Source organism: Bacillus sp. FSL K6-0069, from assembly GCF_038007785.1.
Classification (GTDB): Bacteria; Bacillota; Bacilli; order Bacillales; family Bacillaceae_G; genus Bacillus_A; species Bacillus_A mobilis.
In genome coordinates, this window is sequence record NZ_JBBOXN010000001.1 from 2,091,445 (window position 1) to 2,149,115 (window position 57,671).

Sequence of the window (57,671 nt, forward strand, 5' to 3'; positions counted from 1 at the left end):
GACAGAATTAAATGGTTCATTCGTTGAACGTAACGACATACCGGTACATAAATTACATGAGCAGTATGAACAAGATGTACTTGTTGTAGGGAAAAATCGATTAGCTATTTATCCAAAGGGAACGGAGGAGTCGTTTTTCTTTCATCCAAACTCAGCGATGTTTCGTGTGAAAAGATTAATGCGCGGAGAACACGACCCGTTTGTACAAGCCACGCAATTAGAGAGCGGAATGACAGTGTTAGATTGTACGCTCGGTATGGCATCAGATAGTATTGTAGCTAGTTATATTGTTGGTGAAAGCGGAACAGTAACGGGGCTTGAAGGCAATGAATATATGGCTTATATTATGGGAAATGGTTTAAAAACATGGTCTTCATCCGTTTCTGAAATTGATGAGGCAATGCAACGAATCGATGTGAAGCAAACGGAGCATTACGCATTTTTAAAACAATGTGAAGATAATAGTTATGATGTTGTGTACCTTGATCCAATGTTCGAAGAAACTGTTATAGAATCAGATGGAATAAAAGGATTAAAACACTTCGCTTTGTATCATGATATTACTGATGAAACAATTGCGGAAGCGAAACGTGTGGCGAGAAAGCGTGTCGTTTTGAAAGACCATTTCCGTAGTTCTAGATTTGAAAAACACAATTTTCACGTGTACAAAAGAAAAAGTGCTAAGTTTCACTTTGGTGTAATTGACCCTTGCTAATTGTTTGAAAAGATGTATAATAAGCAATAATTAATTAAATATAATGTCTTTGATGAAGAGAGTAGTCTTTTTTAGAAGGAAAGCGAGCTAGGGATGGTGTGAGCCTAGTGCGGAAGGAAAAGATGAAGCGCACTTCGGAGATGCTTCTTGAACGAATAGTAGAGTAAGCCGAGGCCCCCTGGCCTCGTTATAAACGGGAAAGTGGTTCGTAATGAACAACAAGGGTGGTACCACGGGTTTAAACTCGTCTCTTTTTTAGAGACGAGTTTTTTGTGTTTTAAAAAATAAGGAGGTTGTAGTATGGATTATAAAACGCAGTTTGCGGAAGGTTTATCCCATATTTTCAAGAATGAATTAACGCAAAATCAAATTTTAGAGTTAATTGAAACACCGAAACAAGATGAATTCGGAGATGCGGCATTTCCATGTTTTTCACTTGCGAAGCAATATAAAAAATCACCAGCTATTATCGCACAGGAAGTTGCGGAGAAATTAAGTGATCCATTTTTTACGAAAGTAGAGGCCGTTGGTCCTTATGTAAATGTATTTTTTAATCGTGAAACTGTAAGTGATGACGTATTAAAAATGGTTTTAGCGGAGAAAGAAGAGTATGGTCAAAATCACTTTGGTTGTGAAAAAACGGTAGTTATCGATTATTCCTCTCCTAATATCGCGAAACCTTTTTCAATGGGGCATTTACGTTCTACAATGATTGGAAATTCACTGAAACATATCGCTGAAAAATGCGGCTATGAAGTTGTAGGAATTAATTATATTGGAGACTGGGGTACACAGTTTGGAAAGTTAATTACCGCTTATAAAAAGTGGGGAAATGAAGCAGTAGTTAAAGAAGATCCAATACGTGAACTATTTAAGTTATACGTTCAATTCCATGAAGAGGTAAAAGACGACGAAGAACTAGATGAAGAAGGGCGTGCTTGGTTTAAGAAATTAGAAGAAGGTGATGAAGAAGCTGTTGAGCTTTGGAATTGGTTCCGTCATGAATCCTTAAAAGAATTTTCTCGTATTTATGAACTTCTCGGTGTTGAATTTACTAATTTTCAAGGAGAAGCTTTTTATAATAATTTAATGGAAGATTTCATTGGGATTTTAGAAGAGCATGATTTGCTTGAAGAGTCAGATGGCGCGTTAGTCGTTAATTTAGAAGAAGAGGGAATGCCGCCTTGCTTAATTAGAAAATCAGATGGTGCGACGATTTACGCAACACGTGACTTAACGGCAGCTGTATATCGTCAAAACACATATGCGTTTGATAAAGCGTTATATGTAGTTGGCCCAGAACAAAGTTTACACTTCAATCAATTTTTCACTGTATTAAAAAAGCTTGGTTACAATTGGGTTGAGGGCATGGAACATGTACCGTTTGGGTTCATTTTAAAAGACGGTAAGAAAATGTCGACACGTAAAGGAAGAGTTATTTTACTTGAAGAAGTACTTGAGGAAGCAATAGACCTTGCAAAACAAAATATTGAAGAGAAGAATCCAAACTTAAAACAAAAAGAAGAAGTAGCAACGCAAGTCGGTGTAGGGGCAGTTATTTTCCATGATTTGAAAAATGAGCGTATGCATAATATCGAATTCTCATTAGAAAATATGCTTAAATTTGAAGGGGAAACAGGACCATACGTACAGTACACACATGCACGTGCGTGCTCTATTTTAAGAAAAGAAAGTGTAGAATTTGAAACGTGTACATTTGCATTGAAAGATGATCATAGCTGGAGCGTCGTAAAATTACTGAATAAATTCCCACAAGTAATTGAAGCGGCCTTCAACAAAAATGAGCCATCAATCATTTCGAAATACGTATTAGATGTAGCACAATCGTTCAATAAATATTACGGAAATGTTCGTATATTAGAAGAGAGCGAAGAGAAAGACAGCAGACTTGCATTAGTGTATGCTGTGACAGTTGTATTAAAAGAGGGATTACGTTTACTTGGGGTGGAGGCACCTGAGGAGATGTAAAACAAATAGGTATACGTATCATAGTAGATATGTATGCCTATTTATTTTTATAGAAAATGTGAAAGCAGAAGTTTTATTTTGTTAAATCTAAATTTTTTAGAATTGTTTCAAGTGTAGGAATGTCCTTATTAAATGGAGAATTGTAATGTCATATATAAAAAGGAGGCGTTAATCTTGGAAACGTACGACTGGAACAGTAAACTAACATATTTAAAAAACACGAGAGATTTATATTATAATGACGATTATGTAAGTTTTTTAGTAAATACAGTTTGGAAGATTACTAAGCCCGTACATATCGTTGATTATGGTTGTGGATATGGTTATTTAGGATTAGTATTAATGCCTTTACTTCCAAAAGGATCAAAGTATACAGGCATTGATAGTGGAGAAACATTATTATCTGAAGCGAGAGAGTTGTTTCGCTTACTTCCGTATGAGACAGAATTTCTTGAGGGAGATGCTACAGAAATTGAATTGAACGATACATACGATATAGCAATCTGTCATGCGTTCTTACTACATATGAGTTCACCAAAAACGATGATACAAAAAATGATGCATTCAGTTAAAAGTGGCGGAAAAATAATCTGTTTTGAACCACATTGGATATCAAATATGTCATCATACTCTTTAGGTGGAGAGAAACAATCGGAAATTATTAGGCTAGGTGCTTTACAGCAGTTATTTGAATGTGACATGCAGAGAAGCGGAAAAGATGGAAATATTGGTATGAAAATACCGATGTTTTTAAGTGAACTAGGCGTAAAAAATATTGAATGTAGAGTAAGTGATAAAGTGAATTTTTTAGATTCTAATATGCATCATAATGATAAAGAAAAGTTGTATCACTCATTAAAAGAAGAGGGGATTGCAGGGAATCCAGGTGATAAGGAGCAATTTATAGATCGTTTAATGACTAGAGGATTAACATATAATGATGCGCTAGCTCAATATGAAGCTGAACTCCGATTTTTTAAAGCATTTCAAATGCACTCTTCTTTAGTATATGCTCCGAATATGAAAATTACATTTGGTGACATAGGATGTTGAAAGGTAGTGATTTATTGAGGATTGCTACCTTCAATATATGGAACCACGATAGTCTTTGGTTTGAGAGATTAGAAGCTATTTGTGAGGAGATTCGAACTATTTCTCCACATATTCTTGCCTTGCAGGAAGTGAGAAGTTGTGTAACTTATGGATCCGAGAAAAATGTAGCGCAGTATATAGCGGATCAAATAGATTATCCATTTTGTATATTTAAGGGGTATCCAGATTCTCCAGATGAAGGGCTAGCATTTTTAAGTAAATCTCCAATATTAGCTGCAGAAGCTATATGGGAAACAGATATAGAGGAATCAAATTATTGTGCCATTCGAATCGTGTTGAAATATAAAGGATATAAGTTAGGACTCACAAATGTTCACTTAAATTGGAAATCTAGTAGGATAAGACAAGAACAAATAAATACCGTGAATAATTTGATTAATAATAGTGTTAGTGATTACGAATTATTATGTGGTGATTTTAATGATGATGAAGATTCAAGAGTGCATGAATACTTAATAAGTAATCACTGGATAGATGTAGCGCAGCTTAAAGAGGTTCAACCAACTTTAGATTATAGAAAAAATACGAATTTAAGAGGAGAGGTAAAGAAAGAAAAAAGATATGACTGGATTATGATAAAAGAAAATGACATATTGAGATTTCCTATAATCGAAAACGTATCTATATTTGGGGATTCGGCACTAACTTCATCTGGTGTATTTCCGAGCGATCATTACGGTGTTTTTGTAGATTTGAAATGTAATAAATGAGAAAAATATAATTATATGTCGGTAAGTCGGTACCCACTGTAGAATCGCTGATACATTTCAATTATCGCCGATATAATTTTATGTACTCATTTCAGCTTCCAAAAGATAAGATCCTCATTTTACGTTATTCCATTTAATTAAACAAAATATGGAGAAAAACAATCATTTCTACTATATTTTGTTATAAATTCGAATAATATTAAATAATACTATCCATTATAGGAGATTTTAGTTGAATACCTACAATATGATGTGTAAAATCTAAGCAAGTAGCAGTATAAATAAATATTCGAGGTGAATACATGCTAGATTTTAAGCAGTTAGATGCTTGTTTGAAAGACAAGAGATTTATAGATGGATTACAGGAAATAAATAATGAAATTTCATATATAAAAGAAAAGAATACTTTATCCTATTTGAAGAATTGGCTTGCTAATGTTCCTTCACATAAGGAGTTTGATATATTAATACGTCTTACTGATGAAGGGCTTATGCACCAATACAGTTCATTCCTCATTCGCTACGCCTATAAAAAATTCCCGAATTTGAGAACGCTCTCTTTATATTGTGATGAGTTAATTGATGAGCGAAAAATACTTGAAGTAGAACAGTTGTTAAAAGATTCATTGGAAGAGGTAAATAAAGAAGAAATAGAAGTTGATCTTTTAGCGAAAACATATTTTACGTTAGTACGATGTTTGTTGGAAATGAAACGAAATGAAGAAGCCCTAATGTATATGCAAAAGGCAGAGGAGTACAGTGCACGTGCTGTATTTGATAAATGGGGCTACGTTTATATGCATACAGGTGAATGGGAGAAAGCAGAAGAACAATTTATAGCTGGCATGCAGCATAAAGATTGTGAAGAGCTATCTACCTATTTGTTATCACAGTTATATGCGAATCAAGGAGAACAAAAACGTGCATTACAGCTAATTGATGATGCGATTGTAAAGTTCCCGCAAGTACCATATTTTCATTTTGAAAAGGTAAAATATTTATTAGATTTAAGGAAGTATGAAGAGATGTTAGCGGTAATAGATAACATAAATAATCAGCTTCCTTATCATGCGTATAAAACTTACTTTGTACATTTACGTGCAGAAGCGCTTTACAAAATGAATAAACTTGCTGATTTACAACAGTTATTAAAAGAAGAAAAAAGTTTAAAAGAGTCTTTATATCATAATTTAGAAAAAAATCCAGATGGCAAAAAGGTTCATTTACCGATAGTTCCGATTGTACAAAAGGATAATTATTGTGTTCCGACAAGTTTAGAAATGATGTTGCAGTTATGGGGAGAAAAACGTACACAAGATGAAATAGCAGAGTTTATCTTTGATATGACAGGCTCGAAGTTTTCAGATACTGTTTCTTATTTAGAAGAATTAGGTTATGAATATCGTTTTTTTAAAGGGAATGAAGAAAATTATAAGAGACTACTGGATGAAGAGATTCCTGTTTTATTAAGTATAGATATTGAGCATGCTTCACATGTGCAAGTATTATGTGGGTATGATGATACGTTACAAGCTTTTTATGTTCAAGATCCGAACTTTATAGAACCCGTTATTGTGGAATATAGTAAGTTACAAGAAAAATATCGTTACACAGGGGGGTTAGCGATTACGTTTGTTCCGAAAGAAAAGAAGGAGCAACTAGCATTTTTAAATGAAGAAGAAAATCATTATTTTAAAACTATTTTTTCTCTTACGGATCATTTAGATGAACATGATAAAGAGGGGATTCATAACTTAGTACAATTTTTAAAAGAGACGAGTGATAATCCGAATACGTGGTTATATACGGTTAAGCATTTAGATGTTGAAGTAGATAATGAGTTTATTATATGTTGTATTGAAAAGTTAATGGAGAAGTTTCCGAACTCAGATTTTGTTAAATTGCATGGTGCGCAGTGCTTTATTCGCCTTCAAGAATTAGAAAAAGCAGGGCAAATGCTCGCGAGTGTTGAGAAGAAAAATAATCGTGCTTTATATCATTTAATAAACGGAAGGTATGCTTTTGAACAGGAAAGTTATATAGAAGCAATTTCAAGTTTTCGTTCCTCGTTACAATTAGATGCAGATCAGCCGATTGCTTGGAGTTTTCTCGCTTTATCATATATGTATATCGACCAATCCGAAAAGGCGTTGCAGTTTTCTCAAGTTGCTTTAGAACGTAGTCCAGAACGATTCACTTTAACGAATCACGGATTAATATTAATAGATTTAGAACGATATGAAGAAGCGTATGAAATTTTTAATGATCTGTTAAAAGAGTATAAAAATGAGGCACATGTATGGTATGAGCGAGCGAGATGTGCGCATCATCTAGGGAAATTACATTTAGCGATAAAAGGGCTGAAAATAGCGATTCATTTAGATAGTAATGCACCTTACATTTATACGAAACTTTCGGAAATATACGAGTCTGATTTGAAGGATGAGGAACGTACGAAAGAAATTTTATTAAAAGGTATTAAGAATTGTGACGATAAGGCACCTTTATACGTAAAACTCGGTGACTATCATTTTCAAAATGATAGTCTGGAAGAAGCAGAAACATTGTATACTCGTGCTTTAGAAGAAAATCATGATGATGTTTATTCTCACTTCGGAATTACGCAAGTTTATATGGCAAGAGAACAATACAAGGAAGCAAGACAATATATACTCGGTATTGAAAAGCAAATTGAAAAGAGCCAAGATTTTCTTATGAATGCGGGAATGGTTTTATGGGATGCTGAGGTTGAACTTGGTGGAAGTGAAGAAGGGTTTAAAGTAGCATTGTCTAAGTTAGAGAATGGTATAAAGCAGAGCGAATATAATGTAGCAAGTGTATTAGATGAATATGTGAATCGAATTAAAGGAACGGTATTTGTACAACGAGGAATAGCATTCTTAAGAACGTTACACAAAGAAAGAAATGAGCTAAGTGAATACGGTTGTTATATAGGTATTTTATATGAATCTATTGGGCAGTACGGCCAAGCGATGAAAAGATATAAAAGGGCGATAGAACAAAAGGAAACAGCATTACCGCATTATCGAATTGGTGAAACACTTATGGCATTAGGGCAATTGACAGAAGCGAAACAAGCGTATGAAAAATGTTTAGAGCTTGATGGGAATTTCGTAGGTGTACATTTACAGCTTGCAGAAATATACGAAAAAGAAGAAAACCGTTCTAAAGAACAAAATCATATGGTTCAGGCGATGAAAGAAGAGCCGTTGCATATTAATATGGAATATTTGGCACAGCTTTCAGTAGAAATGAATCTTCAGGAAGAATTGCTGACTGAATTAGAACAATTAGTGGACGAAGTACCTGAAATATGGCGATTAGATGCGATTGCATATGTGTATGGAGCGATGGATGAAATAGATAAAGAACAGGCATGGATTGAATACGCGCTACAATTAGATGGTGAGCATACAGAAGTTCTATATCATTATGCAAAAGTGTTAGTGAAAAGTAGAAATGAAAAAGCAATTGAAATTGCAATGAAAGTGATACAAAAAGATGTAAATAATGAACGTATATTTGAGGTATACGTAAAAGCGATAGAACAACATAAGAAATTGTCTAACATACGAGATTTTCTTCATACATTAAAAGTGAAAAAGGCAGAAAGAAGTATGGCATTTATGTATGCTGCATCTGCGGTGACGGAAAGATGGATTGAACGTCAACAAAATGAACAGCCGAAGAAATCCATAATTACGAGAGCTTTTTATCGAATGAAAAACCGTGCGAAAGAAATTTCGATTATTACTACAATCATTGATTTGTATGAAATTTCGTTAAAGTTAAATCCGAAAAATAGTATGGCAGCGCAGCGATTTGCACTATTTTACGGGAATGTGGCGATGTATAAAGAGGCGATAGATGTATTGCAAACATCGTTAGAAAATAAATGGGATTACGATGTATCGAAGCAACTTGTAAATCTTTTCATAGAGTGTGAGGAAGAAGATATGTTACGGGATGCTTCAGAATTAACGAAGCAAATGGTTCGAGAGTTACCAGATGATTATGATACGCTTCTTTTACAAGCACAAGTATTCTTTAAAATAGGGGAAGAAAGAAAAGCAGAAAAGATTACCTTACAGTTAACGGAGCAAACACCGTTTGTAAGTAGAGCGTTTCTTGCTTTAGGAGAAATGTATCAAAGTCAAGAAAGGTTTGAAGAGGCGATTCATATATTAGAAAATGCTTCTATACATCATCCGAATGAAACAGCAATTCTTCTTTCTTTAGCGTCTTCATATCATGGTGCCGGACAAACACTAAAGGCAGAAAAAATAACAAATGATGTATTAACAATGGATGCAAGTGATTTGTTAGCAAGATACGATCGAGCTTGTTATTTAGCGCAGTTAAACAGAATTGAAGAGGCGAAGGAAGAGCTTGAAATTGTTCTTCGTAAGGATGAATCTGGATTCTTTGCTGAGCTTATTGAAGAAGATGAAGATTTAGCTGGAATACGAGAATTTAAAAAGTAATTGTATAACAATCGCGAAAAAGGGCATAAATAAAAATATATTTTGAATTAGTTGACAATTCATTGCCTAATGGCATAAAATAGCTTTTAACAAAGTATACAAATCTGAAGACGAGAAAGAGTAAAATAGTGTACTGTTCCCCAGAGAGCCGGTATGTTGCTGAAAGCCGGTGTTCAGACGTTATTTGAAAATCATCTCCGAGGAGCCGAGGCTGAAAATAAGTAAGCCCGGACGGATGTCTACCGTTACAAAGAACACGTATGACAGTACGTTGCTAAGTGCTATTAGTTAAGAGCTAATAGAATTAGGGTGGTAACGCGGGTAAACCCGTCCCTACTTTATAGGGACGGGTTTTTTGTGTGCTTTAAAACATTCAAAGGAGTGATTGTAGATGAAGAAAGTAGATGTAAAAGAGTCAGCTGTAGGGAGAGAAACACGTATTCGTAAGCAGTGGAACGAGCAAAGTATTTTCGAGCAATCAATTCAGAATCGAGAAGGCGCACAATCTTTTGTGTTTTATGAAGGACCACCAACGGCGAATGGATTACCGCATGTAGGTCATGCACTTGGACGGACAATTAAAGATGTAGTAGCAAGATATAAAACGATGGCTGGTTATAAAGTGTTAAGAAAAGCGGGATGGGATACACACGGTTTACCTGTAGAATTAGGTGTTGAGAAGCAACTCGGTATTTCTGGTAAACATGAAATCGAAGAGTATGGAATTGAGCCATTTATTCAGAAGTGTAAAGAGAGTGTATTCACATATGAGAAGCAGTGGCGTGAATTCACTGAAAGCATCGGTTATTGGGTAGATATGGATGATCCATACGTTACGTTAGAGAATCCATATATTGAAAGTGTATGGCATATTTTAGGAACGATTCATGAAAAAGGCTTATTGTATAAGGGACATAGAGTTTCACCATATTGCCCAAGTTGTCAAACTTCACTAAGTTCACATGAGGTTGCACAAGGGTATAAAACAGTAAAAGATTTAAGTGCAACAGTTAAGTTTAAAGTGAAAGATAGTGAAAATGAGTATTTCCTAGGTTGGACAACGACACCTTGGACACTTCCAGCAAATGTTGCGCTCGCTGTACATCCAAATATGGAATACGTGAAAGCGAAACAAGAAGGTCATGTATACATTGTTGCGAAAGAACGTGTACAAGATGTATTAAAAGAAAACTATGAAGTACTATCTGTCCATAAAGGTGAAGAATTAGTAAACACATCTTATGTGCCGCCATTTCTAATGAAAGAAGTTACAAATGGTTACCACGTTATCGCAGCAGATTTTGTCACGGCAGATAGTGGTACAGGACTTGTTCATATCGCTCCAGCATATGGGGAGGACGATTATAGAGTCGTTCAAAGTGCAGGATTGTCATTCTTACATGTTGTAGATGAGAAAGGTGAGTATACAGAAGCAGTACCATTTTTGAAAGGGAAATTTGTAAAAGATTGTGACGTGGATATCGTTCGTTATTTAGCGAAGGAAGGCTTACTATATCATAAAGAAAAGTATGAACATAGCTACCCACATTGCTGGCGCTGTGATTCACCACTTCTTTATTATGCAGGAGAGAGTTGGTTAATCCGAACAACTGCAATTAAAGATACATTTTTACAAAATAACGATTCTGTTACTTGGTATCCAGATCATATGAAACATGGACGCTTTGGTAAGTTTTTAGAAAATATGGTGGACTGGAATATTAGCCGAAATAGATATTGGGGAACACCATTAAACGTATGGGAATGTGAAAGTTGCGATCATCAATTCGCACCGAAAAGCATTGCTGATTTAAGAAAGCACAGTACGAAAGAAACACCGGAAGATTTAGAATTGCATAAGCCATATGTAGATGAAGTGCAAGTATGCTGCGAAAAATGCGGAAGTACAATGAATCGTACACCAGAAGTAATTGATGTTTGGTTTGATAGTGGTTCCATGCCATTTGCGCAATATCATTATCCATTTGAAAATAAAGAGTTATTTGAAGAACAGTTTCCAGCAGATGTAATTGCAGAAGGTATTGATCAAACACGCGGATGGTTTTATAGTTTATTAGCAGTATCAGCACTATACACAGGAAAAGTACCGTATAAACGCGTTCTATCACTTGGGCATGTATTAGATGAAGAAGGACAGAAAATGTCTAAGAGTAAAGGGAATGCACTAGATCCAGTTGATTTAGTAAATCAGTTTGGTGCAGATGCTTTAAGATGGGCGCTACTCGTTGATAGTGCTCCGTGGAATGCGAAGCGTTTTTCTGAAAGAACAGTACTAGAAGCAAAATCTAAATTTGTGGATACATTAGTCAATGTGTATAGCTTCTACGTTTTATATGCAAATTTAGATGAGTATAATCCGAAAGAAACGTATGATGTAAAGCGGACGAAATTAGATGAATGGGTATTATCAAGATTGCATAGCACAACGAAAAAAGTGAGAACAGCACTTGATGATTATCAATTTACGAATGCAGCTCGTGAAATCGCGGCACTTGTAGATGAAGTAAGTAACTGGTACGTAAGACGATCACGTAATCGTTTCTGGGAATCTGGTATGAATGCCGAAAAAGCAGCTGCGTATGAGACACTTTATGAAGTGCTTGTGACAATTAGTAAATTAATCGCACCATTTACACCGTTTGTCGCTGAAGATATTCATTTGAATTTAACTGGAAGTAGCGTTCATTTAGAGGATTATCCAATTGTGAATGAATCACTACTTCAGCCGAAATTAGAAGCAGAAATGGATGCAGTTTTACAAGTTGTTGAACTTGGAAGAAGTAATCGTAATCAGCATTCTTTAAAAGTAAAACAGCCATTAGCGGAACTTGTATTACTAGCACATAATGAGAATGATATGGATTGGGAATCGTATCGTGATATCGTCATGGATGAACTAAATGTCAAAGCGTTCCATGTTGAACTCGATGAAACGAAATATACGTCCTATCAATTAAAGCTGAACTTTAAAACAGCTGGGCCGAAGTTTGGTAAAAATGTGAACGCAGTAAATACATGGCTAAAACAATTATCAAAAGAAGAAGTAGAGCACTTTGTATCTACAGAAAGAGCAGTTTACGAATCTGCACCAGGAGAAGAAGTAGTTGTAACAGCTGAAGATGTAGTAGTCGAGAAAGTCGCGAAATCAGGATTTTCTAATACGACTAACGGACAATATACAGTTATGTTAGATACGAATGTTACGGAAGAATTGTTACAAGAAGGAGTAGCGCGTGAATTCATTCGAGCAGTTCAAGAATATCGTAAACAGTTAAATTTACCGGTTAATTTACGAGTAGATGTTATTCTTGATACAGAGGAAGAACTACAACGAACATTAACGAACCATAAAGATTTATTGGAAGAAAATTTACTCGTTAAGCAATTTACATTTGATCACTTAACGAATGAAGACGATGAACTATCTTTAGGTGAAGCGAAAGTTCGAATTAAATTAAGCGCGGCTCATTAAAGCAAAAAGGAAGTTGGAATCATTCCAACTTCCTTTTTGTATGATGGAAAATTATCCCGCTTTAATGGGCAGTAAGACCCTCACCTCAAAATTCAGCGAAAGCAAAGAATTTAGGTGGGGGTCGGGCTGCCCATAAAAGTCCGATTGGTGAGGGCTAATAATCAGTGGGGGGATGAAAAAAAACCACTGATTAAAGTTTCACTTTATCCGGCCAATTTCCTCATAATCCATTCGATAGGGCCTCTAGAAAATTTCTTTCTCCATAACACACTAATTACAATGCTGAAAATGAAAAATGCAGTAGCAAATAATAAAACGAATAGTAGTGATTGATGTTCCATTCTATTTAATAGAATTAATGTCCCAATACCGATAAATACATGACTCACATAATGAGTTAATGTTAATTGTCCTGTTTGTACAATGGAAGTGACAAACCAATTATTTGTATATTTTTCAGCAATATTGAGGCAAATGATTAATATAGCAATAGTGGATCCTGTAGCAGATAAAATATATAATATGTTTGGTAAGATGGGTCCTGTATTAAATAAAAATGTGGCGGCCTCTTTGCCGATGTATGGTATAAAAAAGTGTGTAAGTCCTTTTGATAAAAGTTCTGTCAATATTGTGATTGTAATACCGAGTAAGAGTAATTTTTCTCTAATTTTCTTATTATGAAGATCTAACCTGCCAATTATCATACCGATTAAGAAGAACGAGAACCAAGGGAAAATTGGGTGATATCCATTAAAGAATAAATTGCGAAGAAAACCCTTTATTGTCCAGAAGTCTACATAGTTAATAAATGGAGTTGGACCTCCCCAGCCCTCGAAAATATTAAAAGTAAGCTGAAGAGATTGTGCGATGAGTAGGATAATAATAGATAGCGATAGTAATACTTTTTTGCGTACTGTAATAAGGAATGCAGCGACGAAAAGGTAAACACCGTAGTAGTGTAATATATCCCCAGTCCACTCCATTACATATAGTAGTAATCCTAAAATAAATAAGAATAGTGATCGTTTCCATATGGTCTTTCGACTACTAGAAATTTTTATTTGTTCATTGTTAGCAACGGCTGACCTAGTCATTAAAGTTATACCGATGCCTGCAAGTATAACAAACAAAGCAGAAGCTCTACCTTCAAATATTGACATGAAGGTTATTAAAAAAGGGGGACCATTTCCTTCTGCACCTGTTATCACCATGAAATTGACAAGTAGCATACCAAACATCGCCAAAGCTCTAGCAAAATCTAAGCCGATAATGCGCTTATTAGTATTCACTTCAATCCCTTCTTTCAAAAATGCTATTTACAGCTTCAATCCAAATTTGTTTATAATCTATCTTTGCGTCAATCATCATAAAATTTCCGATATTATCAAGCACTAATGCTAACATATGAGCTTTTGAAACTAGATTTTTATTTTCAATTAATTGAAGTTCATTTGCTTTTGTAAGGAGTACTTCAAATCCATGTAAATATTCTGTTTGCACAGTTAGTAATCGATCTTTGTACATATTGTTTCTGGAAGATAGTAATACATATTCTTGTAACACCAGATTAAAATAAGGGTCGTTTCGCTGTTCATCAATTATTTTAAGGCCAATTGCAGTGCATTTTTCAATAAAATTTGTTTTCGTAAATTCTTCTGTATGAAAATACGAAGAGAACTGCATCGCTTTACATAATTCAGTAAAAATACATTCAATTAAGGTATCTTTAGACTTAAAGTAGTAATATATAGATGGTTTTGCGATACCAACCTCCTCACCAATCATCGTATAAGTTGTTTTAGCAATACCGTACGTAGCAAAAAGGCGATAACTTGCTTCCATTATTGAAGAGAGTGTTTCTTCACTTTTACTCATATAAATCCTCCTAAAAAAAGGTTATTAAAATCGTATCATTCATAAGTGATTTTTTCAACCTACCGTTAGGTAAAAAATAGCTTATTTTTTACACAGTAATATGAAAAGTTTCAGGGGGAAGGAATGGATTTAGAAATTTCTTTCTAAAGTATTGTTTTTACTTTACACATAAATATTGAGAAAATTTCACTCACCCTAAATGGAAAGGTAATAGAATTGTTTATAGAGAATTACTCGTAGATTCAATTTTTATCCCCCCATTTTGTGGGGAATGATTGCCTAGTGGTAATGGGATAAGGTTGAGCTACTTTATTAGGGGGAGTGGTTCTATGTTTAATAAAAAAATGGTGGCAATGGCAATGACTGTGCCATTAGTAATGGGGACGATTTCTACGGTTTCAGCATTGGAAAAGCAGCAGCAAGTAAAGCTAGAAGCTTATTCACCGCAGAAAAAAGCAACTGAATATTTAAAAGAAAATGCTACGCAGTATGGATTGAAAGCTGACCTCTCAGACTTGCAATATATTTCTACAACAGAAACGTCAGTAGCTTCATATGTTAGGTTCCAACAAGTTGTGAATGGTGCGCCTGTATTTTCAAAACAAATTACAGTTACACTTAACGGAGAGGGAAAGGGAGTACTTGCTGTTTCTGATTATCAATCCGTCAATGGTGTAAAGGAAGTAACGACAAAAATTAGTGAAAAAGATGCAATCCAAAAATCAATGGCATATGTTGGAGAAGCAAGCGAGCAAAACTTATGGGCTCCTACAGAGAAAGAATTCGGATATATTGTTGAGGAGGGAATTGCTCGTCCAGTATATAAAGTTGTAGTCCATTCTAATAACCCGTTTGGTGCATGGGAAACATTTATTGATGCAGAAAATGGAAAGTTAATTAAAAAGGTTGATATAAACCGAAAAGCAGAAGGGTCAGGAAAGGTATTTTTACCTAATCCGGTCGTATCTAGTGGTAGTAAAGTAGGCTTAAAAGATAATAACGATGCAGATTCAACGGCGCTAACGAACCAATTGAAGACTGTTACGTTAAAAGGTTTAGATGGAACAGGATTTTTAATTGGAGAGTATGTTACGATTTCTTCAAAGGCAAAAACAAAATCTACGAATTTACAATTTAACTACACAAGAGCAAATGATAGCTTTGAAGATGTGATGTCGTATTATCATATCGATACATTACAACGTTACATTCAAAGTCTAGGGTTTAAAAATATTAATAATCGCTCTATTAAAGTGAATGTGAATGGAACGACAGATGACAACTCATTTTATTCTCCGACAACGAAAGCTTTAACTTTTGGTACTGGCGGAGTAGATGATGCAGAAGATGCTGGTATTATCGCACATGAATATGGGCATTCGATTCAAGATAACCAAGTTCCGGGCTTTGGTAGTTCAGCAGAAGGCGGAGCGATGGGAGAAGGATTTGGTGACTTTTTAGGTGCTACGTATGAAGATGCAGTATCAACTACAGGATACGGAAAAGCATGTGTTGGAGAATGGGATGCGACTGCTTATTCTAGTTCAGATCCAACGTGCTTACGCCGTTTAGATAATAATAAAGTGTATCCAAAAGATATAAAGAATGAAGTACACGATGATGGTGAAATTTGGGCTCAAGGTCAATATGAGATGGCACAAGCTTTTGGACGTGATGTTGCAACGAAAATTATTTTACAATCACACTGGTCATTAACACCAAACTCTAAATTCAATGATGGAGCAAAAGCAATTAAGCAAGCGGATGCTCTTTTATATGGCGGACAACATGCTGCTGATATCGATCGTATTTGGGCAGCAAGAGGAATTAGTACGAATTAATATAAAAAGTCGTGGCATTTATAAGCCACGACTTTTTAATTTGCTTATGAACTGGTACTAGTAAAGGTAGCTAAATGAATGGTAGTGTGAATGTATCCACATTCTATTTATTTTTTTCGTCTTTAAAAACAAAATGCTCTTTAAATTTTCTAGACTCAACTTTTTGACCGTTTCTCATGGAGCGGAAAGGGTGTTCTTGCCAAGTAATGATTACATCAACTACATCTGCTTTTGTAGCAACTGGAAAATTAGCATGTCTAAATCCAGTTTTTCCACTTGCTAAACGACTTTCTTTTAAGGAGAATAGTTCATATTTCGTTTGCGTTTTTGGCTCGTTGCGGAATACTTCGACTTGTACGTTATATACTTCACTGTTTCCAACATTTTTTACTGAAAATTGATATGTTTGAAATTCATCTTTTTTAGCTTGAAGCGTCTTTTTGCTTATTTTTTTCGGTTCATCAATATTCACTTGCCATTGATCAGAGTTTTGTGAGATTGGTAAAGCTTTTGGAGAATAGGCGTACGTTTCATTTACTACGATTAGGCATAACAAAAGGAGAAAGAAACTTATTGTTTTTTTCATATACACACCTCGCTTTAAATTTGTTAATTAATATGCGAAAAAAATACAATTTTTATGTAATAAAATGGAAAAAGGGTGATACTTTGATTCAGATGAATTTGAAAAAACTTGAAGAGGTAATAGATGGTGAAGGGTTACAAGAATCATTTCACAATATAGAGATACAAGGTATCTGCATTGACTCCAAGAAAATTAAGAAAGGAAATTTATTTGTCCCAATTATTAGAGTGAAAGATGGACATGATTATGTGAAAGAGGCAATTGATAATGGAGCTGTCGCTTCCTTATGGAAAAAGCCTTATGGTACTCCGCCAAAAGGGATGCCAATTATATTTGTAGATGACACTTTGTTGGCTTTACAACAATTGGCACAATTTTATCGAGCAGAGCTAAATGTAAAAGTAATCGGAGTTACTGGTAGTAATGGCAAGACAACAGTAAAAGATATTATAAGCACGATTTTAAGTACAACTTATCGTGTGCATAAAACAAAGGGGAATTTTAATAGTCAAATCGGTTTACCATTAACAATTTTAGAGATGAAACGAGATACAGAGTTTTTAATACTTGAAATGGGGATGAGTGAAAAAGGACAAATTAGAAACTTATCGATAATAGCAAAGCCGGATGTAGCGATCATTACAATGATTGGCCAGTCTCACTTAGAAACGCTTGGATCAAGAGAAGAGATTGCGAAGGCTAAATTAGAAATTATTGATGGATTAAAAGATGAAGGATTATGTTTGTATAATGGTGATGAACCATTGCTTTTGAAAAATAAGAATCTATTGAGTATAAATTGTAAGAAATTTGGTGAAAAGTATACAAATGATTTGTTTCCAACAAACGTGCAATTAGATGAATATGGTGTTCATTTTAAATTAAATGATTCAAAAATAAAGTACGATGTTCCCCTGCATGGAAAACATAATATTTTAAATACAATTGTCGGAATCGCCGTAGGTCAATTTTACAATATCTCTACAGAAAAAATACAGGAAGCATTGCGGCAAGTAAATATTCCCCAAATGCGCTTTCAATTTTTAACTGCCAAAACAGGTTTTACAATTATTGACGATGCGTGGAATGCTAGTCCCTCTTCAATGAAGGCTGCAATTGAAACGTTACAGACATTAAATGCCTATAAGAAAAAAATGATAGTAATTGGGGATATGTTGGAGCTAGGGAAGAATGCTGAAACATATCATAGAGAAATTGGTAAAATGTTAAATGAAGAGAGCATTCAATATGTATTTACTTATGGAAAGTTAGCTGAAATTCTAGCGGAAGAAGCAAGAAAGAAATATGATACAGGAAAAGTACAGTCATTTAATAATAAGACCAAAATAGCAGAGGAAGTATTAAAAGTAATAACGGAAAATGATGTTGTATTATTAAAAGGCTCACGTGGAATGGCTTTAGAGGAGATTGTACAAAATTGGATATAAAAAATGAAAATATATTTAAAAAGGCTTGCGTTTTATAAACTAAAGAGATAGAATACTCTGTAAATATAAAAAGTGATGATTAGGAAAATTACATGATGCAAAGGTCTACAGAGAGCAATCGGTTGCTGAGAAGATTGCGATACCGCATGATGGAAAGACACCTGTGAGTGTTGCTTTGAACGTGATAATTAGTAAAAGCAAACGGTACCTACCGTTATCAGGGCTAAGATGGTCATTATGACAATTTGGGTGGTACCGCGGAAAAATCCGTCCCTATTTATAGGGGCGGATTTTTGTATTCTTTGAAAGGAGGTGAGTGACCGTGGATGATGACGATGACAACAATAATAACGTAAATCAATATAAAATTACTGGAGGGAAAAGTAATGGAGTCAATAATGAAGCGTTCACTCACGAAAGAATGTACAAAGCAAAGCGGGAAGGTTGTATTACTTCAAGGATGGGTAAAAAAGATTCGTCATCTAGGTAATGTTAGTTTTTTATTAATAAGGGATCGATCAGGAGTTATGCAATGTGTCTTAGAAAATGAGTTAGCTGGATTTAAAGTAGATGTGGAAAGTGTCGTGCAAGTAGTTGGTCAAATAGTAGAGACTTCGAAAACAGAATTAGGGGTGGAAGTGCTTGCTCGTGAAGTGAAAATATTAAATGGCGCAGAACCACTTCCATTTGAAATAAATAAAAAGAAATTGCAAGTTGGCTTAGATCAACTACTGAATGAGCGGGTATTATCATTAAGACATGAGAGAACCGCGGCGATATTTAAAGTGAAATCTACACTTGTTCAGAGCTTTAGTGAATTTCTTATAGAGAACGATTTCACACGTATATTTACTCCGAAAATTGTTTCACAAGGGGCAGAAGGAGGAGCGAATGTTTTTAAAGTTCCATACTTTCAAAAAGAAGCTTATTTAGCACAATCACCACAGTTTTATAAACAGATGATGGTAGCTGGAGGGTTAGAACGTGTTTTTGAAGTTGCACCTGTTTACAGGGCGGAACATCACAATTCTTCCCGTCATTTGAATGAATATATATCGTTAGACGTAGAACTTGGATTTATTCATGATTTTTATGAAGTGATGCAATTAGAAACGAATGTTTTACGATATATGTTTCAACAAGTAGCAAAAAATTGTGAAAAAGAACTACAACTATTACAAATAGAAGTACCTGTTATTACAGAAATACCAAAAATTACATTGTTACAAGCGCAAGAAATTTTAAAAAGTAAATACCGGAAAGAATCGCCAATTGGGGATTTAGATACAGAAGGTGAAAAGCTACTAGGCAAATATGTGAAGGAAACATATAAGAGTGAGTTAGTTTTCGTTACACATTATCCAAAAGAAGCTAGACCGATGTATACGATGCCGAATCATGAGAATCCATCTATTACTGATTCGTTCGACTTACTATATAAAGGGCTAGAAATAACTTCAGGGGCACAGCGAATTCATGATTATGAAATGTTACTTGCTTCTTTTAAAGAAAAAGGATTACATCCAGATAAATTTCAATCTTATTTAAATACATTCCGATACGGTTGTCCTCCGCACGGTGGTTTTGGAATTGGATTAGAGAGAGTTGTATACAAACTATTAGAATTAACAAATGTACGAGAGGCGAGTGCTTTTCCAAGGGACTGTACAAGACTTATCCCTTAATAATAGGGGGAAGAAAATGTATCCGTTGTGCTATTTTGTAGTACAACGGATTTTTTAGTTCATAAAACTCAGCACTTTTTTATCAAATTTTAATATATCCCTTGACAGTTACAAATATAACCGATATACTTCATATTAATTTCAAAAGAAAATATATTCTAAATATTTAATTGTGTTGAATAGGAGTAGTAAGGTCGTATATTTGTACAGAGAGCTATGGGTTGGTGTGACATAGTCAAATGACATCCTGAACTCGCCTAGGAGCAGTAAGGTGGAACGGAATCACATTCTTAGTAAATCTTAACGGTTAACCTTCGATATTAGGTTTGTAATCAAACGATTACTACTAAGGTGGATTCATAATGGAATCAATAAGGGTGGTACCGCGTTAAGTAAATGGCTTAGCGTCTCTTTATATAGAGACGTTGAGCCATTTTTTATTTTATAGAAATAGAAATGGAGGGTTTATTCAGATTGGTTTATAAAATTTAATTATTTATATAAAAAGATATTAATAGGAGGAAAATAAGATGAAACAGACGGAGCAATGGACTTCGAAATTAGGTTTTATAATGGCTGCAGCAGGATCAGCAATTGGACTAGGCGCAATATGGAAGTTTCCTTATATCGCTGGGAAGAGCGGGGGAGGAGCATTCTTTTTAATCTTTATATTATTTACTGTATTAATTGGGCTACCACTACTTATAGCTGAATTTATGATTGGGCGCAGTACGCAGAAACAAGCAGTTGGAGCATTTAAAAGTATCGCACCAAATACAGGATGGCACTGGATTGGACGTCTTGGCGTTGGAACTTGTTTTATACTACTTTCGTTTTATAGTGTTGTAGGTGGATGGGTATTAATTTATTTATTCAGAGGAGTAACTGGACAACTGATTACTCCGGGACAGAATTACGGTGCATTATTTACTGAAACAATTGGAAATCCCGCTTGGGCGATTATAGGACATTTCGCTTTTATGTTCATTACGATTTGGGTTGTATCAAAGGGTGTACAAAATGGAATTGAAAAAGCAAGTAAATATATGTTGCCAGCATTGTTCGTTTTATTTGTTGCTCTTATTATTCGTTCATTAACACTTGATAATGCAATACAAGGTGTGAAGTTTTTCTTACAACCAGACTTCTCAAAGATTACTTCAGAAAGTATTTTATTCGCGATGGGACAATCATTTTTTGCGATTAGTATCGGAATTTCGATTATGGTTACCTATAGCTCGTATTTAAATAAAAAAGAAAGTTTACCAAAATCAGCAATAACAATTGTTGGATTGAATTTATTTGTTTCATTATTTGCGGGTCTTGCTATTTTTCCGGCCGTATTTTCATTAGGAATGGAGCCGACAGAAGGGCCTGGGTTGTTATTTATCGTATTACCATCTGTATTTAGTCAAATTCCATTCGGAGGATTTTTCTTAACAGTATTTCTTGCACTATTTACATTTGCGACATTAACATCGGCATTTTCTTTACTAGAGACAGTTGTTTCAGCGTTTGCAAATGGTGAACAAGAAAAGAGAACGAAATTATCATGGATGATTGGTTTCGGCATTTTCTTAGTAGGTATACCATCAGCGTTATCATTTGGAGTATGGAGTGATATTACGATTTTTGGAAAGAATATTTTTGATGCAGTAGACTTCTTATCTAGTAATATATTAATGCCACTTGGAGCACTATTTATAAGTATTTTCGTTTCATTCAAAATGGAAAAGAAGGTGCTTGAAGCAGAGTTTTTTGTAGGTGGAAATTATGGAAAGACAGTATTTATTTGTTGGGCTTTCTTACTTCGATTTGTAGCACCACTCGCAATAATCATCGTCTTTTTAAATGTAATAGGGATTATTTAAAATGAAATGTTATAATATTCAGTAAAAAGGTGCTGGTTTTTATGGTGAATTTGATAGAAGCAGGGAAATACATGAACATTAGAGGGAAAAAGCTATACGTTGAAACGCATGGAAATCCTAAAAATAAGCCGGTCTTATACTTGCATGGTGGACCGGGAGAAAGTTGCTATGATTTTTCATTTCATCAAGCGGAACGTTTAAAAGATTCTTTATATGTAATGATGATAGATCAAAGAGGTGTTTGTCGCTCAGAAGAAATTACTGAGGACGAAGCTTTTGGATTACATGATTTGATTGAAGACTGTGAGGAACTAAGAAAAGCATTACAAATTGAAAAGTGGTCTGTAATTGGACATTCTTTCGGTGGATATGTAGCATTGTTATATGCGTCGATATATCCAAGTTCAATAGAGAAAATAATATTCGAAGGGCCAACTTTTGATTTTGCGTTAACAAGTAGGGCCTTGTTACAAAAGACGGGGAAGGTATTAAAAAAGTTTGGAAAAGAAAAAGTAGCAGAAGAGTCCCTTGCTTATTCATCTAGCAATGCGAGTTCAGAAGAGTTGCTAGAAGCTTATATAAGACTAAGCAATGAATTAGAAGAAAATAGAATGGAGATTTACAATTATAAGGAAGATGTGACAGACGAGAGTTTATATAGTGATGAAGAGTGGGAAGTATTTTCAAATCGCTCCAAAATTCATTTTGATAGATTAAAAGTAGAAGGAGCAGTTCATACTTCATTATTACAAAAAATAAAAGAAATAGAAAATCCAATGTTATTAATTGTAGGAAAATACGATGCAGTAACTTGTGAAAAACAGATTGATACGTTTAATAAAGATGCCCAAAATGGGGATTATATTGTATTCGAAGAGAGTGGTCATACACCGCATTATGAGGAAGCAGATCGTTTTGCTGAAATAGTCATTCAGTTTTTGAAATAAAATAGAAAGGGAGCTTCGTATAATGCGAAGCCCCCTTTCTTACATTTTGGGATAGGTAATTGTAATATTAGGCCATTTGTTTTGCCAATTCTTTTTAATAACTCTGTTTTTGTACATATGTATACGTTCTTTTGATTCAAGAAAATGAGCTGTTGGTCTCACTTGTAAGGAAAGAACATCTTCAATACCACACGGAGCTGTTAATATAACTTTGTTTTTTTCGTCTAATGTAACCCCTAAAGCCGTTGCTGTTTCAGGGAATTTAGAAATAGCATCAACAGAAGAAGAGTACTGTGGCATATTATTCACTACATGCATACGAGCTTGATTCTTTACCGACCAAGGGATCGTAGCATCAATATTCTTTAATTTCGTTTCTAATGATTGTTCGTATATCTCATCTTTTTGTAGACTATCATAATAAATCACATCAACATCAGGCATAGCTGTTTTAGCTTCATAGTTATGTAAAGTATCCCAAATTTTAGAGCGAACAAACCCGGCACAAATCCACCAATCAGGTAAATTTAGTGATTTTGCCATTTGTAATACGTTCATCATCCATTCGTCGTTTTCAATTAAGCGAATTATATCTTGCTCTGTTTGTATAGTCATTTTTTATCCCACCTATGTTTTAATTGAGGACTAATTCACCAGTTTCTAGTGAACTACCCACCACTTAGTACCTCTTACGAGCTCACTTGAAGTGGGGGCTTCTCGGTTCATCGCTACTTTTGATAGCTAACGAATTTGTCCTAGGACAGCCGAGCTAACTCCCTTGTTCCAAAGGTTATTTTGTTACTATTTATGCCAACACTAATAAGCGGATGGCTTCCTTTTTGATATTGATCGCTGCATTATAATCACGGCCAATTGTGAGTCCACACAAACACGCATACGTGCGTTCACATAATGGCATTTCTTTTTTATTTCCACAATTACTACACATCTTTGTAGAAGGAAACCATTTATCTATTTTTACAAGCTGTTTTCCTTGTTCTTGTAGCTTATATGCTAAAAATGTCGTGAACATCCCCCAACCATTATCCGCTACACTCTTACCAAATCTAAATGCTCGTGACATTCCTTTCACATGTAAGTCTTCGATTGCTACAACGTCAAAACTCGTAGCTAATTCTTTAGACTTATGATGAAGAAAATTTTTACGTTGATTGGCGACCTTTTCATGCAATTTCGCTACACGAATGCGTTGTTTATTCCAGCGCTCTGAACCTTTCACACGTCTTGCTAATACTCGTTGTGCCTTCGCTAATTTCTCTAACATCTGACGATAAAAGCGAGGATAATTGGCTTTCTCATCTTCGCTACTCACGTACAATTCAGCCATTGCGAAGTCTAATCCAACTACACTTTGTACTTCTTTTTGTACAATCTCTTTTTCATATTCAGTCAAGATGGACACATAGTATTTACCAGTTGGTGTCATCGAAATTGTGCACGATTTGATGATATGTTTTGGCGGGATTTCTCTATGTTGCTTCAGTTTCACCATTTTCAACTTTGGTAATTTGATATAACCATGAAATAACATAATATTTCCGTTTACTCGATTCGTTGTATAGGATTTTCTACTCTTTTTACTTTTGAATGTAGGAAAATCACTTTGACCACTAAAAAAATTCTTATACGCAGTTTGCAAGTTTAATTGCGCGTTGGCCAATGCCAATGAATCAACTTCTTTCAACCATTCATACTCTGTCTTATATTTTGCAGGAGTAGGGAATTTTTGTTTCTTCAGTTCTCCCTTGTTCTCTTTATATTTTTCATATACTTCTTTTCGTTCAGCTAACATTTTGTTATACACAAAACGTACACACCCGAAGGTTTTGCGTATGAGATGTGCTTGTACTTCTGTTGGATACAGATGAAATTTATACGCCTTATTCCGCTTTGTCATATACATTCACCTCACTTTTCGCTTCATTTCCCGTAAGCTATGACGGTGATCCCACGACCTGAACACTACATGATTATTATTTACTTTCATTGTTATACCAAACTTTACCTCTTATAAGATTGATTATATCAGGGGCGAAATAAATAGGAAAACCAAATGTTTGGCTACGCCAAATCAAAATTCATCTCCCACCTACCGCTAGACTATCGTCTTTCACACGCCCCAGGAAGGAGATTTCTTTCGGATAATGCGTTAAAATAATTGTAATTTTTTACTTTATCATATCGATTACACTTTGTAACGGAAAGTATGTGACATAGAAGAAAAAATTTTTAGAAAAGATAAATAATGGTAGTATAGTAAAAGGTGGGCATGAAAAGCCTTCCATATAATATGTAAAGTAAATAGGAGCGGGGGGATTAAATTTGTATACAACATTTCTATTTGATTTAGATGGAACATTGACGGATCCGAAAGAAGGAATTGTAAATTCAGTATTGTATGCATTAAAGAAGCTTGGAATTGAAGAATTACATGTAAGCGAGTTAGATTCATTTATTGGTCCACCCATCCAGCAATCATTCGTAGAGAGATACAATATGAATGAAGGAGAGGTTGAACGAGCTGTTTTTTATTTTAGAGAGTATTTACAGCAGCGTGGATTGTTAGAAAATAATGTTTACGAGGGTATTCCAAGTCTCTTAAAAGAATTAAAAGATACCGGAAATCGTTTATTTATTGCAACTTCAAAACCTACTGTATTTGCTGAACAAGTTATAGAACATTTTCAACTAACGAATTATTTCGAAGGTATTATTGGAAGTAATTTAGATGGTACGAGAATAAAAAAAGAAGAAATTATTTCTCATATTTTACAAACAAATAAAGAACTTAATAAAGAACTTAATAAAGAAGACATTGTTATGATTGGAGATAGAAAGCACGATATAATCGGTGCGAATCATAATGGAATTCCTTTAATTGGCGTTTTATACGGTTATGGTAGTAAAACAGAATTGACTGAAGTTGGTGCGACTCATATAGTAAAGGATGTAAAAGAACTACATCATTTTTGTTTAGAAAATAGTTTAGTAAAGAAGTAAATATAGAGACTAAAAATCCCTTTATAACGTATGATGATCAAATCGTATTTGTTTAAAGGGATTTTTCATATGTAATCGAATATGTATAATTAGACATTTTTAGCATGAAAAATTTGTATGAATAAGAGGAGGGATGTCAGAATCAAAAGATTAGTAGAAATCCATCTATAAAAGTTTGAATTTTCTGTTTAAAGGAGGGGTATAATTGGAGCTAGTTATTATATTATTAGCACTTAGTTTACTAATGTTTGTAGCATATAAAGGGTTTTCTGTTATTTTATTTGCACCGATATTTGCATTATTTGCGGTATTTTTGACAGAGCCTAGTTTTGTATTACCTTTCTTTTCGAATATTTTTATGGAGAAAATGGTAGGTTTTATTAAACTATATTTCCCTGTATTTTTACTTGGGGCAATATTTGGGAAAGTAGTAGAAATGTCAGGAATTGCAGACTCGATTGCAAAGACAATTATAGAGTTAGTTGGTGAAAAACGTACGATTTTAGCGATTGTATTAATGGGTGCGATCTTAACGTATAGTGGCGTTAGTGTGTACGTAGTAGTGTTTGCTGTATATCCGTTCGCAGCTAAGCTGTTTCGACAAGCGAATATTCCGAAGCGTTTAATCCCTGGAACGATTGTACTTGGAGCGGTCACGTTTACAATGGATGCGCTACCTGGATCACCACAAATTCAAAACGTGATTCCTACAACGTTTTTTAAAACAGACATTTATGCTGCGCCGATACTTGGTATTGTAGGGGCAATTTTTGTACTCACGTTAGGATTATTATATTTAGAGAGTAGACGTAAGAAGGCGAAGGCAGCAGGAGAAGGGTATTTTGGTTTTAACGATGGGGATACTGAAATGGCAGCTTCTTTGCAAGTGCAAGTAGAACAAAAAGATATGCCATTACTGAAAAGCATTGAAATTACAAGAGTTCAGCAAGTGATTGCTTTTATACCACTTATTTTAGTAGGTGTAATGAATAAGGTATTTACTATTATGATACCGAAGTGGTATCCAAATGGTTTTGATTTTTCTGCAATTGGTATGAAAGCATTTGGAAAAGTAGAATTAAGTGCAGTAGTTGGAATTTGGTCAGTAGAATTGGCACTTATTATAGGTATTGTAACAACGTTATTATTATATTGGAAACGAGTAGTAACAGGGTTTCAAGCTGGATTGAATACAAGTATTGGTGGAGCGTTACTTGCAACGATGAATACAGGAGCTGAGTTTGGATTCGGTGGTGTAATCGCAGCACTTCCAGGATTTGCGATTATGAGAGATGGTATTTCTGCCACATTCACAAATCCTCTAGTGAATGGAGCAGTCACGACGAATATTTTAGCTGGAATTACAGGTTCTGCATCAGGAGGAATGGGGATCGTTTTAAGTGCAATGGGAGATAAGTTTATTGCAGCGGCCAATCAATTTGATATTCCATTAGAAGTAATGCACCGCATCGTATCAATGGCATCAGGAGGAATGGATACATTACCACATAACGGAGCAATTATTACTATTCTTACAGTAACAGGTTTAACACATAAACAGTCATATAAAGATATTTTTGCTATTACAATTTTGAAAACGGTTGCTGTATTTTTAGTTATTGCATTCTATACAGTAACAGGAATTTATTAAGTCGATATTTTATAAATTAAAACATTAATTAGGGTAAGAAGGGGTGGAGTACTTGCAAGAAGTTGCTGAGTTTCGTATGCCGAAGTCTGTATTATATGGAAGAAATTCGCTTGAAAAGCTGGGGGAACAATCTAAGAAGTTGGGGAAAAGAGCGTTTATAGTTACGGATACAATTATGGAGGATTTAGGATATGTTGAGAGGTGTATACAACAATTAAGTACGAAAGGTATAACTGTTATTACATATAATAAAGTAAATGCTGAGCCTACCAATATACACGTGTTAGAAGCGTTAACTCTTTGTAAAGAAGGACAGTGTGATTTTATTATCGGTATTGGTGGTGGAAGTTGTATCGATGCTGCGAAAGCAGTTGCGGTGTTATATACAAATGGTGGAGAAGTGGAAGATTACGTCCAAAAGAATATGGAAATAGACAATGATCCGCTACCACTTATTGCAATCCCAACAACTTCTGGTACTGGATCGGAAGTAACAAGTGTAGCAGTAATTACGAATAAACGAACAGATGTAAAAATGATGATGAAGCATCCAAATTTCACCCCACAAGTAGCGATTATTGACCCAATTTTAACACGTTCGGTACCACCGCATATTACAGCAGCAACAGGGATAGATGCATTATGTCATGCAGTCGAAGCATATATTTCTAAAGTTTCACAATCACTTACCGATGTACTTGCACTTTCCGCAATTGAAAGTATTATGAAATATTTACGTATTGCATATGAAGATGGAGAGAATATGGAGGCAAGAGAAGCGATGATGATTGCGTCCTTACAAGCTGGAATCGCATTTTCAAATGCATCTGTTACTCTAGTTCATGGAATGTCCAGGCCAGTAGGAGCGTTATTTCATGTGCCACACGGAATATCGAATGCAATACTATTACCTACAGTTTTAGAATATACAAAAGTTAATGCAGTAAAAAGACTAGCGAAAATTGGACGTTGTTTAAATAAAGATTTGTATTCCTATTGTGATGAAGAAGTAGCAGACTACACGCTGAGGGAAATAAAAAAACTTTGTTTTGATCTCCGAATTCCAAACTTAAAAGAATACGGAATTGGTGAAGTTGAATTTGAAAAAGCTATTTCTAAAATGGCATCAGATGCAATTGAAAGTGGAAGTCCAGCAAATAATCCACGTGTGCCATCATATGATGAAATTAAACAGTTGTATCGAGAGTGTTTTCATTATCAATATGAAGATTCTATAAAAACATTAGATAATTAATTTCAGAATATTCTTATAAAATTTCCTTGGAAATAGTTAAAACAAGACTTTATATTAAAAACGTAAAGTCTTGTTTTATTATGTATAATATACATAATAAAATGTTGTGATTAGTTTTAAAAAACAGTATAAGGTGGGTGTTGTGTAATGAAAACAATAGGTTTAATTGGTGGCATGAGTTGGGAATCAACTTCTGAATATTATCGAATCATAAATGAAGAAATAAAAGAGAGGTTAGGAGGATTACATTCAGCAAAATGTATGATTAATAGTGTAGACTTTGAAGAGATTGAACGATTCCAGTCTAGCGGAGATTGGGATGGAGCAGGAGAAATATTAGGAAATGCAGCATATTCGTTACAGAGAGGAGGAGCAGATTTTATTATTATTTGCACAAATACAATGCATAAAGTAGTTGAGAAAATAAAGGAGAATATTCATATTCCAGTCTTACATATCGCTGATGCAACTGCAAAAGAAATTAAAAGGAAAGATATTCAAAAGGTTGGTTTACTTGGAACTAAATATACAATGGAGCAAGACTTTTATAAATTACGCATAGAAGAAAATCATATAAAAGTAATGGTTCCATCAAAAAAGGATAGAGATAAGCTAAACGAAGTAATATATACAGAATTGTGTTTAGGAAAGATAACATCTCAATCTAGAGAGTATTACAAAAGAGTTATAGAAGAGCTAGTACAAGAAGGGGCGCAAGGAATCATATTAGGTTGTACAGAAATAGGATTATTAATAAAGCAGGAAGACGTATCTATTCCGATATTTGACACAGCTCATATACATGCAGTTGAAGCTGTTAATTTCGCTTTACAAAATAGATTATAATTATATTATGTAACCTAATTCGTGTTTGTGGAAAACATTCAGAAAATATTTTATAATGTAAGTGGTTACATTTAAGGGGGAATGCGTATGTTTTCAGTTCAACCAATCGCATTTGTACATAATGAAAGAAAGGAAATAAAAGACGATGAGTGGGGAGAAGTAATATCCTATATTACTTTAACTGAAACGTATACAGAAGAAAGTATACAAGGGATTGAAGATTTTTCTCACATTGAAGTTGTTTTTTACTTTCATAAAGTAGCTGATGAACAAATTCAATATTTTGCTAGACATCCTAGAAATAATAATGATTATCCTATAGTAGGCATTTTTGCACAGCGCGGGAAAAATCGTCCGAATCGCATAGGATCCACAATTGTAAAGGTGATCAAAAGAGAAGGTAAATCAATTATTGTTGAGGGGTTAGATGCTATTGATGGCACCCCTATATTGGATATAAAGCCGATAATGAAAGAGTTTATGCCGAAAGAAGAAATTGTACAGCCTAAATGGGCAACAGATATAATGAGACAGTATTGGAAGGGGAATGGAGTAAAATGAGAATATATGAGGCAACAATTGCAGATTTAGATGGACTAGCATCAGTTTTTAATAACTATCGTATGTTTTATAGACAAGATTCCGATCTAGAAGGAGCAAAAGTATTTTTACGAAATCGAATCGAGAGAAAAGAATCCGTTATTTTCGTGGCAGTTGAAGACGGTGAATATATTGGATTCACACAATTATATCCATCATTTTCTTCCATTTCGATGAAGGAATTATGGATATTAAATGATCTGTTTGTACAAGCCACTAAGCGCGGAGCAGGAACAGGTAAAAAATTACTAGAAGCTGCTAAAGAATTTGCCTTAGAAAATGGTGCAAAAGGTGTAAAATTACAAACGGAAATCGATAATTTATCAGCGCAGCGATTATACGCTGAAAATGGTTATTTGAGAGATAATCGTTATTTCCATTATGAATTAACATTTTAAAGAAATATAAGATTAAAAGAGACGTTTTTATTGTGAAAACGTCTCTTTTAATTTGTATTATAGTTGATTTAAAACCCAATTTGTAGCATCTTCAAAGTTTTCTGCAATGTAGTTTGGTTCAATATGTGCCCATTTGTCTCGGTACGTATGTAAAGCATCATATCCAGCGCCTGTTCGAACTAATATCGTCGTTGCATGTACTGTTGCTCCTGCAACGATATCAGTCCAGCGATCACCAATTACAGCGCATTTTGTTAAATCAAGCCCATGTTTTTCGGCTGCTTGTAGCAGCATACCTGTACTTGGTTTGCGGCATTCACAACCATCACCGTGTTTATGAGGACATATGTAAATATCATCAAAGCCGAACCCTTTTAATTCTTTTGCAAAATCAGCAACAGTCGCTATCCCGTCTGCGATACCTGGCTGGTTTGTGAAAGAGAAGATTTTTATATTTTGAGCTTTTAGTTTTTGCAGAGCTGCTTTTGTAAAAGGAAATAATGTAAAAGAACCTGGATAATGTATTGTAGTATCACCACCAATTGTACCGTCACGATCAATAAAAATAGCTTCGATGTTTGTCATATTTTTTAGTCCTTTCCATTTATAAATAGTTTAAAAATGTTTTACAAATCGATATCCATTCACTTCATATCCTAATTTTTTGTAAAAAGGATGTGCTTCTACTCTATTTGTTCCACTAACTAGCCATGTACCAATGCAATTATGTTTTTTGGCTAATTGTTCTGCATAATCCATTAATACTTGTCCAATGCCTTTCCGCCGTATTGTAGAATCAACGCTAATAATTGAAATTTCCCCATAACGAGTTATATCTTCTAAATTTTCACGTATACGAAACCCAAGTAATCCAAATATAGTGTCTTCTTCCTCATAAACATATAAAAAATCAAAGGGACTCATTTGTACGAATTGTAATCGGTTGTTCATATCTTCATAGGAAATAGAGGAACCTTTTAATTCTGTCGTTAAAGAACAAAGTGCATCTATATCGTCTATCGTAGCTTCACGTATATGAAAGGACATATTATCCACTCCAATAAAATGTAATCAAACATTAAGTATTCTACTAAAAGATATTTATTCCTGCTATGAAAATGAATATTTTATAATGATATATAGATAGTTATATGTTATTCTTTTCCTTGATTGTATTAGAAATGGAAAGAAGGGGAATGTATGTTAGACGTGAATATCCGTTCTGCCGGATATGATATAGGGGAAAAGACAATTCATGATATTGCCTTTTCGATTGAAAAAGGTGAATTAGTTGCACTTATTGGTGCGAATGGTGCTGGGAAGAGTACGACGATTAAAACAATGCTAGGTTTACTTGTAAATATGAATGGTGAAATATCATTCGGTGAAAAAAAGAACCCTTATGCATATGTGCCGGAGCATCCGACATATTATGATTATTTAACGCTCTGGGAACATATTGAACTATTAATGGCTGCTCGCGAGAATGAGGGAGGAAGCTGGGAAAGGAAAGCTGAAGAATTATTACATATGTTTCGAATGGATAAACATAAACATGAGTATTTATCAAAGTTTTCAAAAGGAATGAAACAAAAATCGATGCTCATTTTGGCGTTTTTAACTGAACCAGATTTTTATATCATTGATGAACCTTTTATCGGCTTAGATCCAGTAGCTACGAAAGAGTTTTTAAGTTATTTATATAAAGAGAAAGAACGCGGCGCAGGAATCTTACTTTGTACGCACGTATTAGATACAGCTGAAAGAATTTGTGAGAGATTTTTACTCATTTCACAAGGTACATTAGTCGCAGATGGACATTTAGAATCTATTCAAAAGTTAGCTGAAATGCCAGGTAGTTCATTGTTAGACTGTTTTGATGTAATCGTTAGGCGTGAACAGCATGATTAAACAACAATTTTATAAAAGATTGCGCCATGAAATGGGGCGTAAATGGAAGTCCATACGTTCTATAACTGATTGGACAGTTGCACTATATATTATTATCCCAGCACTTATATTTATAGGAATTTATTATCGTTCACTATGGATAGAAGAATTATCGATGGGGGAGACCGTTTATTTCGGATTAGGTCTACTTGTATTTTATGTGATTACATATTCAAGAGGAGTTCGCTCATTTTTTGAACAAGCGGATAGTTTGTTTTTAATTTCGTACCCTGCTCACATGCAAAAGTTAATGCAGTACGGTATGACATATACGTTTATTCGAATAGCGATAACGAATGTAGTGGTAGTAGTTGCTATGTTACCAGTGTTGATGAAAAGTATCGGAGTGACGAAGATACAAGTCGTATTATTTTGGTTATTCTTTACAGTATTTCGATTTATGTTGTCGTTATTAACGAGATTTATTCATGTACGAGTGGGGAAACGATGGCTACTCTGGATTATAAAAAATGTAATATCTTCTATAAGTCTATCCTTTTTTGGATTGAGTCTGTTTCTTATTTATAAAAATCCATTTTATTCTATACCAAGTATCGGTCTAGCAATTTTTCTAATTATCGTATTGATAAAAGAAAAACGAAATTATAAAAATTGCTTTTTTAAAGAAATTGAGAAAGAGAAAGAAGAGAGTATGCGCTGGACGAGTAGGATTATGCAAGTTGGTGGTCATACAGCTAAACCGAGTAGTTCAAATAAAAAACCGTGGATGTTTCCGCGTTCTAAAAAGTTTTTAGGAAAGAAAAAGGAATCTCGTATTGTTGAATCCTTTTTAAAAGAATTTTTCCGTACAAGTAGTGCACGAATATTTTATATTCAAATTGTTTGTATAAGTACTGTTAGTATTATCATGAGTCCGAGGTGGATTGCAGCTATTATTCTTGCATTTGCTTTAGTTGGAATTTCTCGTTATGCGCGCGATTATTGGAATGAATTTACGAAAAAAATGTTTCTTCATTTATATTGTGATGAAGGAAAATTACTATTGTTAAGATGGAAGGCAGATCGCTATTTATTACTTCCGGTACTACTTTTGTATGGAATAGTGATCCTTTCTCATTTTTATTTATTACCAGCTGTAATTGCCGGGGTTATTTTTATAGTATGGATTGGTTGGATTGTATTTTTACCGTAGAAAAAGAGCCTAAAAACGGCTCTTTTTTAATCTGTTACACATTGATAAAGAAAATATACTAAAACGAGTATGCTTGCGGCGGAATACATGACATCTAAAGTCATCTGATTGCCTCCTCATTGTTGTTGTATTTATATTGTATGAAATCTTACAATTTCATATTCAAGTGAAAAATATGTGAACGTTAACAAAATTGTAAAGTGCAAAAATTACAATCATTTTGTATAATAGAAGGAACAACCGTTATATAAAACATAATGAGTGAAAGGGGAGGGAACATACATGCCAAATTGGTTTAGAAAAACCTTAGTCGCATTAATTACCGTATTTACATTTGGTTTAGTGACGCCTCCTTCCATACTGCTTGATAATGCCAAAGCTGCGGACAAGCCTACGAGCACAGCTGGGCAACAAAATTTGGAGAGTACGTCCTATACATATGAAGAAACGAATGACAGGTTAACCACAGATACTTTTATTACGTACGCAATGCAAGAAGCAGAGAAGCAGTCGATGCAAAAGTTTGGCACTAAAATTGGTCCAGTAATTGAAGATGAGTTTAAAGATGTAATATTACCGAAAATTGAAGAGGCAATTGCTGAGCTTGCAAGTGATGTACCAGAGGAGTCATTACAATCATTAGCGATTTCTCAAAGGCCAGCTGGCGGAAATAATGAAAAGATTTTTCATGTGTATGACACGAAATCAGGAGATGACTTATTGCGATTTCATGTAAGAAGGGATCATCCACCGCAAGATGGTTATTATTTTAATTTCCACTATCACCGTTTTGATGATGGGTACTCTGGACACCATGAATTAGGAAATATTTATTGGAATACGAATGTACCGCCAAAATGGCTTTCTTAAAAAGAACAAGAGAAAATCTTGTTCTTTTTTATTTTTGTAGAAGGGTAAGACAACTATGTTGTTGAATAAGATAGGTTTAGAAAAAAGAAGCAAAGGGAGTATGGGAATGCAAAAGTATATTGTTTTTGACTTTGATGGCACATTAGTGGATTCACAAAATATATTTGTACCAATTTATAATCAACTTGCTGAAAAGCACGGGTATAAAACGGTAAGGGAAGAAGAAATTGAGTATTTACGTAAATTAACGATGACAGAGCGATGTAAACAACTCGATGTACCACTGTATAAACTACCGATATTAGCACTAGAGTTTTATAAATTGTATCAACCTGCTATAAAAGATCTCATTTTGTTCCATGGGATGAAGGATGTATTAGATGAACTACATAAAAAAGGCTATGGAATTGCAGTCATATCATCGAACTCAGAAGAGCATATTCGGGCATTTTTACACAATAATGATATAGAAAACATTCAAGAAGTGTATTGTTCAAAAAATTTGTTTGGGAAAGATAAAATGATAAAAAGGTTTTTAAAATCCAAAAAGATAACAGAGAAAGATATGTTATACGTTGGTGACGAACAGCGAGATGTAGCAGCATGTAAAAAGGCCGGGGTGAACGTAATTTGGGTATCTTGGGGGTATGATGTTATTGAAACAGTGAAAAAAGATGCACCAGATTATATGGTCAATACACCGATGGAAATTGTGCAAGTAGTACAAGGGGCGTATTCTTAATATGAATATACTTCGAGCTGGTATTCATCATATTGAATTTGGGGTAGCAAATTAGAGGAGTCCATTTCTTTTTATGATATGCTTTTTCCATAATTGGATGAAGAAAGGTAAATATAGTATCATATAGTACGGGAGAAAGTGAAATGTATTTTAAGGAAGTAGACGAGGAAATCGTAAGGATGTTATGGCCTAGATAACAAGCTATTCATATAGAAGTAGCGTATAGACCAAATGTAGAAATATAAGGGGAATAAAAATGAAAACTATTACAGCATGGCAAAACAATATACAGATAGTAAAAGATGCAGTTAATATTGAAGAAATTTCTAAAGGTTTCTCTCCTGATAAGAAATATATAGTTACGACAATTGATAATGAAAAATATTTGTTACGGATTGGCGATATACAAGAGTATGAAAGAAGGAAAATCGAATTTCAAATTTTAAATGAAATGGTAAAACGTAACGTACAGACACAAAGGCCGATTGAAATAGGTATATTGGAAGAAGAAGGTGTATATAGTATTTTCTCATATATAGAAGGGGAAGGTGCGAAGAAACTATTGCCTACGTACTCACCAAAAGAACAATATGAAATTGGTATAGAGGCAGGAAAAGATTTAGCAAAAATGCATACATATGAAGCTCCTGAGGATATTCTTCCATGGTATGAAAGAGCAATGAAAAAACACCAAAAATATGTAGAGGCATATAAAACATGTGGAATAAAAATAAAAAATGATGATAAAATCATAAAGTTTATAGATGAAAATGAAATATATGTAAAGAACCGCCCAAATCGATTTCAACACGATGATTTTCATTTAGAAAATATAATTGTGCGAGATGGGAAATATGTAGGTGTTGTTGATTTTAATGGCTATGACTGGGGCGACCCACTTCATGATTTCGTAAAGATTGCACTGTTTGCAAGAGACATTAGTATTCCTTATTCAATCGGACAAATAGAAGGCTACTTTAATGGGAAAATACCAGAGGAGTTCTGGAATTTATATGCGGTATATGTTGGTATGACGGTTTTCTCATCAGTTGTCTGGTCATTACGAGCAGCACCACATATGTTAGATGATACGTTAGAACGCCTTACTATCGTTTTAGAGGATCATAAAAACTTTGAGTTATTAAAGCCAATTTGGTTTCAACCAGAAAAGATTGATATGAAATAGAAAAGGTAGGTGTGATTCACATCTACCTTTATTTTTTACCATTCTTCGTTTTGAAGCAGTTGTAATGCTAACTTTAAATCTACATCTTCTTGTATATGTTCCGGGGTCCACGGGATATGTATATGCGGTTGTATACCAATTCCAGACATTCCTTCGCCTTTATCTATAAGGAGAAACTTGACGTTTCCATTATAATAAAAAAAGGGGGTGGGTTATTGAAAGTCAGGCAAGGTAAATATGAAGAAATAAAATTACGTGATAGAATTCCAGGAATGGTTGAATACATAGAAGATACGATGTTTCCTACTGATTTTCACTATTATATTCCTCCTCACTGGCATAGAAGTATTGAAATTAGCTTAGTAGTTAATGGAGAAGTATTTTTGTATGTGAATGGGCAAAAAAAGAAAGTATCTGCTGGCGAATTTATTTTTGTAAATAGTGGAGATGTTCATGAATTTGAAAAAATAGAGAATACAAGTTGTGCAGTAATGATGTTAATTATTTCGTATGAATTTCTTAAAGAGGTAAATGAAGATTTTGATAAATATAGATTCAATATAGTGGAATCCACCGTTCAGAAAACGGATCTTAGGCAAATATTTTATGAATTAAAAGAGTTAGTCATACATTCGGATGATTTAAGTTATATAAAAATTAATAGTTTAATTTATGAAATCGTTTATATTTTATTGCGGTATTGCAAAGCTGGAGAGAATATAGACAATAATTTTTAACTTGGAAATAAACAGAAGGAAATGATTACGTATATTTACAAACATTATAATGAAGAACTGAAACTGAAAGATGTGGCTAAACATTTTTTTGTAAGTGAAGAACACTTTTCACGCATGTTCAAAAAATCGTTTGGATCAAATTTTACCACTTTTTTAACGAGGTATAGGCTTTATAAGGCTTATGAAGATATTATTAGAAGTACAAGTTCTGTACAAGATATAGCAGTAAAACACGGATTTCCAAATATAAAATCGTTTATTTCACAGTTTAAAGATAAATATGGATATACACCATTACAGTATAGGAAGAAATTCATATCAAAAAATGACAATAATTTAATCAAATATGAACAACAATAAAAAAAAGTTCCATGTTACATTTTGTACATGGAACTTTTTTAATTTAATAATAACAGATGAAGTAAGGTTTAAAGGGGATTTATATAATCCTTAAAAATGAAAACGCTTAAAAAAAGAGAGGATGAATACTGGATGACTAGAAAGTATGACTTAACCCTTTTAGAAAAAATACAAGAAAAACAAGAGAAGATTAACTTACAGGGAGCAAAAATCTTAGTAAAAAACATACCAGATTGTGATGAAAAAGGTGCTATGGATCCACGTCTTTATAAGGATATGAAGGTTCAATTGAATGTAATGAGATTTATGCCTAAAAATATGATGAAAATGGATGCTTCTGAAAAATCAGTAAAGAATATGCGGAAACAATTTAATGCGATTAAAAGTGTTCCCATTGTCACTCAAGATATTAATATTATGCATCAAACAGTGAAAGCTGAAGATGGATTTGATATTCCGATAAGAATTTATAATAGTAGTTCAAAACGAGAGAATGCACCAATTCTATACTTTATTCATGGTGGCGGATTTATGGCGGGATCCCCAGATGTGGTTGAAGAGCTTGTGAAATTGATAGTTGAGAAAACAGATATACTAGCCGTTTCTGTTGATTATCGATTAGCTCCGGAAAATCCTTTTCCAACTGGGCATACAGACTGTTATACCACTTTAAAGTGGATTTATGAGAATGCTGACACATTGGGCGGCGATAAGAGTAATATCTTTGTTGCGGGTGATAGTGCTGGAGGTAACTTAACGCAATATTGTACGACTAAAAATATGGAAGAGGGTAAAAATCTTGTTAAAGGACAGCTACTTCTATATCCAACACTTAATATGTGTGACTTTGAAGATGAATTTTATTCTTGGAGTATAGATAAATATGAAATTGCTCCAAAGTATAAAAAAGGATTAGAAAAAATGCTTAAAATTATGCATTCAATGGTTGGAGGTATGTCGGAAGTACTTGGTACGAAAGAAATTAATTCTAAGTATTTAAGCCCATATGTTGATGTATCACCAGATTATCCAAGTACATTTATTACAGTAGGAGAGCATGATTTCCTAATGATAGAATGTTTAGCTTATGCAGCTAAATTAACTAATAGAGGAGTGGATACCGAAACAGTCCTTTATCGAGGTTTAGGACACGCTTATGGAGATAACGTAGGTGTGTATCCTCAAAGTGAAGATTTAGCAATTGAAATGGGGAATTTTATATTAAAGCATAGTGGAAAGTAGGGGGGAATGATGAAAAATAGAGGGAAGCGAAAGCTTCCCTCTATTAAATTAACTATTTAATTTTAGTGAATGTAAGAGGTTGAGTACTTAGCATTGCAGGTACATGCAATTGAAGAGATGGGAATTCGCCACTCACATTCATTTCATATGCAAATAATAGATTCATTTTTGTTTGGAACAAGTCAATTGGTGCGGAGAATACGTCGTAATGATGATGCCTTAATTGAATATCCATCTCCATAAATTGTACATTTAACGAATCATCTTGTTTGTTTACTTGTAATGTCCCATAAGCAGGATGTTCAAACGTACCAGTGTAGTCCTCTAACTTGTGAGAAGGTGTAGTCCCTTTCGTTTGTTCAGGGATGGATTCGGTTGCTTCTTTCATCATTTCCTTCATATTTTCACTATCTTCTACAGCACGTTTATGCCAGTCGATGGACTCTAATCCGAGTAGTTCGTCGTAAATTTGGTTTGCTAGATAAATAGGAAGTAATGTACCTCCAGCATTCGTTAATATAACAAGACCTACATTTTCATTTGGCATAAATGAAACAAACGCTGAAAATCCATCGATATTACCGCCGTGATGAATCATTTTATAACCACGATAAGCGCTAATAAACCAACCAAGCCCATAACTATTTAATGGAGATTCAGGAAGTGATAAAGCTGGTTGATCTGGAATTGAATTATGTGGTGTAAACAGTTGTTGTAATAATCCAGGGGAAATTAGTTCATGATCTCCAAATTTCCCTTTGTTTAAGTGAAGAAGTACCCAATTTGCCATATCTTCAATTGTAGAATTAATACATCCAGCAGCGCCAACTGTATTAATATTACGGAATGGAACTTCTTTTATTTCACCCTCATTTTCAACGTAAGGTAAAGCGTAATTATCTGTATTTTGTGAATCTGTTACAGAGAAGTTTGTTTGATCCATATTTAAAGGCTCTAAAATATGTTCTGTAACATATTGTTCCCATGTTTGATTCGTAATGTTTTCTACAATATAACTAATTGTCGCATACATTAAGTTGTTATAAAGAAATGCTGTACGGAACGGAGCATCAAGTGATAAATGTTTTATTTTTTCTACTATATCTTTTCGAGTTAAAGAAGAGCTGTACCAAAGAGCATCATGACGACTTACCCCAGTGCGATGAGAAGCTAAGTCTCGTCCTGTAACTTGTGAGCTAGCAAGTAATTCTGATAAAGAGAAGTTAGGTATATAAGTCTGGACAGGAGTATCCCAATTAAACTTTGTTTGCTGCGCTAATAAACTTAATGAAAGTGTGCCAAAAGCTTTCGTTGAGGAACCAATTGCGAACCGAGTATTCGGTGTAACAGCCTCTTTTGTCTCTATATTACGATAGCCGAAACCTTCTGAAATAATAACTTCACCATCTTTTATAACAGCTACAGCACAACCAGGAACATGTAAATCCTTCATCATTTTTTCAACCGTTGTTTGTAAAGAAGTCATAACAGGAGTTTCAATTTTAGACATACTTCTAACCTCCAAATATAAATTTTGTTCTACCGCACTATACTTTCGGTAATATAAAATAAAAACCTTTATAAATGTGGAAAGTTAATAATTTTGTAAGAATGAATGAAATTATTATTTATTTAGAATTTTATTTTTATTATAATTAATTTAAATTAAGATTTAGAAAAGATGGTGAAGAAGTGTGCTAACAATAAAGAGAGTACTTTGCGATAATAAAAAAAATCCGATAGGTATAGATTCAAAAGTTGTTAAAATGAGTTGGCAGCTTGAATCGAGTAACCGAAATGTAAAACAACTTTCTTATCAATTGCAGGTTGCGAAGGATAGAGATTTTGAGATTATAATGTTTGATTCGCAAAAAGTAGAAACAGATCAAAGTTTACATATACCAATCAATTCATTTTCATACAGAGCAGAGACGCGTTATTATTACCGAGTAAAGGCATGGGATAATTACGGAGAAGAATCATCTTGGTCTAAAGTAGCATTTTGGGAGACTGGGTTACAAGAGCAAGATAGTTGGAACGGAAAGTGGATTACTGCGAAAAAAGAGCGAACGCAGGTTATGTCTTTTAATAAAAATATTACTATTAAAAAAGTAGTTAAAACAGCACGTTTATATATCACAAGTTTAGGGGTATATGAGTCTTCTATAAATGGTGAGCGTATTGGAGATTGTTATTTTACTCCTGGTTGGACAAGTTATGATAAGAGAGTATTATATCAAACGTATGATATAACACATTTATTAAAGATTGGGCAAAATGATATTTCTGTACTGGTAGGTAATGGCTGGTATAAAGGGCCGATTACCGTACATCATGTACGTAATTATTACGGGAGAAGACGAGCAATAATTGCTCAATTACATATAACGTATGAAGATGGAACGAAAGAAAAAATTGTAACGGATGAAACATGGAAGGTAACTTCAAGCCCAATTTTGTACTCAGAAATTTATGAAGGTGAAGTATACGATGCTAGGCTAGAAGAAAGTGGGCAAGAGCTAGAAGATGTTGAAGTACTTGAGCATTCTAAACAAATAATTGTTGCGCAGGAAAATAAATCAATTCGTAAAATGAAAATTATAAAACCGATTTCTATTTCAAAACTACCGAATCACGAATGGCTCATTGATATGGGGCAAAATATGGTAGGTTGGGTTCAATTTACAGTCCGTCACGTTTATATTGGCCAAAAGATAGAATTGCATCATGCTGAAATATTGAATAAAGACGGTAATTTTTACGCTGGAAATCTCCGAAAGGCAAAACAAAAAATAGTGTATATAGCAAAAGGAGAGCAAGAAGAAACGTTTGAACCTCATTTTACATATCAAGGCTTTAGATATGTGAAAATAAGTGGATTAACCCAGCCGCCTCAAATAGCAGATTTTGAAGGAATTGTATTACATACAGATATGGAAAAAGTAACTGAATTTGAAACGTCTAATCCATTAATCAATCAACTTCATCATAATGTGGAATGGTCTCAAAGAGGGAATTTTTTTGATGTGCCAACAGATTGTCCGCAGCGAGATGATCGACTTGGATGGACAGGAGATGCACAAATGTTCATTGGGACAGCTACGCAAATTATGAATGTACAATCGTTCTTTAAAAAGTGGCTCCAAGATTTATCATTAGATCAAAATGTTAATGGAGCTGTGCCTTTAGTTATTCCAGATGCTTTTGGGAAAAGAGAAGATTTTGATTTAGATACTTCTGGTGGTTGGGGCGATGCAGCAATTATTTGTCCGTGGGTTCATTATTTGCATTACGGAGATGTATCAATTTTAAAAGAACAATACGACAGTATGAAGAGGTATATAGATTACATACGTTCACAAGGTGAGAACGAGTATTTATGGGATACAGGCTATCATTTAGGGGATTGGCTTGCATTAGATACGAAACCCGATGTATATGAAGGCGGAACAGACAAGTATTTTATTGCGACGGCTTTTTATGCATATTCAACAGCGCTTGTACAAAAAATTGCTGAGATTTTAGGTAAAAAAACAGATGCTACGTTTTATAAAGAATTACATGCAAATATTGTCCAAGCGTTTCAAAATGAATTCGTTACACCAAATGGTAGGCTAATTTCGAATACCCAAACAGCCCACATATTAGTACTTCTTTTTGAACTAGTGAAAGATGATGTGATGGAGAAAGTATTTAATCGGTTAATTGAGCTTTTAAAAGAAAGTAAAAATCATTTAACAACTGGTTTTATAGGAACACCTTATTTAAATTTAATATTAAGCAAGTTTAACCGTCATGACCTTGCTTGTAAGCTTCTATTTCATGAAGATTATCCATCATGGTTATACCAAGTGAAAAAAGGTGCCACAACGATTTGGGAACATTGGGATGGCGTGAAAGAGGATGGAACACTTTGGAATGATAGTATGAATTCTTATAATCATTACGCATATGGCTCTATCGTTGAATGGATATACCGATATATTGTTGGATTAGAAGTGGATGAAACAAAACCTGCATATAAACATTTTTATTTACAACCACATTTTGATTCGAATATAGAATGGATTAAAGTGAAACGTGAAACAGCTTATGGGGAAATTAAAATTGAGTGGCGTGTAGAAAATGAACAAGTCTTTTTACAGATTTCGGTACCAGCTAATACAAGCGCTACATTACAGATAGACGAAACGAATTGGAAATCGGAACATAACATTGAAAGGGATTTAGGATCAGGGGATTATACAATTACATTTTGTAAAAATATATTGCAGTAGAATTCTGTTTATATAGAAATATTTTTTATTGATTTGGATTATTAAATTCACTGTTTTTCATGTTATGATAAATTTCATATACGATTGAAAGAAGGTTTTTCTACATATGGAACATGCTGAATATGAATACTTAAATTTATGCCGCCATGTAATGGAGCATGGTACGAAGAAAGAAGATCGTACAGGGACAGGCACTGTATCTGTATTTGGATATCAAATGCGTTTTGATCTAAGTAAAAGTTTTCCTTTATTAACGACAAAGAGAGTACCGTTTCGCCTTGTAGCAAGTGAACTGCTTTGGTTTATGAAAGGTGATACAAATATTCGCTATTTATTGCAGCATAATAATAACATTTGGAATGAATGGGCATTTAAGAGCTGGGTAGAAAGTGACGAATATACTGGTCCTGATATGACTGATTTCGGTCTTCGCTCACAACAAGATGAGGAATTTAAAGTACAGTACGATGAGCAAATGGCAGTGTTTAAAAAGAATGTTTTAGAAGATGATGATTTCTCAAATAAATATGGTTATTTAGGAGACGTATACGGTAAGCAGTGGCGTGCCTGGAAAACGACAGCTGGTGAGACACTTGATCAATTAAAAGATGTAATTGAAATGATTAAAAAAACACCAGACTCACGTCGCCTAATTGTATCTGCTTGGAATCCAGAAGATGTACCAAGTATGGCATTACCACCTTGTCATACGTTATTCCAGTTTTATGTAGCAGACGGTAAACTTTCTTGTCAGCTATATCAAAGAAGTGGGGATATATTCCTTGGAATTCCATTTAATATTGCAAGTTACTCACTACTAACATATTTAATTGCACATGAATGCGGACTTGAAGTAGGAGAATTTGTTCATACAATTGGAGATGCTCACATTTATACGAATCATTTTGAGCAAGTAGAAAAGCAATTGGCACGTGAACCACGTCCATTCCCGAAACTTACATTAAATCCAGATGTGAAATCTGTATTTGATTTTGAAATGGAAGATTTAACGATTGAAGGATATGATCCACACCCAGCAATTAAAGCACCGGTTGCAGTGTAATTGTAGAGGAGATGAAAAGATGATAGTTTCATTTATGGTCGCAATGGACGAGAATAGAGTAATTGGTAAAGATAATAATTTACCTTGGCGTTTACCAAGTGAATTACAATATGTAAAGAAAACAACGATGGGTCATTCGCTTATTATGGGGAGAAAAAACTATGAAGCGATTGGTAGACCACTGCCTGGAAGACGGAATATTATTGTAACTCGTAATGAAGGGTATCATGTTGAAGGCTGTGAAGTAGCACATTCTGTAGAAGAAGTGTTTGAGCTATGCAAAAATGAAGAAGAGATTTTTATTTTTGGCGGAGCGCAAATTTATGATCTCTTTTTACCTTACGTAGACAAGTTATATATAACAAAAATCCATCATGCATTTGAAGGAGATACATTCTTCCCAGAAATCGATATGGCAAATTGGAAAGAAATTTTTGTTGAAAAAGGTTTAACGGATGAAAAAAATCCGTATACGTACTATTATCATGTATATGAAAAGCAACAATAATAATAGAGGTTGATGTGAATATTCGCATCAATCTTTTTATTTATATCCATCAATATTGGTTTATAGATGAGATTCGATAGTGCTATAATGAATGGTAGCATGTAAAAATGCTAATATTTTCTAAAGTATTTGTATAGAAAGAGGAGGAGAATCAATTGAGAAAGATATGGGGGATTCTTTTTCTTTGCTTAACATTCATGTTAGTTGGATGTGGTAAAGAAGAAAAACCACAACAAGCATTTGATACATATGCAAAAGCATGGAATAAACAAAAATTTGCAGAAATGTATGACCAATTATCAGAAAAGGCAAAAAAAGATATTTCAAAGAAAGAATTCACTGAGAAATATGAAAAAATTTATTCTGGCATTGAAGTGAAAGATTTAAAAGTAGAAACAGGGGAAGTAAAAGAAGATAAAAAAGATGAAGGTCCTGTTCCTTTTAAAGTAAGTATGGATACAGTAGGTGGAAAAATCACTTTTGGTCATGAAGCAAAAATGGTGAAAGAAAAAGATGGAGATAAAGAATCTTGGAAAGTAGATTGGACTCCTGATTTTATATTCCCAGGTATGACGAAAGATAGTAAAGTGCGTATGCAAACGACGCAGCCGAAGCGCGGAGAAATATATGACCGTAATGGTAAATATCTTGCAGTAAATGGTAAAGCTTCTGAAATCGGATTGATTCCTGAACAGTTAGGTGATGCAGCTCCGCAAACGAAAGAAACGGTAGCAAAGTTGCTAAATATGTCTGTCGAAGAAATTGATCAAAAACTAGCAGCGAAATGGGTAAAACCAAATTACCTTGTACCAATGGGAATATTGCCTGAAGGAGCAACCCAAAATACGTACATAGATTTACCTGGTGTTGCAACAAAGCCAGTAAATGTTCGCTCATATCCATTAGGAGAAGAAGCAGCACATCTTACTGGCTATATTGGAAAAGTGAATGCTGAAGATTTAAAAACGCTACAAAAGAAAGGCTATCAAGCAGATGATCCAGTAGGTAAAGCTGGTTTAGAGCAAGTACTGGAAGAACAGCTACGTGGTAAAAAAGGCGGCCGTGTCTTTATAGAAGATGCACAAGGAAAAGAAATTAAAAATTTAGCAAAAACAGATGCTGTTGATGGAGAAAATGTAACTTTAACGATTGACAGTGCAGTTCAAAGCGAAATTTATAATGAAATGAAAAATGAAGTAGGGTCAAGTGCAGCCATTAATCCAAAGACTGGAGAAACACTTGCACTTGTGAGCACGCCAGCTTATAACCCAAATACCCTTACAAGAGGTGCTTCAAAAGCGCAACGTGACGCGGTAAATAATGATCCGAAAAAACCGATGACGAATCGATTTACACAATTATCAGTTCCAGGATCTGTATTTAAGCCTATTACAGCTGCAATCGGTCTTGAAACGAAAACAATTGATCCAAAAGAAGAGTTGAAAATAGAAGGATTGAAATGGACAAAAGATTCTTCTTGGGGTAATTATTATGTAACGCGTGTAAAAGATGCGAATCCGATTGATTTTGATAAAGCGATGAAATACTCGGATAATATTTATTTCGCACAAGAAGCTTTGAAAATCGGAAAAGATAAATTTATGAGTGAAGCGAAAAAATTCGGATTCGATGAGAAACTCCCAATTGAATATGGATTCCCAGCTTCTAAAATTGCAAATGATGGTATTAAAAACGATATTCAAATGGCAGACACAGGTTATGGACAAGGGCAAGTGTTAATGACGCCACTCCATCTAGCATTAACGTACGCACCAATTGTTAATGATGGAAACATACCTTCTCCATATATTATTAAAACAGATAAGCAACCAAAAGTTTGGAAAGAGAATGTCATTTCAAAAGGAAACCAGGATATTTTAAAAACTGCTATGACGAAAGTAATTAATGATCCAGATGGTACTGGGAAAATTGCTAAAATTGATGGTAAGACGCTTGCTGGAAAAACAGGTACAGCGGAATTAAAAGTATCAAAAGAGGCCGAAGGAAAAGAGCTAGGCTGGTTCGCTGCATTTGATTTGAATTCACCAGATATGGTCATTACAATGATGATTGAAGATGTAAAAGGTAGAGGCGGAAGTAACATTCCAGCTGAAAAAGTGAAAAATGTTTTTCAAAAATAATATGTAATAAAAGGCTATCTCTATCATTTGTAGAGGTAGCCTTTTTGTATGGGAAAATCATGATATCTGTATACCGAATTTTACAGAAACAAAATAAATCATTAACTTACGAAAAAAAAGTAGCTATTTTTTATTGACATCTCATATAACTTTTTGTATTATACTTACATAAGGTAAGTTATTTACTTTCGAATTATAAATCTCAAATTAAAGATAAAATGTTTAAAAGGGAGAGAATACAATGACAAAAGTACTATTTATTACAGCAAATCCAAATTCAGCAGAAGGTTCTTATGGAATGGCAGTAGGGGAAGCTTTCATCGAAGCTTATAAAAACGAACATCCACAAGACGAAGTTGTAACAGTTGATCTATTCAACACTACAGTACCAGCAATCGATGCAGATGTATTCGCTGCTTGGGGTAAATTTGCAGCAGGTGAAGGCTTTGAAACTTTAACTGAAGTTCAACAACAAAAAGTTGCAGCAATGAACACAAACTTAGAAACATTTATGCATGCGGATCGTTATGTATTCGTAACTCCAATGTGGAACTTTAGCTATCCACCAGTAGTAAAAGCATACTTAGATAACGTAGCAATTGCAGGTAAAACATTCAAGTATACTGAAAATGGTCCAGTTGGCTTATTAGAAGGCAAAAAAGCACTTCACATTCAAGCAACAGGTGGCGTTTATTCTGAAGGAGCATACGCATCTGTAGACTTCGGTCGCAATCACTTAAAAACAGTATTAGGATTCGTTGGTGTAAATGATACTGAATATATTGCAGTTGAAGGTATGAATGCAAACCCTGAAAAAGCACAAGAAATTAAAGAAGCAGCAATTGCTAATGCTCGTGAATTAGCAAAACGTTTCTAATATAGAATGTTTAAAAATGTCCAAACAACAGGTGTTTGGACATTTTTTCTTCTTTTTCCTTCGTTTGTCTAGTATAATGAAGGTCGGAATGATAATAGGTGGGGGTTCTGTATGATTCAAACGTTTTTTAAAATCTTTTATTTAATTTTAATCGTAATTGCGATTACACCGAGAATGTGGCGTCTCAAAAGACAAGTAAATACGATGTCGCCACAAGAAAAAGATAATGTTGTGTACAAAACGACAAATTGGTTTGGTAAGAAAATGGTACGTGTAGCTGGATCTACAGTTGAAGTAAAGGGACTTGAAAATGTTCCAAAAGATAAGCCGGTACTAGTTGTAAGTAATCATCAAAGTAATATGGATATTCCTGTATTATTAGGTTACTTAAATAAACCAATTGGATTCGTTTCAAAAGCAGAGATTAAGAAGTTCCCAGTTGTACCAACTTGGATGGAACTTATGAATTGTGTATTTATGAATCGTAATGATCGTCGTCAATCTCTTCAAGCGATTAAAGATGGAATTGAACTATTAAAGAATGGACATTCGATCGTAATCTTCCCAGAAGGAACGAGAAGTAAGGGTGGCGAAATTGGAGAGTTTAAGGCTGGGAGTTTTCACCTTGCAGTAAAATCTGGTGTAGCAATCTTACCTGTAACATTAGATGGGACATATAAAATGTTTGAAGCGAATGGAAATCGTATGAAACCAGCTCATGCAACAGTAACAATTTCTAAGCCGATTACACCTGAAGAGTATGCGAATATGGATATTAAAGAGTTAACGAAGCATACACAAGATGTTATCGCATCACAATTACATAATTAATAAAAAAGGTTTCAGCTTGATATAAGCTGAAACCTTTTTTTATGCTGTAGGTAAAACATAAAAGAGTACGCAGAAGAACATCATCGCACTACCACCTAAAACGAAAAGATGCCAGATGGCATGATTGAAAGGTAACTTTTCCCAAAGGAAGAATATAGCCCCTACAGAATATAAAATTCCGCCCGCTAAAAGTAGTGAAAAACCATGTCCAGTTAGATTTTCATACAGTGGTTTAATTGCAACGATTATGAGCCACCCCATGATGATATAACATAATGTTGATGCTTTAATAAAGCGGCGTACAAAGAAAATTTTAAAGACGATACCTCCGATTGCTAGTGTCCATATTATAGCGAGTAACGTCCAGCCTAATGGTCCACGAAGAGTAATCAGTAAAAAAGGAGTATATGTGCCAGCAATTAATAAATAAATGGCTGAGTGATCTAGTATAGTAAATAATTTTTCTACTTTTGGATGGTGGATGCTATGTAACAATGTCGAAAACAAATACAGTAAGAACATACTTACACCATAAACCGTAAATGCAACTACAGCAGATGCAGTACCATGCTTAGAGGCATGTATAATCAATATGATTAAGGCAGGGATGCTTAAAATGGCACCGATACCATGTGTAATTGCATTTGCAATTTCTTCTTTCACAAATTGTGTCATTCGTGTCATTTTTTCAGTCATAATGCAAATCCTTTCTACTATCATAAAATAATATGTCGTTTCCCTTACCATATCATACACAAGAGCAATAGAAAATGAAATTTGTATAATTGATTATATTTTTGAATTTTTTTGACAAAAGGCAATGGTTTTGTTGACGTTTTCAAACTTTTTTGACAAAATAAAATTATGCAATAGTAGGACAAGGAATCTACTAATAAAGGGGATGGAGAAATGTTTTCAAATATTGGCTTTCCAGGATTAATTTTAATTTTAGTAGCTGTACTCATTTTATTTGGGCCGAAAAAATTGCCGGAAATCGGAAAGGCTTTAGGGGAAACGTTAAAAGAATTTAAAAAATCAACGAAAGAATTGACTGATGATGCATTTCAAGAGAAGGAAAAGAAAGAAAAAATGTAATGAATTTTCCTTGTAATGGATAAATAAAGTGTGGTGAACGAGATGGAAGATCGGGAAATGAGTGTAGTAGAACATATAGTTGAGCTTCGCAAACGAGTAATATATACAGTGCTATCCTTTGTGCTATTTTTAATTGTTGGATTTACTTTTACGAAGGATATTTATTTTTGGCTTGTAAAAGATTTACCAATGAAATTAACTGTTCTCGGTCCAAGTGATGTATTGTGGATTTTTTTCTCGATTGCTACAGTATTTGCTATCGTTTGTACAATTCCTTTTGCTGCTATACAAATTTGGTTATTTGTAAAACCGGGTTTACATCCAAATGAACAAAAAATGACAGTAATGTATATACCGGTATTGTCTATATTATTTATTGCAGGTTTATGCTTTGGATATTTCATTGTAATGCCATTTTTATTTCATTTTCTAACCACGATAGGTAATGAAATGTTTAATACGATGTTTACGACAGAAAAGTATTTTCATTTTGTTCTTAATTTAACAGTTCCATTTGCTGTAATTTTTGAATTACCTGTAGTCGTAATGTTTTTAACGAGTATTGGACTATTGACGGCGGAATTTCTAATAAAAATAAGAAGGTATGCATACGTAGCATTGATTATCATTGCATCGTGTATATCACCGCCAGATTTTTTATCTCATAGTTTAGTTGCGGTACCACTTATTTGTATTTATGAAATTAGTATCGCTTTATCAAAGATTGTTAGTAAGCGAAAAAAGAAAAGAGAAGAAGACATACAGTCGAAAAGTGCCTCGTTATAAAGGCACTTTTTTTATTTAGTTGTTATACTATAGCTATAAACGTATACAATATATAGAAGAAAAAAATTATAGAATCTCCAAAATTTAGACAAACTTTGCGCTTTTATATGTTTATACTGAATGTATTAAGCAATTTACGGATAACGAGATCCTCGTCTTATCGGCTATTTAGGATGGGGAATGAATTAGGTGGAGATGAATAGGGTATAAATCTTCTAACCATAAGGACTACAGGGATTGTCCAAGGATACTTTTGTATTCATAGGAGTCTCCACTTTAAACAAAGTGTTACAGCGTAAAGTAGAGGAAGTTCAAAAATCCAATGAAAAAGAGGATTGATATTGTGATTACGAAAAGTTTTTATTTCACTCATTCAACAGGGGATTGTATAAAAATATTCGAGATCCCTGTCCTACAGGCGCAGCATCCATTATCGTTTCTAATTCAGTCTCGTCTTCAATTATTTATTGCAAAAATTCAAAAACAAAAACACCCAAGATTTTCGTATTCTTTCCGTGAATATTTACAAAATTGTTTGAAGTGGAATGATTATTTAAATGTATATAAAACAAATACTCTCGAAAAAAATGCATGATATAGAGTGTGGACAGGGTTTGGAGCCCTGTCTTTTTCATTTTAGATATAAAAATATAATTAATTTGATTAAATTTCGTTCCAAATTGTTGAAAGCAATGGGAATACTAGTATAATAACAAGGAGAGCGTATTGGAAAGGGAAGAATATAATATGCAAAAAATTAAAATTGTAACAGATTCAACGGCGGATTTATCACAAGAGGTAATTGAGAAGTATGACATTCATGTTCTACCATTATCAATCTCTGTAAATGGACAAACATATTTAGATCGCGTTGATCTACAACCTGATGAATTTATTGAAGAAATGATTAAATCAGAGGAATTACCAAAAACATCACAACCAGCAATGGGTACATTTGTAGAAATGTATGACAAGTTAGGCGAAGATGGAAGTGAAGTACTTTCCATTCATATGACAAGTGGAATGAGTGGTACTGTTGCAACTGCGAATAGTGCTGCAACGATGACTGATACAAAAGTAACAGTTGTTGATTCTCAATTTATTACACATGCTTTAGCATATCAAGTAATTGAAGCTGCAAAAATGGCAAATGAAGGGCGCTCACTAGAAGATATTATAAAGCGAATTGATGAAGTGAGAAAAAATACTCGCTTATATGTAGTTGTAGATACATTGGAGAACTTAGTGAAAGGTGGACGTATTGGTAAAGGAAAAGCATTTATCGGTTCTTTACTGAACATCAAACCAATTGCTAACCTTGAAGGTGGAGCATACAATCCAGTGACAAAAGTTCGTAGTCAAGGGCAGATTGTAAAGACACTAACAAAAATATTTGAACAAGATACAGCAGGAAAGTCTATAAAAGCTGTTGCAATTCCGCATGCAAAAGCAATTCCATTAGCTGAAAGTGTAAAAGCAGCGGTTGAAAAAGTGAGTGGATTTACTCAATCAGAAATTTTCTATACAACACCTATTATTAGTACTCATACAGGTCCGGGTGCAATCGGATTTATGTATTTAGCAGAGTAATAAAAAGCTACTTGAAACTTATTTCAAGTAGCTTTTTATGTGAATAGAAAGTAAGAAATAAGAAGGGCTATACAGGCACTACCGCTAATGATATAGCGAGTCTGCAAATATTCATTCATAGAAAACACCCACTGATTAAAGTTTCACTTTATGATTTTCTATAGTATATGTTGGATATTGAAAATAAGTAGTTACGTTATACTTGTAATGTTTCAATTTTTTCATTTGTTTGCTTATCATTTGTTACGCTATTATAAGTGAAAGTTTGGCCTAAAAAGAGTACATGCAGTTGTTCCCACGGTAACATACGTAAATTCCAATTATTTCGAAGCCTTGTTACTGCCTCGCGAGGTGTTTCATCTGCGAGTGCAAAAGCTCCGTAATGCATTGGTATAAAGTGTGTAGCGTTTAAGTCTAAATAAGCTTGCACAGCCTCCTCAGGTGAAACGTGAGATATTTTCATAAACCATTCTGGTTCATAAGCTCCAATTGGCATAAGAGCAATATCAATTGAAAAGCGTTTACCAATTTCTTTGAAACCTTGGAAATAGCCACTGTCACCACAAAAATAAATGGTTTCTTTCGTTGTTTCATTATTAATAATCCACCCACCCCAGTGAGATGTATTCATATCAAATAAGGATCTTCTCGTCCAGTGCTGGGCAGGGACAAAGTGAAAGGAAACAGCACTAATTGTTGTATTTCCCCACCAATTATACTCTTCTACGTTAGTAAATTTTTTGCGAGTAAATAATTTTTTCAGCCCAATAGGTACAAGGTATAAAACATCATCATTTAGCTGGCGAAGTGTTGAAAAATCTAAATGATCATAATGACCGTGCGAAATGAGGACAATATCAATTTTAGGTAGTTCTTGTATAGAAAGACCAGGTTCCGTAAGTCTAGGAACTAATTTTAATTTTGAAGCCCATACTGGATCTGTTAATATATTTAATCCATTCATTTGGATAAGGAATGTGGAATGACCAATCCAAGTTACAGTCGTCTTTTCAAAGTTGTTTTGTAGGAATTTACTTTGTTTAACAGGTGATTGTTCTACTAAAAAAGAAAAATCCTTTTTATTTTGTTTTCGCTCTTTTCGCCAACGTAGGAAGGAACGAATTGATTTTTTTGTGCTTACATTATCCATATTTTCATAACGTTTTGTCATGAACATCACCTCATTTAAAATCGTTGTAATTGTATTGTACCGAAATGTTGTTAAGGAATACAGTGTATAACATGGATGAATGTTTAAGGTATTGTTAAAAAATAGGGGGATACATTTACAAAAGTAACAATTAAGTTCGTTTTGCAGCTTCTATTTAGAGAAATAATAGTAAAAAAATAAATTTTGTCTAGTAATTGGCTTGAAATAAAGAAGTAACATACGTAAATTCGTACGATTTCGTGAACAAATGTAGTAAACAATTTTCTCGTAGTGTTAACTTTTGTTATGATAAACATAACCTATTTAAATTTAGGATAGAGAAAAGAGGTTTATAAATGAAGCGTTATCAAAAAGTAATTGGTCTTATGGTTGTATTTTGTCTCTTTGTACTTGCTGGATGTAGTGGATCAGGTTCAAAGCTTCGTAAACCACTGAATTGGGATTTAGAAACTTTCCAATTTACAAATCAAGATGGAAAGTCATTTGGTACAAAAGATTTAAAAGGAAAAGTTTGGGTTGCTGACTTTATGTTCACAAATTGCCAAACAGTTTGTCCACCAATGACTGCTAATATGGCAAAACTGCAAAAGATGGCAAAAGAAGAGAAATTAGACGTTCAGTTTGTTTCGTTTAGTGTAGATCCAGACCTTGATAAGCCGGAGAATCTAAAGGCTTTCATTCAAAAATTTACAGAGGATACTAGTAACTGGAACTTATTAACGGGTTATTCGTTAGAAGATATTACAAAGTTTTCAAAAGATAATTTCCAATCACTTGTAGATAAACCTGAGAATGGTCAAGTTATACATGGAACATCATTTTATCTAATTGATCAAAACGGAAAAGTAATGAAGAAGTATAGTGGCATTAGTAATACGCCGTACGAAGACATTATACGTGATATGAAGCGATTAGTGGATTAAAAAGAAGGGTGCAAAGCACCCTTCTTTTTTTACATTAGTCTATGGATAAAATGTCATGTTGTTGTGGTAACTTTGGCGCTCGAATTTCTAACACGCCGTTTTGATACGAAGCTTTCGCTGCTTTTTTATTAATTGAGTACGGTAATTTAATCAATCTTGATGCCTCTGAAATGGAACGTTCTCGGCGATAATAGTTATGAGATGTTTCTTCTTCGGTCTCTTCAAGTATCTCTTCTTTTACAGAGACTTTTAAGTATTCACTTTGTATTTCAATTTGAATTTGTTCTTTTTGTATACCTGGTAGTTCAGCTGTAACAACGAGTTCTTCACCAACTTCATATAAATCTACAGGGAATGTTAATAAACGGTTTCCTTTTTGGAAAAAATGATTTAAATCAGCGATTACATTGCGAAGTGGTGTTTGCTCGAAGAAATCATCAATTTGCTTTAAATAATTGCGAACCGGTGGGCGAGAAGTGTCTTTTTTTTCTTCACTCATGGTATTCCCTCCTAGAAATCAATTTGCAATATCATATGACAAAAGCGGAGAAAGGTGATTGCCTAGTTTTCATGTTTTCATAAAAAATTGTTAAAAATGTGAAATGGAGTGATTTTTTTATAGTTTTTGGTCGCCATATTCAATTGATTATGCTAGTATAAATAGGGTTGATATAGTAGTATATAGACAGAATGAAAACTGAAAGAGGGTAAGAAGTATGTGTGGTTTTGTAGGATGTTTATGTGAAAACCCTAGAGAGTTTTCAGAAACAGAAAAACATCAATTTGAAAATATGAACACGATGATTTTCCACCGCGGTCCAGATGACGAAGGATATTTTCGTGATGAACATGTACAATTTGGCTTCCGCCGTTTAAGCATCATTGACTTAGAGGCAGGACATCAGCCGCTAACTTATGAAAATGATCGATATGTAATTATTTTTAATGGTGAAATTTACAACTATGTAGAATTACGTGAAATGTTACTTGAAAAAGGTGCAACGTTTGCAACGCAATCTGATACAGAAGTTATCATTGCATTGTATGCACATATGAAAGAAAAATGTGTAGACTATCTTCGCGGTATGTTTGCATTTATGATTTGGGATCGTGAAGAGAAGAAACTTTTCGGTGCACGTGACCACTTTGGTATTAAACCTTTATACATTGCACAACAAGGTGATACTACATTCTTCGCATCTGAGAAGAAAAGTATTATGCATGTGATGGAAGATAAAGGCGTTAATCCAACGTCACTACAACATTACTTTACGTACCAATATGGTCCAGAGCCAGAAACATTAACAATTGATGTTAATAAAATCGAGCCTGGTCATTATTTCGTAAAAGAAGTTGGTAAAGAGATGGAAATCCATCGTTACTGGAAACCTTATTTCAATGCTTCAAGCGCAACGAAAGAGGAGCATATCCAAGCAATTCGTGATGTGTTATATGATTCAGTAAAAGTGCATATGCGCAGTGATGTACCAGTAGGTTCATTCTTATCTGGTGGTATCGATTCATCTATTATCGCTTCTATCGCAAGAGAAATGAATCCAAATCTTTTAACATTCTCTATTGGTTTTGAACAACGTGGCTTCAGTGAAGTTGATGTTGCAAAAGAAACTGCTGAGAAATTAGGCGTTAAAAACCATAACGTATTCATTTCAGCGAAAGAGTTTATGGATGAGTTCCCAAAAATCATTTGGCATATGGATGATCCTTTAGCAGATCCAGCAGCTGTACCATTGTACTTCGTTGCAAAAGAAGCACGTAAGCATGTAACAGTTGTTCTTTCAGGTGAAGGTGCAGACGAGCTATTTGGTGGGTATAACATTTATCGTGAGCCAAACTCACTAAAAATGTTCTCTTACATTCCTAGCCCAGGTAAGAGCGTTCTAAAAGCATTAAGTGGTGCTCTTAAAGAAGGCTTTAAAGGAAAGAGCTTCTTAGAGCGCGGATGTACGCCAATTGAAGAGCGTTACTATGGAAACGCGAAAATCTTCCGTGAAGAAGAGAAAGTTGAATTAATGAAGTATTACAATGAAAGTGTTAACTATATGGATATCACGAAACCATTGTATAACGAAATTAAAGATTATGATGATGTAAGCAAAATGCAGTACATTGACATGTTCACATGGTTACGCGGTGACATTTTATTAAAAGCTGATAAAATGACAATGGCAAACTCATTAGAACTTCGTGTACCGTTCTTAGATAAAGAAGTATTCGATGTTGCATCTAAAATTCCAACTGAATTTAAGATTGCTAACGGAACTACGAAAGCTATTTTACGTGAAGCAGCACGCGGAATCGTTCCAGATCACGTATTAGATCGTAAAAAACTTGGATTCCCAGTACCAATTCGTCACTGGTTAAAAGACGAAATGCATGATTGGGCTATCAATATTATAAACGAGAGTAAAACAGAGCATTTAATCGACAAACAGTATGTATTAAACTTACTGGAAGCACATTGTGCAGATAAAGGCGATTATAGCCGTAAAATTTGGACTGTACTTGCGTTTATGGTATGGCATCAAATTTATGTTGAGCATAAATACGATACGAATAAGTTCCACGAAGAAACGAAACGTGCGTATAGCTTAGTTTAATTAGAAAAACCTTAAGATCGCATACGATCTTAAGGTTTTTTTCATAAATAGAACGAATTATTGATACAATAATAGTAAAAGGATGGACAACATATGATTACGTTTGAAAAAGTAAATGTAGAAAATGAAAACGTTGTTAAAGAAATGTTTCGCTCACATAGTTTAAGTGAGAATCAGGTACAGTATTGTGTGAAAGTTGATGATACATATATTGGTGTAATAGATTATTGTGTTCAAGAGGAGAGTGTGGTTTTATTTCAGTTAATAATTCACTTTGATTATCAAAGTTACGGTTATGGAACAAATACGTATTTTACATTTGAAACGATGATGAAAGAAAGAAATGTGAAAGAGATAAAAGTAATACAAACGGAATTAACGGAACAAGCTAAATCTTTCATAGAGAGCTTTGGTTTTAATGAAGAAGATGGAATATATGTGAAGAAAATATAACGATGCGTAGTTATGCGGGATAAATATAAGGCAGGTGGATATATGACGATGACTTCTGGTCTTGTATTAATTGGAGGGTGTTTTCTTGTAGCAGAGCTAATCCATATGTTCATTCGAAAAAGAATGAATAAGAAGAAAAAGCCGTATGAATTACAATATGCCCCTGTGTTTTTCCTTTTATTTTGTATGCTGATTACATTACAAAACGTGACGAACTTCCCGCCGCTTATAAATATTTTTTTAAAGTTCGGTTTGCTGTATAGTAGCACTGGAATAGCTCTTTTATTCCTTTTGTTTTGCATACGTTATATTCACTATCAATCGTATATATTTATTTTAAATTGGTTAAAGCAAAATGATAGAAACCGCCTTATATAAGGCGGTTTTTTTATCTTCTTGCCGTCAGTCAATAAGGCTGAACTCTTTTGTTTCGCTTATAACAATTTTCCTGGGGGAATGTTTGTTTCTTTTTGTCTTACGATATGTCGGAAATAAGGAGGGAATATATCTTAAGATAACGAAATTGGATAATCATAATCCTTTTATTAC

General features: G+C 34.2%; 48 protein-coding genes, 3 pseudogenes and 4 other annotated features (1 of these 55 running past the window's edge). Of the genes and pseudogenes, 39 read left to right on the top strand and 12 right to left on the bottom strand.

Annotation, left to right across the window (positions count from 1 at the left end):
• From MHB74_RS10770 to ileS, 6 genes are all read left to right on the top strand, one after another.
• Positions 1–715, top strand: the 3' portion of a protein-coding gene (locus MHB74_RS10770) for a class I SAM-dependent methyltransferase (RefSeq protein ID WP_061679553.1). The gene continues 62 nt to the left of window position 1, outside the view; 715 of the gene's 777 nt are visible here — the last part of the coding sequence; its start codon lies off the left edge, out of view; its stop codon occupies positions 713–715.
• Positions 716–755: 40 nt separating this feature from the next.
• Positions 756–970, top strand: a binding site (T-box leader).
• A 45-nt stretch (positions 971–1,015) separates the two neighbouring features.
• A complete protein-coding gene (argS, locus tag MHB74_RS10775) occupies positions 1,016–2,704 on the top strand; it encodes an arginine--tRNA ligase (protein ID WP_061679554.1) in 1,689 nt (562 codons plus the stop codon).
• 174 nt (positions 2,705–2,878) lie between these two features.
• Positions 2,879–3,757: a class I SAM-dependent methyltransferase gene (locus MHB74_RS10780; protein ID WP_061679555.1), complete on the top strand. Its 879-nt coding sequence runs from the start codon at positions 2,879–2,881 to the stop codon at positions 3,755–3,757.
• Positions 3,751–4,527, top strand: coding sequence for an endonuclease/exonuclease/phosphatase family protein (locus MHB74_RS10785; RefSeq protein ID WP_061679556.1), 777 nt, complete (start codon positions 3,751–3,753; stop codon positions 4,525–4,527). Before MHB74_RS10780 ends, MHB74_RS10785 begins: the two co-directional genes overlap by 7 nt.
• A 302-nt stretch (positions 4,528–4,829) precedes the next feature.
• The gene (locus tag MHB74_RS10790) at positions 4,830–9,032 is read left to right on the top strand and encodes a bacteriocin-processing peptidase family protein (protein ID WP_061679557.1); all 4,203 of its coding nucleotides are present in this window, start codon (positions 4,830–4,832) and stop codon (positions 9,030–9,032) included.
• A 98-nt stretch (positions 9,033–9,130) separates the two neighbouring features.
• Positions 9,131–9,370: a binding site (T-box leader), on the top strand.
• A gap of 53 nt (positions 9,371–9,423) precedes the next feature.
• Positions 9,424–12,525 (top strand): isoleucine--tRNA ligase, encoded by a 3,102-nt coding sequence (gene ileS / locus MHB74_RS10795; RefSeq protein WP_061679558.1) that lies wholly within the window; start codon positions 9,424–9,426, stop codon positions 12,523–12,525.
• A 203-nt stretch (positions 12,526–12,728) separates the two neighbouring features.
• Here ileS and MHB74_RS10800 read toward each other — a convergent pair whose 3' ends face one another.
• A complete protein-coding gene (locus MHB74_RS10800) occupies positions 12,729–13,814 on the bottom strand; it encodes a DUF418 domain-containing protein (RefSeq protein WP_061679559.1) in 1,086 nt (361 codons plus the stop codon).
• Between the two features lies 1 nt (position 13,815).
• Positions 13,816–14,400 carry a TetR/AcrR family transcriptional regulator gene (locus tag MHB74_RS10805; protein ID WP_061679560.1) on the bottom strand — a complete coding sequence of 195 codons (585 nt, stop codon included), beginning with the start codon at positions 14,398–14,400 and terminating at the stop codon, positions 13,816–13,818.
• A gap of 329 nt (positions 14,401–14,729) precedes the next feature.
• Here MHB74_RS10805 and MHB74_RS10810 point away from each other — a divergent pair, with 329 nt between their 5' ends.
• On the top strand, positions 14,730–16,241 hold the full coding sequence (locus tag MHB74_RS10810) for a M36 family metallopeptidase (RefSeq protein WP_061679561.1): 1,512 nt from the start codon (positions 14,730–14,732) through the stop codon (positions 16,239–16,241).
• 103 nt (positions 16,242–16,344) lie between these two features.
• Here MHB74_RS10810 and MHB74_RS10815 read toward each other — a convergent pair whose 3' ends face one another.
• Entirely contained in the window at positions 16,345–16,827 is a 483-nt protein-coding gene (locus MHB74_RS10815; RefSeq protein WP_061679562.1) for a hypothetical protein, read from the bottom strand.
• A gap of 92 nt (positions 16,828–16,919) precedes the next feature.
• Here MHB74_RS10815 and MHB74_RS10820 point away from each other — a divergent pair, with 92 nt between their 5' ends.
• The 4 genes from MHB74_RS10820 (at position 16,920) to MHB74_RS10835 (ending at position 22,778) form a co-directional block, all read left to right on the top strand.
• Positions 16,920–18,275 carry a UDP-N-acetylmuramoyl-tripeptide--D-alanyl-D-alanine ligase gene (locus MHB74_RS10820; RefSeq protein ID WP_061679566.1) on the top strand — a complete coding sequence of 452 codons (1,356 nt, stop codon included), beginning with the start codon at positions 16,920–16,922 and terminating at the stop codon, positions 18,273–18,275.
• Between the two features lie 66 nt (positions 18,276–18,341).
• Positions 18,342–18,553 (top strand) — a binding site (T-box leader).
• A 108-nt stretch (positions 18,554–18,661) separates the two neighbouring features.
• Positions 18,662–19,960 carry an aspartate--tRNA(Asn) ligase gene (aspS, locus tag MHB74_RS10825; protein ID WP_061679563.1) on the top strand — a complete coding sequence of 433 codons (1,299 nt, stop codon included), beginning with the start codon at positions 18,662–18,664 and terminating at the stop codon, positions 19,958–19,960.
• Between the two features lie 166 nt (positions 19,961–20,126).
• Positions 20,127–20,375 (top strand) — a binding site (T-box leader).
• 115 nt (positions 20,376–20,490) lie between these two features.
• Positions 20,491–21,831, top strand: a complete 1,341-nt coding sequence (locus tag MHB74_RS10830) for a sodium-dependent transporter (RefSeq protein ID WP_061679564.1) — start codon at positions 20,491–20,493, stop codon at positions 21,829–21,831.
• 41 nt (positions 21,832–21,872) lie between these two features.
• Positions 21,873–22,778, top strand: a complete 906-nt coding sequence (locus MHB74_RS10835) for an alpha/beta fold hydrolase (RefSeq protein WP_081110372.1) — start codon at positions 21,873–21,875, stop codon at positions 22,776–22,778.
• A 39-nt stretch (positions 22,779–22,817) separates the two neighbouring features.
• Here the strand turns inward: MHB74_RS10835 and MHB74_RS10840 are convergent, their stop codons facing one another.
• Positions 22,818–23,393 carry a nucleotidyltransferase family protein gene (locus MHB74_RS10840; protein ID WP_061679565.1) on the bottom strand — a complete coding sequence of 192 codons (576 nt, stop codon included), beginning with the start codon at positions 23,391–23,393 and terminating at the stop codon, positions 22,818–22,820.
• Between the two features lie 190 nt (positions 23,394–23,583).
• The gene (locus MHB74_RS10845; RefSeq protein WP_412783791.1) at positions 23,584–24,696 is read right to left on the bottom strand and encodes an RNA-guided endonuclease TnpB family protein; all 1,113 of its coding nucleotides are present in this window, start codon (positions 24,694–24,696) and stop codon (positions 23,584–23,586) included.
• A gap of 425 nt (positions 24,697–25,121) precedes the next feature.
• Here MHB74_RS10845 and MHB74_RS10850 point away from each other — a divergent pair, with 425 nt between their 5' ends.
• The 6 genes from MHB74_RS10850 to MHB74_RS10875 all read left to right on the top strand — a co-directional run bounded on the left by MHB74_RS10850 (position 25,122) and on the right by MHB74_RS10875 (position 30,549).
• Positions 25,122–25,799, top strand: a complete 678-nt coding sequence (locus MHB74_RS10850; RefSeq protein ID WP_061679516.1) for an HAD family hydrolase — start codon at positions 25,122–25,124, stop codon at positions 25,797–25,799.
• Between the two features lie 205 nt (positions 25,800–26,004).
• Positions 26,005–27,450, top strand: coding sequence for a GntP family permease (locus tag MHB74_RS10855; RefSeq protein ID WP_061679517.1), 1,446 nt, complete (start codon positions 26,005–26,007; stop codon positions 27,448–27,450).
• Positions 27,451–27,502: 52 nt separating this feature from the next.
• Positions 27,503–28,705, top strand: coding sequence for an alcohol dehydrogenase EutG (eutG, locus tag MHB74_RS10860; RefSeq protein ID WP_061679518.1), 1,203 nt, complete (start codon positions 27,503–27,505; stop codon positions 28,703–28,705).
• A gap of 147 nt (positions 28,706–28,852) precedes the next feature.
• Positions 28,853–29,551, top strand: coding sequence for an aspartate/glutamate racemase family protein (locus MHB74_RS10865; RefSeq protein ID WP_061679519.1), 699 nt, complete (start codon positions 28,853–28,855; stop codon positions 29,549–29,551).
• Between the two features lie 87 nt (positions 29,552–29,638).
• Positions 29,639–30,112 carry an SAM-dependent methyltransferase gene (locus MHB74_RS10870; protein WP_061679520.1) on the top strand — a complete coding sequence of 158 codons (474 nt, stop codon included), beginning with the start codon at positions 29,639–29,641 and terminating at the stop codon, positions 30,110–30,112.
• Entirely contained in the window at positions 30,109–30,549 is a 441-nt protein-coding gene (locus tag MHB74_RS10875; RefSeq protein WP_061679521.1) for a GNAT family N-acetyltransferase, read from the top strand. The genes MHB74_RS10870 and MHB74_RS10875 overlap by 4 nt, the downstream gene beginning before the upstream one ends.
• Before the next feature lie 57 nt (positions 30,550–30,606).
• On the opposite strand, the gene MHB74_RS10880 is transcribed toward MHB74_RS10875, so the two are convergent.
• Positions 30,607–31,134, bottom strand: a complete 528-nt coding sequence (locus MHB74_RS10880; protein ID WP_061679522.1) for an HAD-IIIA family hydrolase — start codon at positions 31,132–31,134, stop codon at positions 30,607–30,609.
• 30 nt (positions 31,135–31,164) lie between these two features.
• Positions 31,165–31,596, bottom strand: a complete 432-nt coding sequence (locus MHB74_RS10885) for a GNAT family N-acetyltransferase (RefSeq protein ID WP_061679523.1) — start codon at positions 31,594–31,596, stop codon at positions 31,165–31,167.
• A 153-nt stretch (positions 31,597–31,749) separates the two neighbouring features.
• Between MHB74_RS10885 and MHB74_RS10890 the strand changes: the two genes are divergently transcribed.
• The 6 genes and pseudogenes from MHB74_RS10890 (at position 31,750) to MHB74_RS10915 (ending at position 36,450) form a co-directional block, all read left to right on the top strand.
• Positions 31,750–32,460 carry an ABC transporter ATP-binding protein gene (locus tag MHB74_RS10890; protein ID WP_061679524.1) on the top strand — a complete coding sequence of 237 codons (711 nt, stop codon included), beginning with the start codon at positions 31,750–31,752 and terminating at the stop codon, positions 32,458–32,460.
• Entirely contained in the window at positions 32,453–33,652 is a 1,200-nt protein-coding gene (locus MHB74_RS10895) for an ABC transporter permease (protein WP_061679525.1), read from the top strand. The genes MHB74_RS10890 and MHB74_RS10895 overlap by 8 nt, the downstream gene beginning before the upstream one ends.
• Positions 33,653–33,934: 282 nt before the next feature.
• On the top strand, positions 33,935–34,522 hold the full coding sequence (locus tag MHB74_RS10900; RefSeq protein WP_061679526.1) for a YpjP family protein: 588 nt from the start codon (positions 33,935–33,937) through the stop codon (positions 34,520–34,522).
• Positions 34,523–34,628: 106 nt separating this feature from the next.
• Positions 34,629–35,264 (top strand): HAD family hydrolase, encoded by a 636-nt coding sequence (locus MHB74_RS10905; RefSeq protein WP_061679542.1) that lies wholly within the window; start codon positions 34,629–34,631, stop codon positions 35,262–35,264.
• 1 nt (position 35,265) lies between these two features.
• Positions 35,266–35,458: pseudogene (locus MHB74_RS10910) on the top strand (VOC family protein); the annotation flags it as partial.
• A 62-nt stretch (positions 35,459–35,520) separates the two neighbouring features.
• The gene (locus MHB74_RS10915; RefSeq protein ID WP_061679527.1) at positions 35,521–36,450 is read left to right on the top strand and encodes an aminoglycoside phosphotransferase family protein; all 930 of its coding nucleotides are present in this window, start codon (positions 35,521–35,523) and stop codon (positions 36,448–36,450) included.
• Positions 36,451–36,485: 35 nt separating this feature from the next.
• Here the strand turns inward: MHB74_RS10915 and MHB74_RS10920 are convergent.
• A pseudogene (locus tag MHB74_RS10920) lies at positions 36,486–36,620 on the bottom strand (S41 family peptidase); the annotation flags it as partial.
• Between the two features lie 45 nt (positions 36,621–36,665).
• Between MHB74_RS10920 and MHB74_RS10925 the strand changes: the two are divergent.
• Positions 36,666–37,547 (top strand): annotated as a pseudogene (locus MHB74_RS10925) (AraC family transcriptional regulator).
• A 132-nt stretch (positions 37,548–37,679) separates the two neighbouring features.
• Positions 37,680–38,789, top strand: coding sequence for an alpha/beta hydrolase (locus MHB74_RS10930; protein ID WP_061679543.1), 1,110 nt, complete (start codon positions 37,680–37,682; stop codon positions 38,787–38,789).
• Positions 38,790–38,841: 52 nt separating this feature from the next.
• Here the strand turns inward: MHB74_RS10930 and MHB74_RS10935 are convergent, their stop codons facing one another.
• On the bottom strand, positions 38,842–40,299 hold the full coding sequence (locus tag MHB74_RS10935) for a serine hydrolase (protein WP_061679528.1): 1,458 nt from the start codon (positions 40,297–40,299) through the stop codon (positions 38,842–38,844).
• A 184-nt stretch (positions 40,300–40,483) separates the two neighbouring features.
• Between MHB74_RS10935 and MHB74_RS10940 the strand changes: the two genes are divergently transcribed.
• From MHB74_RS10940 to MHB74_RS10965, 6 genes are all read left to right on the top strand, one after another.
• Entirely contained in the window at positions 40,484–43,066 is a 2,583-nt protein-coding gene (locus MHB74_RS10940; RefSeq protein ID WP_061679529.1) for an alpha-L-rhamnosidase, read from the top strand.
• A gap of 106 nt (positions 43,067–43,172) precedes the next feature.
• On the top strand, positions 43,173–44,129 hold the full coding sequence (locus MHB74_RS10945; RefSeq protein ID WP_061679530.1) for a thymidylate synthase: 957 nt from the start codon (positions 43,173–43,175) through the stop codon (positions 44,127–44,129).
• A 19-nt stretch (positions 44,130–44,148) separates the two neighbouring features.
• Positions 44,149–44,637: a dihydrofolate reductase gene (locus MHB74_RS10950; RefSeq protein ID WP_061679531.1), complete on the top strand. Its 489-nt coding sequence runs from the start codon at positions 44,149–44,151 to the stop codon at positions 44,635–44,637.
• Positions 44,638–44,792: 155 nt separating this feature from the next.
• A complete protein-coding gene (pbpC, locus tag MHB74_RS10955; RefSeq protein WP_061679532.1) occupies positions 44,793–46,778 on the top strand; it encodes a penicillin-binding protein 3 in 1,986 nt (661 codons plus the stop codon).
• Between the two features lie 241 nt (positions 46,779–47,019).
• The gene (locus MHB74_RS10960) at positions 47,020–47,655 is read left to right on the top strand and encodes an FMN-dependent NADH-azoreductase (RefSeq protein WP_061679533.1); all 636 of its coding nucleotides are present in this window, start codon (positions 47,020–47,022) and stop codon (positions 47,653–47,655) included.
• A gap of 111 nt (positions 47,656–47,766) precedes the next feature.
• Complete coding sequence (locus MHB74_RS10965) at positions 47,767–48,486, top strand: lysophospholipid acyltransferase family protein (protein WP_061679534.1); 720 nt, start codon at positions 47,767–47,769, stop codon at positions 48,484–48,486.
• Positions 48,487–48,525: 39 nt separating this feature from the next.
• On the opposite strand, the gene trhA is transcribed toward MHB74_RS10965, so the two are convergent.
• Positions 48,526–49,182: a PAQR family membrane homeostasis protein TrhA gene (trhA, locus tag MHB74_RS10970; protein ID WP_061679535.1), complete on the bottom strand. Its 657-nt coding sequence runs from the start codon at positions 49,180–49,182 to the stop codon at positions 48,526–48,528.
• Positions 49,183–49,395: 213 nt separating this feature from the next.
• Here trhA and MHB74_RS10975 point away from each other — a divergent pair, with 213 nt between their 5' ends.
• From MHB74_RS10975 to MHB74_RS10990, 4 genes are all read left to right on the top strand, one after another.
• Positions 49,396–49,581 carry a twin-arginine translocase TatA/TatE family subunit gene (locus MHB74_RS10975; RefSeq protein ID WP_000492443.1) on the top strand — a complete coding sequence of 62 codons (186 nt, stop codon included), beginning with the start codon at positions 49,396–49,398 and terminating at the stop codon, positions 49,579–49,581.
• Positions 49,582–49,623: 42 nt separating this feature from the next.
• Positions 49,624–50,367: a twin-arginine translocase subunit TatC gene (gene tatC, locus MHB74_RS10980; protein ID WP_061679536.1), complete on the top strand. Its 744-nt coding sequence runs from the start codon at positions 49,624–49,626 to the stop codon at positions 50,365–50,367.
• A 343-nt stretch (positions 50,368–50,710) separates the two neighbouring features.
• On the top strand, positions 50,711–50,962 hold the full coding sequence (locus tag MHB74_RS10985) for a DUF2535 family protein (protein WP_000629012.1): 252 nt from the start codon (positions 50,711–50,713) through the stop codon (positions 50,960–50,962).
• A gap of 152 nt (positions 50,963–51,114) precedes the next feature.
• Positions 51,115–51,957, top strand: coding sequence for a DegV family protein (locus tag MHB74_RS10990; RefSeq protein ID WP_061679544.1), 843 nt, complete (start codon positions 51,115–51,117; stop codon positions 51,955–51,957).
• Between the two features lie 196 nt (positions 51,958–52,153).
• On the opposite strand, the gene MHB74_RS10995 is transcribed toward MHB74_RS10990, so the two are convergent.
• Positions 52,154–53,128, bottom strand: a complete 975-nt coding sequence (locus tag MHB74_RS10995) for an MBL fold metallo-hydrolase (protein WP_061679537.1) — start codon at positions 53,126–53,128, stop codon at positions 52,154–52,156.
• A 335-nt stretch (positions 53,129–53,463) separates the two neighbouring features.
• Between MHB74_RS10995 and MHB74_RS11000 the strand changes: the two genes are divergently transcribed.
• Positions 53,464–54,051 carry an SCO family protein gene (locus tag MHB74_RS11000; RefSeq protein ID WP_061679538.1) on the top strand — a complete coding sequence of 196 codons (588 nt, stop codon included), beginning with the start codon at positions 53,464–53,466 and terminating at the stop codon, positions 54,049–54,051.
• Between the two features lie 34 nt (positions 54,052–54,085).
• On the opposite strand, the gene MHB74_RS11005 is transcribed toward MHB74_RS11000, so the two are convergent.
• Positions 54,086–54,550: an Hsp20/alpha crystallin family protein gene (locus MHB74_RS11005; protein WP_061679539.1), complete on the bottom strand. Its 465-nt coding sequence runs from the start codon at positions 54,548–54,550 to the stop codon at positions 54,086–54,088.
• Between the two features lie 217 nt (positions 54,551–54,767).
• Between MHB74_RS11005 and asnB the strand changes: the two genes are divergently transcribed.
• From asnB to MHB74_RS11020, 3 genes are all read left to right on the top strand, one after another.
• Positions 54,768–56,669, top strand: a complete 1,902-nt coding sequence (asnB, locus tag MHB74_RS11010; protein ID WP_000333823.1) for an asparagine synthase (glutamine-hydrolyzing) — start codon at positions 54,768–54,770, stop codon at positions 56,667–56,669.
• A gap of 93 nt (positions 56,670–56,762) precedes the next feature.
• On the top strand, positions 56,763–57,122 hold the full coding sequence (locus MHB74_RS11015) for a GNAT family N-acetyltransferase (RefSeq protein WP_061679540.1): 360 nt from the start codon (positions 56,763–56,765) through the stop codon (positions 57,120–57,122).
• Between the two features lie 48 nt (positions 57,123–57,170).
• Positions 57,171–57,500, top strand: coding sequence for a hypothetical protein (locus MHB74_RS11020; RefSeq protein WP_061679541.1), 330 nt, complete (start codon positions 57,171–57,173; stop codon positions 57,498–57,500).
• The last annotated feature ends 171 nt before the right edge of the window (positions 57,501–57,671 follow it).

Bases quoted from the DNA above. Each gene is read 5' to 3' on its own strand.
- MHB74_RS10915 (WP_061679527.1), top strand. From the start codon at position 35,521: ATGAAAACTATTACAGCATGGCAAAACAATATACAGATAGTAAAAGAT.
- argS (WP_061679554.1), top strand. From the start codon at position 1,016: ATGGATTATAAAACGCAGTTTGCGGAAGGTTTATCCCATATTTTCAAG.
- MHB74_RS10905 (WP_061679542.1), top strand. From the start codon at position 34,629: ATGCAAAAGTATATTGTTTTTGACTTTGATGGCACATTAGTGGATTCA.
- asnB (WP_000333823.1), top strand. From the start codon at position 54,768: ATGTGTGGTTTTGTAGGATGTTTATGTGAAAACCCTAGAGAGTTTTCA.
- MHB74_RS10870 (WP_061679520.1), top strand. From the start codon at position 29,639: ATGTTTTCAGTTCAACCAATCGCATTTGTACATAATGAAAGAAAGGAA.
- MHB74_RS10820 (WP_061679566.1), top strand. From the start codon at position 16,920: ATGAATTTGAAAAAACTTGAAGAGGTAATAGATGGTGAAGGGTTACAA.
- MHB74_RS10900 (WP_061679526.1), top strand. From the start codon at position 33,935: ATGCCAAATTGGTTTAGAAAAACCTTAGTCGCATTAATTACCGTATTT.
- MHB74_RS10935 (WP_061679528.1), bottom strand. From the start codon at position 40,299: ATGTCTAAAATTGAAACTCCTGTTATGACTTCTTTACAAACAACGGTT.
- MHB74_RS10815 (WP_061679562.1), bottom strand. From the start codon at position 16,827: ATGAAAAAAACAATAAGTTTCTTTCTCCTTTTGTTATGCCTAATCGTA.
- MHB74_RS10945 (WP_061679530.1), top strand. From the start codon at position 43,173: ATGGAACATGCTGAATATGAATACTTAAATTTATGCCGCCATGTAATG.
- MHB74_RS10895 (WP_061679525.1), top strand. From the start codon at position 32,453: ATGATTAAACAACAATTTTATAAAAGATTGCGCCATGAAATGGGGCGT.
- MHB74_RS10865 (WP_061679519.1), top strand. From the start codon at position 28,853: ATGAAAACAATAGGTTTAATTGGTGGCATGAGTTGGGAATCAACTTCT.
- MHB74_RS10830 (WP_061679564.1), top strand. From the start codon at position 20,491: ATGAAACAGACGGAGCAATGGACTTCGAAATTAGGTTTTATAATGGCT.
- MHB74_RS10880 (WP_061679522.1), bottom strand. From the start codon at position 31,134: ATGACAAACATCGAAGCTATTTTTATTGATCGTGACGGTACAATTGGT.
- MHB74_RS10950 (WP_061679531.1), top strand. From the start codon at position 44,149: ATGATAGTTTCATTTATGGTCGCAATGGACGAGAATAGAGTAATTGGT.
- ileS (WP_061679558.1), top strand. From the start codon at position 9,424: ATGAAGAAAGTAGATGTAAAAGAGTCAGCTGTAGGGAGAGAAACACGT.
- MHB74_RS10990 (WP_061679544.1), top strand. From the start codon at position 51,115: ATGCAAAAAATTAAAATTGTAACAGATTCAACGGCGGATTTATCACAA.
- MHB74_RS10995 (WP_061679537.1), bottom strand. From the start codon at position 53,128: ATGACAAAACGTTATGAAAATATGGATAATGTAAGCACAAAAAAATCA.
- MHB74_RS10885 (WP_061679523.1), bottom strand. From the start codon at position 31,596: ATGTCCTTTCATATACGTGAAGCTACGATAGACGATATAGATGCACTT.
- tatC (WP_061679536.1), top strand. From the start codon at position 49,624: ATGGAAGATCGGGAAATGAGTGTAGTAGAACATATAGTTGAGCTTCGC.
- MHB74_RS10805 (WP_061679560.1), bottom strand. From the start codon at position 14,400: ATGAGTAAAAGTGAAGAAACACTCTCTTCAATAATGGAAGCAAGTTAT.
- MHB74_RS11020 (WP_061679541.1), top strand. From the start codon at position 57,171: ATGACTTCTGGTCTTGTATTAATTGGAGGGTGTTTTCTTGTAGCAGAG.
- MHB74_RS10960 (WP_061679533.1), top strand. From the start codon at position 47,020: ATGACAAAAGTACTATTTATTACAGCAAATCCAAATTCAGCAGAAGGT.
- MHB74_RS10965 (WP_061679534.1), top strand. From the start codon at position 47,767: ATGATTCAAACGTTTTTTAAAATCTTTTATTTAATTTTAATCGTAATT.
- MHB74_RS10810 (WP_061679561.1), top strand. From the start codon at position 14,730: ATGTTTAATAAAAAAATGGTGGCAATGGCAATGACTGTGCCATTAGTA.
- MHB74_RS11015 (WP_061679540.1), top strand. From the start codon at position 56,763: ATGATTACGTTTGAAAAAGTAAATGTAGAAAATGAAAACGTTGTTAAA.
- MHB74_RS11005 (WP_061679539.1), bottom strand. From the start codon at position 54,550: ATGAGTGAAGAAAAAAAAGACACTTCTCGCCCACCGGTTCGCAATTAT.
- MHB74_RS10785 (WP_061679556.1), top strand. From the start codon at position 3,751: ATGTTGAAAGGTAGTGATTTATTGAGGATTGCTACCTTCAATATATGG.
- MHB74_RS11000 (WP_061679538.1), top strand. From the start codon at position 53,464: ATGAAGCGTTATCAAAAAGTAATTGGTCTTATGGTTGTATTTTGTCTC.
- trhA (WP_061679535.1), bottom strand. From the start codon at position 49,182: ATGACTGAAAAAATGACACGAATGACACAATTTGTGAAAGAAGAAATT.
- MHB74_RS10845 (WP_412783791.1), bottom strand. From the start codon at position 24,696: ATGACAAAGCGGAATAAGGCGTATAAATTTCATCTGTATCCAACAGAA.
- MHB74_RS10840 (WP_061679565.1), bottom strand. From the start codon at position 23,393: ATGACTATACAAACAGAGCAAGATATAATTCGCTTAATTGAAAACGAC.
- MHB74_RS10975 (WP_000492443.1), top strand. From the start codon at position 49,396: ATGTTTTCAAATATTGGCTTTCCAGGATTAATTTTAATTTTAGTAGCT.
- MHB74_RS10890 (WP_061679524.1), top strand. From the start codon at position 31,750: ATGTTAGACGTGAATATCCGTTCTGCCGGATATGATATAGGGGAAAAG.
- MHB74_RS10835 (WP_081110372.1), top strand. From the start codon at position 21,873: ATGGTGAATTTGATAGAAGCAGGGAAATACATGAACATTAGAGGGAAA.
- MHB74_RS10875 (WP_061679521.1), top strand. From the start codon at position 30,109: ATGAGAATATATGAGGCAACAATTGCAGATTTAGATGGACTAGCATCA.
- MHB74_RS10790 (WP_061679557.1), top strand. From the start codon at position 4,830: ATGCTAGATTTTAAGCAGTTAGATGCTTGTTTGAAAGACAAGAGATTT.
- MHB74_RS10930 (WP_061679543.1), top strand. From the start codon at position 37,680: ATGACTAGAAAGTATGACTTAACCCTTTTAGAAAAAATACAAGAAAAA.
- aspS (WP_061679563.1), top strand. From the start codon at position 18,662: ATGGAGTCAATAATGAAGCGTTCACTCACGAAAGAATGTACAAAGCAA.